General features: G+C 50.9%; 41 protein-coding genes (1 of these 41 only partly in view). 19 read left to right on the forward strand and 22 right to left on the reverse strand.

Annotated features, from left to right (window positions below; all coding sequences use genetic code 11):
• The 5 genes from AC6I7T_RS04605 to AC6I7T_RS04625 all read right to left on the reverse strand — a co-directional run.
• Positions 1–607, reverse strand: partial view of a hypothetical protein gene (locus AC6I7T_RS04605; RefSeq protein ID WP_497792139.1) — the 5' portion only. The gene continues 50 nt to the left of window position 1, outside the view; 607 of the gene's 657 nt are visible here — the first part of the coding sequence; the start codon lies at positions 605–607; its stop codon lies off the left edge, out of view.
• Positions 604–1,113 carry a crossover junction endodeoxyribonuclease RuvC gene (ruvC, locus tag AC6I7T_RS04610; RefSeq protein WP_497792140.1) on the reverse strand — a complete coding sequence of 170 codons (510 nt, stop codon included), beginning with the start codon at positions 1,111–1,113 and terminating at the stop codon, positions 604–606. Before ruvC ends, AC6I7T_RS04605 begins: the two co-directional genes overlap by 4 nt.
• Before the next feature lie 163 nt (positions 1,114–1,276).
• Positions 1,277–2,047 carry a thiazole synthase gene (locus AC6I7T_RS04615; RefSeq protein WP_497792141.1) on the reverse strand — a complete coding sequence of 257 codons (771 nt, stop codon included), beginning with the start codon at positions 2,045–2,047 and terminating at the stop codon, positions 1,277–1,279.
• 93 nt (positions 2,048–2,140) lie between these two features.
• Positions 2,141–3,550, reverse strand: a complete 1,410-nt coding sequence (locus AC6I7T_RS04620; protein WP_497792142.1) for a hypothetical protein — start codon at positions 3,548–3,550, stop codon at positions 2,141–2,143.
• Between the two features lie 140 nt (positions 3,551–3,690).
• Positions 3,691–4,518, reverse strand: a complete 828-nt coding sequence (locus AC6I7T_RS04625) for an ABC transporter ATP-binding protein (protein ID WP_497792143.1) — start codon at positions 4,516–4,518, stop codon at positions 3,691–3,693.
• A gap of 40 nt (positions 4,519–4,558) precedes the next feature.
• Between AC6I7T_RS04625 and argJ the strand changes: the two genes are divergently transcribed.
• The 5 genes from argJ (at position 4,559) to AC6I7T_RS04650 (ending at position 14,438) form a co-directional block, all read left to right on the forward strand.
• Complete coding sequence (gene argJ / locus AC6I7T_RS04630) at positions 4,559–5,764, forward strand: bifunctional glutamate N-acetyltransferase/amino-acid acetyltransferase ArgJ (protein ID WP_497792144.1); 1,206 nt, start codon at positions 4,559–4,561, stop codon at positions 5,762–5,764.
• Between the two features lie 688 nt (positions 5,765–6,452).
• On the forward strand, positions 6,453–7,490 hold the full coding sequence (locus tag AC6I7T_RS04635; protein ID WP_497792145.1) for a thiamine pyrophosphate-dependent dehydrogenase E1 component subunit alpha: 1,038 nt from the start codon (positions 6,453–6,455) through the stop codon (positions 7,488–7,490).
• 44 nt (positions 7,491–7,534) lie between these two features.
• Positions 7,535–8,524: an alpha-ketoacid dehydrogenase subunit beta gene (locus AC6I7T_RS04640; protein ID WP_497792146.1), complete on the forward strand. Its 990-nt coding sequence runs from the start codon at positions 7,535–7,537 to the stop codon at positions 8,522–8,524.
• A gap of 665 nt (positions 8,525–9,189) precedes the next feature.
• Positions 9,190–10,344 carry an ROK family transcriptional regulator gene (locus tag AC6I7T_RS04645; RefSeq protein WP_497792148.1) on the forward strand — a complete coding sequence of 385 codons (1,155 nt, stop codon included), beginning with the start codon at positions 9,190–9,192 and terminating at the stop codon, positions 10,342–10,344.
• A gap of 746 nt (positions 10,345–11,090) precedes the next feature.
• Entirely contained in the window at positions 11,091–14,438 is a 3,348-nt protein-coding gene (locus tag AC6I7T_RS04650) for a TonB-dependent receptor (protein WP_497792149.1), read from the forward strand.
• A 195-nt stretch (positions 14,439–14,633) separates the two neighbouring features.
• On the opposite strand, the gene AC6I7T_RS04655 is transcribed toward AC6I7T_RS04650, so the two are convergent.
• Together AC6I7T_RS04655 and AC6I7T_RS04660 are read right to left on the reverse strand one after the other, a co-directional pair.
• Positions 14,634–15,152: a DinB family protein gene (locus AC6I7T_RS04655; RefSeq protein ID WP_497792150.1), complete on the reverse strand. Its 519-nt coding sequence runs from the start codon at positions 15,150–15,152 to the stop codon at positions 14,634–14,636.
• 236 nt (positions 15,153–15,388) lie between these two features.
• The gene (locus AC6I7T_RS04660) at positions 15,389–16,477 is read right to left on the reverse strand and encodes an alginate lyase family protein (protein ID WP_497792151.1); all 1,089 of its coding nucleotides are present in this window, start codon (positions 16,475–16,477) and stop codon (positions 15,389–15,391) included.
• Positions 16,478–16,803: 326 nt separating this feature from the next.
• On the opposite strand from AC6I7T_RS04660, the gene AC6I7T_RS04665 reads away from it, so the two are divergent.
• From AC6I7T_RS04665 to AC6I7T_RS04680, 4 genes are all read left to right on the forward strand, one after another.
• Positions 16,804–19,341 carry a right-handed parallel beta-helix repeat-containing protein gene (locus AC6I7T_RS04665; protein ID WP_497792152.1) on the forward strand — a complete coding sequence of 846 codons (2,538 nt, stop codon included), beginning with the start codon at positions 16,804–16,806 and terminating at the stop codon, positions 19,339–19,341.
• A gap of 9 nt (positions 19,342–19,350) precedes the next feature.
• Positions 19,351–20,526, forward strand: coding sequence for a glycoside hydrolase family 27 protein (locus tag AC6I7T_RS04670; RefSeq protein WP_497792153.1), 1,176 nt, complete (start codon positions 19,351–19,353; stop codon positions 20,524–20,526).
• A gap of 56 nt (positions 20,527–20,582) precedes the next feature.
• Positions 20,583–21,941: an alpha-L-fucosidase gene (locus AC6I7T_RS04675; RefSeq protein ID WP_497792154.1), complete on the forward strand. Its 1,359-nt coding sequence runs from the start codon at positions 20,583–20,585 to the stop codon at positions 21,939–21,941.
• Between the two features lie 219 nt (positions 21,942–22,160).
• Complete coding sequence (locus tag AC6I7T_RS04680; protein ID WP_497792155.1) at positions 22,161–23,345, forward strand: glycoside hydrolase family 88/105 protein; 1,185 nt, start codon at positions 22,161–22,163, stop codon at positions 23,343–23,345.
• Positions 23,346–23,419: 74 nt separating this feature from the next.
• Here the strand turns inward: AC6I7T_RS04680 and AC6I7T_RS04685 are convergent, their stop codons facing one another.
• Positions 23,420–24,271, reverse strand: coding sequence for an SDR family oxidoreductase (locus AC6I7T_RS04685; protein ID WP_497792156.1), 852 nt, complete (start codon positions 24,269–24,271; stop codon positions 23,420–23,422).
• Complete coding sequence (gene uxuA, locus AC6I7T_RS04690) at positions 24,271–25,329, reverse strand: mannonate dehydratase (protein WP_497792157.1); 1,059 nt, start codon at positions 25,327–25,329, stop codon at positions 24,271–24,273. The genes AC6I7T_RS04685 and uxuA overlap by 1 nt, the downstream gene beginning before the upstream one ends.
• A gap of 504 nt (positions 25,330–25,833) precedes the next feature.
• On the opposite strand from uxuA, the gene AC6I7T_RS04695 reads away from it, so the two are divergent.
• Together AC6I7T_RS04695 and AC6I7T_RS04700 are read left to right on the forward strand one after the other, a co-directional pair.
• The gene (locus AC6I7T_RS04695; RefSeq protein ID WP_497792158.1) at positions 25,834–27,318 is read left to right on the forward strand and encodes a rhamnulokinase; all 1,485 of its coding nucleotides are present in this window, start codon (positions 25,834–25,836) and stop codon (positions 27,316–27,318) included.
• A 78-nt stretch (positions 27,319–27,396) separates the two neighbouring features.
• The gene (locus AC6I7T_RS04700) at positions 27,397–27,894 is read left to right on the forward strand and encodes an RbsD/FucU domain-containing protein (protein WP_497792159.1); all 498 of its coding nucleotides are present in this window, start codon (positions 27,397–27,399) and stop codon (positions 27,892–27,894) included.
• Between the two features lie 134 nt (positions 27,895–28,028).
• Here AC6I7T_RS04700 and AC6I7T_RS04705 read toward each other — a convergent pair whose 3' ends face one another.
• From AC6I7T_RS04705 to AC6I7T_RS04715, 3 genes are all read right to left on the reverse strand, one after another.
• Positions 28,029–28,637, reverse strand: coding sequence for a thymidine kinase (locus AC6I7T_RS04705; RefSeq protein ID WP_497792160.1), 609 nt, complete (start codon positions 28,635–28,637; stop codon positions 28,029–28,031).
• Between the two features lie 174 nt (positions 28,638–28,811).
• Positions 28,812–31,385, reverse strand: a complete 2,574-nt coding sequence (gene shc / locus AC6I7T_RS04710) for a squalene--hopene cyclase (RefSeq protein WP_497792161.1) — start codon at positions 31,383–31,385, stop codon at positions 28,812–28,814.
• Between the two features lie 253 nt (positions 31,386–31,638).
• The gene (locus tag AC6I7T_RS04715; protein ID WP_497792162.1) at positions 31,639–32,382 is read right to left on the reverse strand and encodes an SDR family oxidoreductase; all 744 of its coding nucleotides are present in this window, start codon (positions 32,380–32,382) and stop codon (positions 31,639–31,641) included.
• A gap of 76 nt (positions 32,383–32,458) precedes the next feature.
• Between AC6I7T_RS04715 and AC6I7T_RS04720 the strand changes: the two genes are divergently transcribed.
• Entirely contained in the window at positions 32,459–33,361 is a 903-nt protein-coding gene (locus AC6I7T_RS04720; protein ID WP_497792163.1) for a LysR family transcriptional regulator, read from the forward strand.
• A gap of 75 nt (positions 33,362–33,436) precedes the next feature.
• Here AC6I7T_RS04720 and AC6I7T_RS04725 read toward each other — a convergent pair whose 3' ends face one another.
• The 4 genes from AC6I7T_RS04725 to eno form a co-directional block, all read right to left on the reverse strand.
• Positions 33,437–34,735, reverse strand: a complete 1,299-nt coding sequence (locus AC6I7T_RS04725) for an MFS transporter (RefSeq protein WP_497792164.1) — start codon at positions 34,733–34,735, stop codon at positions 33,437–33,439.
• A 364-nt stretch (positions 34,736–35,099) separates the two neighbouring features.
• Positions 35,100–36,707 carry a 2,3-bisphosphoglycerate-independent phosphoglycerate mutase gene (gene gpmI, locus AC6I7T_RS04730; RefSeq protein WP_497792165.1) on the reverse strand — a complete coding sequence of 536 codons (1,608 nt, stop codon included), beginning with the start codon at positions 36,705–36,707 and terminating at the stop codon, positions 35,100–35,102.
• Positions 36,708–36,902: 195 nt separating this feature from the next.
• Positions 36,903–37,490, reverse strand: a complete 588-nt coding sequence (locus AC6I7T_RS04735; RefSeq protein WP_497792166.1) for a DUF2059 domain-containing protein — start codon at positions 37,488–37,490, stop codon at positions 36,903–36,905.
• 74 nt (positions 37,491–37,564) lie between these two features.
• The gene (gene eno / locus AC6I7T_RS04740) at positions 37,565–38,965 is read right to left on the reverse strand and encodes a phosphopyruvate hydratase (RefSeq protein WP_497792167.1); all 1,401 of its coding nucleotides are present in this window, start codon (positions 38,963–38,965) and stop codon (positions 37,565–37,567) included.
• Positions 38,966–39,368: 403 nt separating this feature from the next.
• Between eno and AC6I7T_RS04745 the strand changes: the two genes are divergently transcribed.
• On the forward strand, positions 39,369–40,316 hold the full coding sequence (locus tag AC6I7T_RS04745) for a TraB/TrbI/VirB10 family type IV secretion system protein (protein ID WP_497792168.1): 948 nt from the start codon (positions 39,369–39,371) through the stop codon (positions 40,314–40,316).
• 83 nt (positions 40,317–40,399) lie between these two features.
• Here AC6I7T_RS04745 and pheA read toward each other — a convergent pair whose 3' ends face one another.
• Complete coding sequence (gene pheA, locus AC6I7T_RS04750; protein ID WP_497792169.1) at positions 40,400–41,224, reverse strand: prephenate dehydratase; 825 nt, start codon at positions 41,222–41,224, stop codon at positions 40,400–40,402.
• Between the two features lie 206 nt (positions 41,225–41,430).
• Between pheA and AC6I7T_RS04755 the strand changes: the two genes are divergently transcribed.
• The 5 genes from AC6I7T_RS04755 (at position 41,431) to AC6I7T_RS04775 (ending at position 46,082) form a co-directional block, all read left to right on the forward strand.
• Positions 41,431–41,586 carry a lmo0937 family membrane protein gene (locus tag AC6I7T_RS04755; RefSeq protein ID WP_497792170.1) on the forward strand — a complete coding sequence of 52 codons (156 nt, stop codon included), beginning with the start codon at positions 41,431–41,433 and terminating at the stop codon, positions 41,584–41,586.
• A gap of 234 nt (positions 41,587–41,820) precedes the next feature.
• Positions 41,821–42,138, forward strand: coding sequence for a CsbD family protein (locus AC6I7T_RS04760; protein WP_497792171.1), 318 nt, complete (start codon positions 41,821–41,823; stop codon positions 42,136–42,138).
• Positions 42,139–42,577: 439 nt separating this feature from the next.
• On the forward strand, positions 42,578–43,330 hold the full coding sequence (locus AC6I7T_RS04765; RefSeq protein WP_497792172.1) for a FadR/GntR family transcriptional regulator: 753 nt from the start codon (positions 42,578–42,580) through the stop codon (positions 43,328–43,330).
• Between the two features lie 508 nt (positions 43,331–43,838).
• Positions 43,839–44,762, forward strand: coding sequence for a sugar phosphate isomerase family (locus AC6I7T_RS04770; RefSeq protein WP_497792173.1), 924 nt, complete (start codon positions 43,839–43,841; stop codon positions 44,760–44,762).
• A 54-nt stretch (positions 44,763–44,816) separates the two neighbouring features.
• A complete protein-coding gene (locus tag AC6I7T_RS04775; protein WP_497792174.1) occupies positions 44,817–46,082 on the forward strand; it encodes a glycoside hydrolase family 28 protein in 1,266 nt (421 codons plus the stop codon).
• Between the two features lie 267 nt (positions 46,083–46,349).
• On the opposite strand, the gene AC6I7T_RS04780 is transcribed toward AC6I7T_RS04775, so the two are convergent.
• The 5 genes from AC6I7T_RS04780 to AC6I7T_RS04800 all read right to left on the reverse strand — a co-directional run bounded on the left by AC6I7T_RS04780 (position 46,350) and on the right by AC6I7T_RS04800 (position 56,399).
• Complete coding sequence (locus AC6I7T_RS04780; protein WP_497792175.1) at positions 46,350–47,216, reverse strand: UbiA-like polyprenyltransferase; 867 nt, start codon at positions 47,214–47,216, stop codon at positions 46,350–46,352.
• A 133-nt stretch (positions 47,217–47,349) separates the two neighbouring features.
• Positions 47,350–48,159, reverse strand: coding sequence for a BON domain-containing protein (locus AC6I7T_RS04785; RefSeq protein ID WP_497792176.1), 810 nt, complete (start codon positions 48,157–48,159; stop codon positions 47,350–47,352).
• A 196-nt stretch (positions 48,160–48,355) separates the two neighbouring features.
• Positions 48,356–52,504: a translocation/assembly module TamB domain-containing protein gene (locus AC6I7T_RS04790; RefSeq protein WP_497792177.1), complete on the reverse strand. Its 4,149-nt coding sequence runs from the start codon at positions 52,502–52,504 to the stop codon at positions 48,356–48,358.
• On the reverse strand, positions 52,501–53,265 hold the full coding sequence (locus AC6I7T_RS04795; protein WP_497792179.1) for a peptidylprolyl isomerase: 765 nt from the start codon (positions 53,263–53,265) through the stop codon (positions 52,501–52,503). Before AC6I7T_RS04795 ends, AC6I7T_RS04790 begins: the two co-directional genes overlap by 4 nt.
• On the reverse strand, positions 53,265–56,399 hold the full coding sequence (locus AC6I7T_RS04800) for a BamA/OMP85 family outer membrane protein (RefSeq protein WP_497792180.1): 3,135 nt from the start codon (positions 56,397–56,399) through the stop codon (positions 53,265–53,267). Before AC6I7T_RS04800 ends, AC6I7T_RS04795 begins: the two co-directional genes overlap by 1 nt.
• Before the next feature lie 225 nt (positions 56,400–56,624).
• On the opposite strand from AC6I7T_RS04800, the gene AC6I7T_RS04805 reads away from it, so the two are divergent.
• On the forward strand, positions 56,625–57,665 hold the full coding sequence (locus AC6I7T_RS04805) for a ThiF family adenylyltransferase (RefSeq protein WP_497792181.1): 1,041 nt from the start codon (positions 56,625–56,627) through the stop codon (positions 57,663–57,665).
• Positions 57,666–57,671 lie beyond the last annotated feature (6 nt).

A 57,671-nucleotide genomic window follows, 5' to 3' on the forward strand; every position in this document is an offset into this window, starting at 1 on the left:
GAGCTCTCCCCACAATACTCGGATCATTGATGATCGACTGCAGCGTCTCCGAAATGTTCGAAAGCTCAGCTGCCTGGCCATTTGCAACCATCCGATTCAGACTCTGCAACTCTTCATCCAGAGCCAATCGATCATATTGATGCTTAGACTCCAGCCTTTGTCCAACGTTTAGGGTTGACGCAACAGCGATCAACTGATCGGCCAACTTCTGAATCCTTGGATCCTTCGACCAATTGAACTCGCAAGAACCATGACCATCCGGCCCCTCATACGCTAAAGTCTTGTTTCCCTGAAAAGCAATCTTCCCCTTTCCATCCTCACAGGAGATGGCAAAGAAATGAACTTCGCGCGCAGTAGTAAAGATTTGACTCGTCAGAGCTGGAGAGAGATGAATGTTCCGATCTTCTGCCGGGAGGGGAGATTCTTTTGTAGAGGTGTTTGTCCCCGGTTCCGAGTGGAAATGACCTTCTCCCTTCTCATTTACCGTCATGCTGTAGCTGGCGGGATCCAATTGGGGATTATTGAACTTGAAGGTAAATTGCCCTTGCGAAGCCTGAGCAAACAGAAGCGGGCTCGCAAACATAACGATCCAAGCAAGATGCTTCACCGGCTAACTCCCTGAGCAAGAAAAGTCTGGGCTGTGTGAATATGGCAAATAGCAATCGCCAGAGCATCGGCAGCATCGGCAGGCTCTGGTAACTCTTCTAAATTCAGCAACCTAGCTACCATGAATTGAACTTGTTCCTTCTTGGCTAACCCGTATCCTACGACCGAAGATTTGATCTTCAGAGGGGCATATTCGGCGACAGATATCCCTTCTGTTGCGGCGGCGAGAAGCGCTACGCCTCGGACCTGTCCCAACTTTAGTGCGGATTTGGCGTTCACCGAGTAAAACACCTCTTCGATAGCCACTACGTCAGGCTGCCAACTCCTTAATAATGAAGTCAGTTCTTCATAAAGCAAAGCAAGACGTTGCGGCAAAGACTGGCTCTTCGGCAAACGAATTCCTCCGAAAGATTCTGCAATCAGCTTTTGCTCCCGACCGGTATCGTCGCAGGTTACCACGCCATATCCGGTAATCTCCGTGCCGCAATCAATTCCAAAGACACGCATATTGTTTGCCGTTGAGTTTAAAGCATTTTTACAAGGACATACAGGAACGAATTGGAGGGATTTGAAAGGATGGAACCTTTAAGGTTCCATCCTGACGCAATGAAGAGGTGTATCGCCCCAAAGAAGAGGGTATTTTCAAAGCCAAGCGTGGCTGAGCCTCGATCTATTTTGAGACGCCTTCCAAAGGAGAACTGGCGGTAGCATACAGCTTGCGCGGCATCCGGCCGGCGGCATACGCCTGTCTTCCGGCAATCACTGCATGCTGCATAGCCTCTGCCATCAAGACCGGATTTGAGGCAGCAGCAATAGCGGTGTTCATCAGGACGCCATCCGCTCCCATTTCCATTGCCACGACCGCATCCGAGGCAGTTCCCACCCCTGCATCTACAATCATCGGTACTTCGGTAATTACCTCCCGAAGAATACGCAGGGTGGCCATATTCTGGATTCCCAAACCGCTTCCGATCGGAGCAGCCAATGGCATTACCGCAGCAGCCCCGGCATCAATCAACCTCTTTGCAAAAACCACATCGTCAGAGGTATACGGAAGAACGGTAAAGCCTTCCTTCACCAGAACGCGAGTAGCTTCAAGTGTTGCCTGAACATCTGGATATAGCGTTGCCTGGTCTCCGATGACTTCGATCTTCACCCAGGTAGAGAGTCCGACCTCACGAGCCAAACGAGCTGCACGTATGGCCTCATCAGCCGTGTAGCAACCAGCGGTATTCGGTAACAGGAAATAGCGCTGAGGATCGATAAAATCCAGCAACGATTCTTTTGAGCGGTCCAGATTTACCCTGCGGACTGCTACGGTCACCATTTCAGCGCCGGAGGCCTCGATAGCCGCTTGCGTCTCCGGTCCATCCTTGTACTTGCCTGTTCCAACAATCAGCCGCGACTGGAAGGCCTTTCCTGCAATCACTAGAGGTTCCATGCAGCCATTGTAAAGCCCTCATTCCTTCTGTCCAGCTGTGGGAGAGGATACCCCACCCTCATCATTCAGCCTAAGTCTCAACAGCTGAGACCATTAGAATTCAGACCGAAATGATTCATGGACAGAGCTCCCACGTATTAGGCCAAAGCCAAAGCTCCCTGCATCCTGCTGCCAAGACACCCGCTCAATCGAAATCTTCTCCATATTCGCGACATTCGTGCTACGAAGTTGTTCGAGCAAGGCCCAATCGTTCTCAAATTCTTTCAAACTTTCGCGCTTTGCAGCCTTCGCTGAAAGATATCTATCGACCTTAGCAATCTGAAGTGCAAAGGCTAGCCGGACATCAGACCTCTCATCCAGGACATTTCCAGACTCCACTCCAATGCTAACAACCTGGTCGTGATAGGGCAGGCTCATCCAATTGGTTCCCGCTTCGTCTATAGAGAAAACGCCACGCCGGTTTACATTGATCAGCAGATTTGCGAGCTCTTTTCGCGATGTACCGATACCACACTTATGGGCATCTTCAAGAACTCCGCCGAACCGTTCCCGATACTGTTTCCACTGCTGTTCTGCCGCAAGCGCAGAAGAAGCGGCATGTGCAGGTATTGCCTCTGAGCGACTCCGCAGCGATCTCCCGGAAACGACCGAGTTCTCGCTCGCATTTTCTTTGAAGGGATATTTCCGCGCTTCTACCGCAGGATTGAAGCGGCCAGTAAGCGCATAGGTGGCACCGACAATCGGCAAATTATAGACATACAGGAATGACAGTGGAACGATCCACTTCTTCTGATGAAGCATGGCATCTGTTCCAGTGCGTGCAGCTCCAGTCGGCTTGCGGTCGCTCGGTAATTGGGCAAAACGCCGGATGTAAAGTCCAAGAGCGGGTTTACGCTCGGCATAGTGAGTAAAGGAGTGAGCAACGGCCTTGGGGCTCGTCATTCCAAAATCGTTCAGATAATCGGGAGCAGTAGCATGAGCAAAATACACTGCAATCACTCGCCGAGCAAAATTCGCACAGTTATTCCTTATCCCGTTGTAATGGTTCACATTCTCGCGGGAATTGAACTCTTCGACAAATTTTCGATCCTGATCGATCGTCGTATGCACAGCAAACAGATATATGCCGCGAACGAATGTTGTCGCGACCATATCCCGCCAATTAAGGTTCAGGTCCGTGCTACAAGGAGGCCCGGAGCATAGCTCGCCCAAATGCTTCTTTCGGTACTGCTCCTCCAAACTTCTCTTCAATGACAGCGAGGCCACAAGCGGACGATCCGATGGCTTCTCCAATCCGTAGAGGAAAAGGCTCAACGGAATGATGTTCCACTCGTATGATTTATTCTCTCCCAAACGAGCATAATTACTGATAACCGATCCCTGCTCCCCCGGAGCGCATAGACGCAACTTAATGGGTGAGGCCGGACAGACATTGGAAAGATATATCGAGGCGTGGCCAGCTTCCGTAAAGCGGGACGAGCCTTCCCCTGTGGGATCGCTCAACAGAACGCCAACATCCGCTCTTACTGGTTCAGTGCTGCAAAATCCAACGACGAGAACCAACAAAAATGGGATGGACACGCATTTCGCATAAAATCCATCAATCCACCTTGGCTCAAGGAGGGAACCTTCAGGGACCCTTCTTACCACGAATGGAGGACTCCTTCCTGTTCAATAATGGATACTGTTACTCCGAAGAGACGTTCCAACATTGGAGCCGTGAGCAGCTCCTTTTTCGTTCCATCGGCAAAAATGCGGCCACCCTTCATCATGATCACGCGATGAATCTCCGGAATGATATCCGAGAGATGATGGGTAACAAGCAGCAAACCTGTCCCCTCTTCAGCTAGAACACGAAGTACCCTGCGAAGTTCCTTTTGCGCCGCTAAATCCAGTGCATTCGATGGCTCATCGAGAAGGAGTACCTCTGGGCGATGAACAAGAGCTCGCGCAATCTGGATTCGCCGCTTCTCTCCGGCAGACATCTCTCCAACCAGCTTCTGCGAAAGGTGGGATGCCTCCATTCTCTCCAACGCTTCCTTTGCTCTCGAGCGCATATCGGCCGTTACCTCAAGGTGAGGCCACAATGTCGATGCAGAGAAAAATCCGGCTACCACAGCATCTTCCCCCCGGGTCACAGGAGTCCGCTCTCCGGGAAGTTCTGCCGACACCACCCCGAGGTGTTTTCTTAATTCACTAAGATCCCATCTGGCACGGCCGAAGATGCGAAGCTCCATCCCTGGCTGCACCAATGGATAGCACTCACAGGTAATGGTCTTGATGAAAGAAGATTTCCCGCACCCATTCGGCCCAAGAATGGCCACATGCTCCCCCGCGGCTACATCCATCTCTATGTTGTGCAGGACAACGGACTCCCCACGTGCAACGCAAACATTGCGCAGATGCAGAAACTCGCGCGAAAAGGACTTTTGTGAAAACGGGGACGGTTGCAGATTCGGTTCAGCAGTCACAGAAATAAATCTCTCCTTCTTGATAGAGTAATTGGCAGCAATGAGCCAGCAATCGACTCTTCCTCAGGGTTTTCGTTTTGCAGCCGTTAAGGCTGGGCTGAAACAGAGTGGACGCACGGACTTCGCCTGCATCGTTGCGGATGCTCCGGCGAGTGCCGCCGCTATGTTTACCTCGAACCGCGTCACAGCCGCGCCCTTAACCGTTGATAAGGAGCATCTGAAGCGAACCGGTGGTCATGTTCGCGTGGTTGCAATCAACGCAGGCAATGCTAATTGCGCCACTGGCAAAGTCGGGATGGAAGCAGCCATTCAGGTCTGTCAAGCAGCGGCGAAAGTCTTTCAATGTGAACCGGTCGAAGTCTTCCCATCTTCAACAGGCATCATCGGCGTTCCCTTACCGGCAGAAAAGCTGGTTTCGGCACTACCAGAAATTCATAAAAACTTAGGCAGCGCGTGGGAGAACTTCGAAGCCGCCGCTCAGTCCGTCCTTACAACGGATCTGAAACAAAAAACGGCATTCGCCACAATCGAAATCGATGGCAAGCCGGTTCACATTGCGGCATTCGGAAAAGGATCGGGCATGATTCATCCTCAGCTCGTACCACATGCCACGATGCTGATGTATGTCCTCACCGATGCGGTCATTGATCCGAAGGAATTGGACATCATGCTTCGCAATGCGGTGGAGGTTAGCTTTAACCGCATCTCCGTCGATGGAGACACCTCAACTAACGACACAGTCCTCCTGCTCGCTTCGGGCTGCAGTCATGTCCAGGTCTCGTCCGCAAACAGTGCTTTCCAGGCCGCATTAACAGAAGTATGCACCTCCATGGCAAAGCAGGTCGTAGCGGACGGAGAGGGAGTCTCTCATGTCGTTCAACTTGACATTACCGGCGCGCCCACCGATGCGGATGCGCTCAAGGTCGCCAAAGCTATCGCTCACTCTCCCTTAGTAAAGACGGCATGGGCAGGTAGTGATCCCAACTGGGGCAGACTTGTAGCCGCTATCGGCTATTCAGGCGTAGCAATCGATCCGGAGAAGATCGATGTTTGGTTTGGAGATTTGGAGATCTGCCGTAACGGTGGCCGCTCGGCATCGCTTGACGAAAAAGCCGCGCATGCTTATCTAAAGCAGCCAGAGTTTACCGTTAAGATCGGCCTGAATTTGGGTGAAGGTCAATGCAGATTCTGGACGACTGACTTAACACACGAGTACGTTCACATCAATGCAGACTACTCTACATAAACTCTAATTCGAGCGTAGAAGACGGTCTTCGTTGTGTCCGAAAATCGTCTTCTATGCACAGTGACTTTTCGCGGAATTATCCTTGAATTTCGAGATAGCACGATAAGTGGTGCAATGTGGTGTTTGATCGCTAAAATCAAGGGTTTTATAGCGTCTTCACCACGATTCTCACAGGGTTTTGCACATTCACTGTGAAAATTTCCCGCAGGGTTAATGAAAAGCTCTTCGAATAAGTTGCAATAAGAACCTCAAAAATCAATATGAGCCACTTTCAAGAACCTGCTACTTCGTGTTATAGAATGACGCTTCTCCTTAGAAAAGAGCTAACGGAGTCGCATCACCAAAGATGACTTCTGCAGTTACGTCTTGGCGAGGCAAGTCTGAAGCAATTCCAGCATGGCGCTATCCGAGAGCCACAGAGCCCGAAGCCTCTTTCCACTAAAGGGAATGGCACCGGACAGATCTTGAGCGGACATCGTAACGCCGTTTTGCTATAAACGGTGATTCTTGCCACCTCTTCTGTGAAGAGTCCCAGATACTCCGCTACAATCTGAAGGGTTCGGTATTTCGAGCACTTCAATTTCAGATTGATTTCAATACAGGGCAAAGAATCACCAGTAGACATCAATATTGAGGTCTCAACGCAGAAGTTAATAAAAGCTAAAATGCTCAAGAGGTCGCCAACAGAATGGTCACGAAAGTAAAAGAGAGCCCTTCCGAACAAGGGCCGGAGACAAAAGGCAGCCCGCTTATCAGCAATGAAAAGCTGCAATTGCTCTACACGACGATGTTGAAGTGCCGCATGCTGCAGGAACGGGCAGGACTCCTCTTTGCTCAGGGCAAGATTGCGGGCAACTACGATTCCGTTGTCGGACTGGAAGCTGCAGCAGCCGGTGTCGCTATCGATCTGCTACCGGAGGATACGCTCGCGCCCTCGCATCGGGACCTCATTACCAGCTTCATCAAGGGAGTTCCCCTAGGTACGATCTTCTGCCAGCTCTATGCACGCGCGGCCAGCCCCGATAGGGGCCATTCAGCACCTGGTTATTGCGGCTATGCGCCATTAAATATCATTTCGCCATCGGCCAACACCGCAGCGCAGTTAAATATCGCTAACGGGGCAGCTTTAGCAAACAAGCTGAAGAAGAACGACAACATCGTCGTTACTTTCTCTGCGGATACCTCTTCGTCCTTGGAGTTCTGGCACGAAGCGCTAAACTTCGCTGCCATTCATGACCTGGCAATCATCTTTGTTGTCCAGAACGATCTACTACCGGGATCGGCTTCAAAGCCGCATAGCGGAATCGAGGGACTCAGCGCAAAGGCACAGGCTTACGGCATCCCAGGTATTCCCGTCGACGGAAACGACGTTGTCGCGGTGCACCGTGTAGCTCAAGAATCCATGGCACGTGCTCGGCATAATGGTGGACCGACACTGATCGAGTGCAAAACGTTCGACTTGGGCGGATCGTCTCCGAAGAGTGGAAGCAAGAGCAAGAAAGATGATCCCCTCTCCAATATGGAGCGATATCTCACGGGCAAGGGGCTCTTCCGGAAGCAGTGGAAGCAAGAACTTGTCAGCGACTTTGCCAAGGAACTCGATGCTGCTGTGGAATTAGCAGAAAAGTCCCCCCTGGCAGAAGATGCCGAATGTCTGGATCAGGTCTACTCTTTCGATATTCGAGATCGTCAGATCAATGCAAAGCACTGGACACCGAAGTACTAGAGCATTTTAAGTTTCTAAACGGTCAAGGATCTCAGGTCGAAAACATGGCATTTCTGACATACATCAGTGCGATCACCGAGGCGTTGCGCGAAGAAATGCAGCGTGACAAACGCGTCTTCCTAATCGGAGAAGATCTAGGCAAGAAGGCTAGGACTGGCAGCGCAACCAAGGGACTCGAAAAAGAGTTCGGAGCAGAGCGTGTTATCAGTTCACCAGTAGCCGAAGATGTCAATGTGAGCGCTGCTGTGGGAGCAGCCATCGCAGGTTTGCGTCCAGTCTCTGAAATCCGGCTCGCAGACTCCCTCTCGTCATCGATGGAAGCACTCACCCAACAGGCGGCAAAGCTCCGCTACCGCTCAGCCGGAACCCAGACCTGCCCTCTGACAATTCGCGTTAGCTATGGCGGAGGAATAAATGGGGGGCTCTACAACAGCCAGACAAACAGCTCATGGCTTGCCCATCAGCCAGGGCTTGTCGTAGTAGCTCCGGCAACAGTCAGGGACGCCAAAGGCATGCTCAAGGCTGCGATTCGTCAGGACGATCCTGTTGTCTACTTCGAGCACAAGAAGCTCTATCGCTCTATAAAGGAAGATCTCCCGGACGATCCCGATCTCATTACCGATCTTTTCAAGGCCTCTGTTCGCCGTGAAGGGAAAGACCTGACTGTAGTCAGCTACGGTTACACTCTTCATCTGGCTCTGGAAGCAGCCGAAAAGGTCTCTTCTATGACCGGAGCAACCATCGAAGTCATCGATCTACGTGTTCTGAACCCACTAGACAAAGATACGTTTTTGGAATCGATATCAAAAACGGGACGGTTGTGCATCGTTCACGAAGACAATCGCACCTTGGGCATAGGAGCAGAGATTGCAGCTATCGCGTCAGAGCAAGCCTTCGATTGTCTTGACGCTCCCATTGCAAGAGTAACGGCACCGGACGTTCCGGCTATGCCCTTCGCCTCGGCGATGGAACAGTTCTATTTGCCATCAGTCGATACCATCGCGGAAGCTTACAAGAAGCTGCTCGATTACTAGATAGCTGTCACACGGTGGGTCAGGACGAGATATAGGGATGAAGTGCATCGTTTGGTCTTTGCAAAAAGAGATTTTCGCGGACGGGGCGCTGAAGATCTCGTTCCCAAGGTTTCGCTGTTGCCGCAGCTCTCTTCCTTTCGTTGGACTTCTGTGCGAGTTTTTGAGTGATCCAGCTCACGCCATATGATCGTGGCAGCAAGAGTAGCTAGAACGAAGGGATCGAGAACGTGCGTTAGATCACGCATTATCTGTAACTCTTACCTGATCAGATCGACATGCATCGCTGTCGCACACTCTGTATGATTCCGACCGATCATCGCCATTACAAAATCGCCCCGACGGCCGGATTACGAGCTCAAGTGAGCTTAGAAATCAAAACAGAAATGGGCAGGAAAGTTGCGATTGTTAATCCTCCGGCGCTGTCAGGAAATGAATGTCACAAAAATCCTGGCCTTTAGCTTTATTTACCAAAGCCGCTAAAGTCCCTAAATTCGGGGATAAAGTTCTGTTCAAAGATCAGACTCAATTAGCAACAACCTCCGCAGTCCTCCTTGGTTGCCAAGATCCGCAATACCTTCATTTGAGAAAATGGCCAAACCCTATAGAGAATTAAGTACATCTTGCAGCTATTCCTGTATGCTTTTGGAAAGTAACAGGATATCGAAATGCAGAGGTTTGGTTTTTCCAGGAAACAGGCAGCGTCCAAAAGAACGCCGCGCCAGATTAACCGCAGTCTTATCTTTCATTGGATTCGCTGCCGGCAGCCTATCTCGAGGGCAGATCTGGCTCGTGTATCGGGATTACAGCGGAGTACCGTTTCGCTCATCGTCGAAGAGTTGTTGGCAGAGGGCTGGATTGTCGAAGGAGCCATGGGGCGGCTGCCGAGAGGTCGCAGACCCACTTATCTGCAACTGAATGATCAACGGGCCGTTATCGCCGTCGACGTTCATCCGACTCAAACTACGATTGCCCTCTCCAATCTTGGGGGCGGCATCCTTGCCCAAAGCTGGATTGACCTTCCCTTGGATTCAGGGAAAGCCCTGCAATCTATTATCTCGGCAATCAAGAAGCTCCGTAGTGGAAACAAGGAAGTTTCCCTTGACGGAATCGGGATTACGCTTCCTGGAAGAATCGATCTTCAGCACAAAAAGCTTGTATTCGCTCCCAATCTCCATTGGCCGGTAATGAGCATCAAGTCCCGGATTCAAAGGGCTACAGATCTTCGTGTCGAAGTGGAAAACGTTGCAAATGCCTGTGCCCTCTCCGAAGTCTGGTTTGGAGAAAGCGACGGAACGCGTGATCTCGTTGTAGTGAACGTCTCCGAGGGCATTGGAACCGGAATCTTCGCGAATGGCCAGCTATTGAGAGGTGAAAACGGAATGGCAGGTGAATTCGGCCACGTTGAGATGGATGCGAACGGACCGAAGTGTGCCTGCGGCAGAATTGGATGCTGGGAAACACTCGCCTCCAATAGTGCCGGACTCCGTTACTACCAGGAAATCGCCTCCAAACAGCTCTCCTCCTTCGATGGATTGATGAAACTGGTCAAGAATGAGGACCCTTCCGCAATTGCCGCCATCGAAAAAATGGCAAAGGCCCTCGGGCGTGGAATGAGGATGATCGCATCATCCCTGGCTCCAGCAGAAATTGTTGTCGTCGGCGATATCACGACTATCTGGCACAAGGTCGGCGGCATCATTGAAACAGAGCTACGCAACAATATTGTCGGCAAACCGCCGCTCCTGCGTCCAGCTTACGATGGAAACACTGCGAGACTTCGCAGTGCCGTCTCCTTGATCTTAAGTGGAGAAGTAGCTTAATCCTGCCTCATACAACTCCCCCGCACTGTCGCAGCCAGTCTAGATACATCAAGGTTCAACTACTGTTGGACCTTGATACAGACATGGACAAACAGCACACATCTGAATGACGGCTTTTTGTATCCCGCCACGCTTATTTACCTTCTGGCACTGCTGGTTTAATAGCTTCCACATATGATGAATGCAACATTCTTCGATGAAAGACAACTCACGGAGCCCCCGTTGTAACCGAAACAATTTCAAATAGAATTTTTCTGAGATGATGACGACCGAGATAGAAGCTATCACGGACAGTGATGTAGAAGGTCCCATCTACAAAATTGCGCAAAGAGGTACGTACAAACACGGAAATAAGAAACGAGACCACTGTTATTTTCCAAAGGTTCATATTCCGGGATCAACAAGAAACTGGTATGACAACCTACCTACAACCATTAGAGAATGCTGCAACAGTTATTCCTAACAGTCTCGATTGAGCAATCGATTTATTCCGGAGATATTCAGGCTTCTTACTTCGGCATTTCCCATGACGAATTTGTTCGATGGTCCAACCAATCAATCTGCACTCTACTGAATCAATCCAACGTACTCGCGCCAAAATTAGCCATTTTGTGAACGATTATTCTTCATTTTGCAAATTAATTCGAAGATCGAATTGACAACATCGTTTCAGTTATCGCAGACTCTACCGCGAATAATTGAGAGCATCTGGAAACCTCTCAAAAGAAGAAGCAGTGAGGCCAGCGATGAAGAAACTATTCTCTATCGGAAAAACGGTTTTGATCCTGGGCTTAGTTTGCATTGCGTTTTGCAGTGCAAGAGCACAGCAGATCACAGCAACACTTAGCGGGACAGTGACGGACGGCTCCGGTGCCAGTGTGAAAGATGCCCTGATTATTGCAAAGAATCTCGGTACCAATCTCAGTCTTTCAGCAAAGACCAATGAAGCCGGAAACTATCGCATCGATCTTCTACCAGTCGGCAGTTACGATTTGCAGATCACAGCCCCCGGATACAAGAACTTTGTTCAGACTGGATTTGTGCTTAGCATCGGCCAGTTCGCAACGATAAATGCAGTTCTGGAGGTGGGCGGCTCCAGCGAAACAGTTACGGTCACCGCAGATGCTCCATTATTGAATCTGACCAATCAAACTGTTGGAGCTGCGGTCGAAAACAAAGAGATTGAAAACCTGCCTATCGTCAACCGCAACGTCTACGATCTGCTGACACTCGTTCCTGGAGTATCGGTCAACAGCACCAGCAATACTCTGGGATATCCGCAGCAGACTGTTCTAATCAACGGCGGCGTACAGATTGCAAACTCCGGATCAACCAGCTATTACCTCGATGGCGCCACCAACATGACCGGCCTGCGTAACACCGGCAACGTACAACCGAACCCAGATGCGGTCGATCAATTTCGCGTTGATACTAATAACTACAGCGCCGAGTATGGCAGATTCCCTAATGGAGTTATCAACGTAATTACCAAGTCTGGAACCAATAGATACCATGGCTCACTCTTTGAGTTCTGGCGCGAAACAGCACTCAATGCAAGAGACTACCTTTCGACAGTAGACAACCCGTTGCACCGCCATCAATTCGGAGGCACCATCGGCGGCCCCATTATCCAGGATAAGACCTTCTTCTTCTTCAGCTATGGAGGTCTGCGTCAGATCACCACCGGATTCTTTAATTCCGCTACGGTTCCCACCGCAGCAGAACGCCAAGGGAACTTCAGCGCCGATCTGCCCGTTTCAAGCGGAACCATTACAAGCTGCAATCAAACTCTGAGTACCGCAGACGCAAAAGCAAATCACTTTATCGTCTGCAATCCGACCACGCGCAAACCTTATGCCGGGAACATCATCACGGACACACTAGACCCGACGGTACAGAACTTATTAAAGACCTCGGACACGACCTTGCCACATATTCCGCTGCCAAATGCAGCTAACAATAAGCTCAGTCAGGTTCACAGCTATCCAACAAATAACGACGAGTTCCTGCTCAAGGTAGACCACAGCTTCTCCCCTATACACCGCCTAACAGGAGAGGTCTTTGAGAATGGGGCCTCTACACAGCAGAGCGCAGGTGGCTCCAGCAATAGTGGAACGATTGGCGGGAATCAAATCCTTTGGTCAGCGCAACAATTCAGTTCCCGGCAATGGACCGCACTGGCAAGCGATCTCTACACCATCAATGCAAACTGGGTGAATCAATTTTGGGTAAGTTATTCTCGTGAGCTTGGCGGCCGTATCAATCTTCCGACAAATACCATTACGGACTATGGCTCGGCTTTTAAAGTACAAGCGGCTCCATCTCTACCCCAGATTGCTGTCAGCGGATATTTCACGGCAGGCAATGCGATTGCCGGGCAGATCGCCGGATCGAACTATTACGAAGTAAGAGATCTGGTGAATTGGACGCATGGTCCGCATTCTATACGCTTTGGTGGAGATATCGGATTAGACAAAGACATTCTGTTATCCAATCTGAACAATTACGGTATTTTCTCTTTCAGTTCCAGCTCATCAGCACGAACCGGCAATCCCCTATCCGACTTCATCCTGGGCCTGCCCAATTCGATGAACCAAGATGCAGGTGGAACCGTCACACACACCAATAGCTGGAATTACGGGCTCTTCTTCCAGGACGATTACCGCATCCTCCCCCATTTCACACTCAACCTCGGTATGAGGTGGGATATCCAGACTCCGCCTGTAGAAACCGACGATAAAGAACAAAACTTCTTCCTCGGTCAACAATCCACAGTTGTACCTACAGCGCCACTCGGCTTAGTCGTAGTTGGAGACAAGGGAGTTCCTCGCGGTGTCGTCCCGGTACGATGGAAGCACGTTTCGCCTAGACTCGGATTTGCTTGGGATATCTTCGGAGATGGCAAGACTTCCCTCCGTGGAGGCTCAGGCATTTTCTGGGGTAGTATCTCGGGTAACGAATGGGCCTCAACCGGTGAGCCCTTCACCCTTCGGCAGACATTCAGCAATGTAAAGTCGGTTACCGATCCTTATGCAAACATTAAGGGAGGTTCACCGTTTCCCTATTACTACAACCCCAAGTCGCCTAAATTCACTCCGCCCTTTCAGGTCCAATCGACGGACACGAATTTTGACTGGACCTCCACCTATCAGTTCAATATGACGGCCGAGCATCAGTGGACACCAGGCTTCGTCACATCGATAGGCTATGTCGGTGGCCTTGGACGTCATCTTCCCTTCACGCTGGACACCAATTATCCGGTTTACGCTACCGCCACTAATCCGGTAAACGGAATCGTCACCTCTACCTCAACCAACTACAACGACCGTCGCCCAATCATGCACGACACGTATTTGGGCATCAATCAGTTCTCTTCCAGACAAAACTCGGCATATCACTCAATGCTGGTACAGGCGAATGAGCGCCTCGGCAAGCACTTGAATATGAGAAGCTATTACGTCTGGGCAAAGAACTGGTCGAGCGTCGGCATGGAGAGTAGCACAGGCACTCCTGAGAATGTAAACAACCTGTACCTGGAGAGAGGGCGTTCCGACAGCGATTACCGGCATAGTTTTGTAACTTCGCTTGTTTGGCTAATGGATTACTACCACCATGACAACCGAATTCTCAAGACAACGCTAAATGGCTGGCAGCTCTCACCAATTATCACCCTCCGTAGCGGAAAACCATTTACCGTAACGGTTGGGAAAGATATCAATCTGGATGGACAGACCAACGACCGTCCGAATGTAACGGGAAATCCAGCTTTGGATCCGCATCGCTCCCGTGCATCTGTCATGACGCGCTGGTTTGATCCTCCGGCCTTCACAACCCCAGCCATCGGCACGGACGGCACTGCCAGCAGAAATCTTCTTGATGGACCTGGTTCAAAGAAGGTCGATATGGCAATCTTCCGTAACTTTAACTTCATGGAGAGCTACACATTGCAATTCCGTGGAGAATTTACCAATATCTTCAATTTTGTTAATTTGTCGAATCCGGTTTCGAGTTTAAGTAACCTCACGACGGCGGGCAATATCAATGGTGCAAGCACTATGCGACAGACACAGCTTGGCATGAGACTAACCTTCTAGTATTTGGCCTTCCCTAAGAAGGGATTGCGCCAGGGCTGCGGCGCAAACAGCCCTGGCAAAAGCCTTATCACCAGAACACAAGAGCTTACGCAGCTTTCCGCATAGGAAGCTGCGTAAGCTCTATCCTTGGCGAATCTATACGGGAAATGCGCTAAAGCTCCCTTCACCGCAGATCTATGGGTAATAGAAATAGTTTTACTCCGTACGCTGCAAGCTTCCGATCCATCCGACTCCTGCGTCCTCCGAGACGCGAAGCCGCTCGATCAATTGTCCTGCGTGGTGCTGAATATGCCTGATGTTATAGAGATGTAGTTCCAGCCTGCTGAAAGCCAGCCAGTGAAATCCCGATGGAGAATCTAACGCGGGAATCCGCACTCGCTCCTCAACTTGACGGACACAGAATCTCTGATACTCAAGCAAGTCAGCCTTGCTATAGGGTTCTTCGATTTTTGGCCTTTCATAGGGTGGCCATGGAGTAGCTCCGAGAAGTTCGCAATTGGGACGGTGCCTTTCCCAGGGCTGGAATGCCGCTTCTGAATCCTGAAGATAGAGGTGAGTAAAAAAGAGCGCATGATAGGCAATATGCCAAAACCTGTTCAGGTAATCCGAAGAGAACCAAAGCGCATCGGGGCACTTGTGAATTGTCTGACAGAGCATCTCCAGCGATGCCCGGTATTGCTTCTCCAACGCTTCATGAATATTCTGTTCCTGCACAGTCTAGCCTCGTATTGCAATGTCCACAGAATGATATATCAGTAACGGCAACTGCGCTTTCATGTTTTGACGCACGCAGGGAGATAACGAAAGTAGCTCCTTGATCTACAAAAACACGAATTCTCCAGAGGTAGCATACAAACAAAACTGTCTTCGGAATGGTTTCCGAAGACAGTTTTGTACTCTATTTTCAGAGAGACGAAAGAATGAGTGGTCCATGCGGAAGCCACTAGCTTCTATTTTTGTCTGCTGACATATGGAGGCATCCCACCAAGGTACATATAGGACAGTGAGGGAGCTCTTGAGATAAGGCTGGAAATTTCCCCATCGGGGAAACGGTGAATATAAACCACAGCCCAGCCTATCTCCTCTGCAGTCGGATTCCCTTTTGGAGTGTCCTGAGGAATGCCCGTCTTCTGCTGGAAGAAACTATTGTCAATAAGCCCATGCGTTGCGAGTTTCACAGCCTTGGCCAGGATGGAATGACATTCATTGTAGAGATGCATTCCATTCACCTCGCCGAACTCCGCGATAAGCGTCAAAGGAGCAACAGCATAAAGGTGATAGTGTAAGGCACGCTGCCCACGGCGCATCTCCTGCGGCTGAGAACCATCAGCTTCGATCTGGCCAATTCCCACGCGATAAGCATCTGCGGCCCAGTCAAGCAGATTACGATCGTTGGTTGCGATACCAACAGCAGCGGCCTCTACCCCAGCCCAGTAGAGATGATTATTTTGTGCCGAACCTTTCTTTCGACTCTGGTCATAGAAATCCATAGTCTGTTTATTCACAGCCTTCAGCCATGGAAAGAGATCCTTCTCCACCTGTGGTGTCACAAAACCACTATTGCGAACCTTTAAATAAGCAATCGCTGCACCGCCTAACACCCATCCCTGCACAAAATATGCCTGCTTTGAAGACATCTTTCCGGTCAGAGTTCCGTCCTTAGCCGCGGCATCGAGATGCGCGATTACACATTCAGCTGCGGCTCGGCTGCCAGTCTGCAGATAGAAATCGGCGGAAGCCACCAGATGATTCCCCAGCTCCTTGATCGGGCCTGCTGTCTCGGAGTACCTCTTCCACTTTTCTGGATCAATGATCGACCCCTTACTGTCCGAATAAAAGCTCTCTGTAGTCAAATCCGCAGGCAGATGGACAATAGCGGGACAGGAGTATGCAGTTGCAGTGGTCTTCACCTTGAGACCATCCCAGGGAGAGTGCAACACCTTTTCTGCATGTAGCATGAATGAACCGCCAAACAAAGTAGTTGTTCCTGAAAGAACAAGCCCCCAGAAGATGCAAGCCCATCTATTCCCTATTTTCATCCCTACCCCCCATTTCGGCTCTTTATCGAAAGCTTATGATTAAGTCATACATCGAACTATATTTATCTTGAACGTTTCTATTTAAGAACACAGTTCGCCTCTCTCGTAATCATCTAGAGAGATCATCTAGACCCTGTATATTCAATAGCTTTCATACAAACGGATTGAACAACCCGCACCCTGGCTTGTATGCCTTCTGAAGAGGCTATGTCAAGAACTGATTCACGGGAATTCACTATTTGGATTATTTAGTTCATTCTTGTGGCAAAAGATGAAGGAGATCTGATATAAGCCTATTCGAAGTTAAAGCGGACATGGGAAGTGTTATGAAAAGAATCCTTCCATTGTTTTTCTTGAGCCTTACCGTATCTGCCACAGCGCAAATCTATATCTCTCCGCAAGGCGATGATCGGGCTGCAGGCAATCGAGAACATCCATTACGAACTCTTGAGCGCGCACGAGATATGGCCCGGAACAAACAGGAAGCGCGAATCGTTCTGCGCGGTGGAACCTATCGACTCACCAGTCCTCTGCGATTGGCTCCAGAGGACTCCGGGCGTATCTTTGAGGCCGCTTCCGGAGAGTCACCCATCATAAGCGGCGCGGTCCAGATACGAGGCTGGAAGCAGGTAGACGCGGGGAAGAACCTGTGGACAGCACCTCTTCCTCAGGGAGTAAGTAACAGCCGTCAGTTATACGTCAACAACGTTCGCGCCAATCGGACAAGAGGCATCCTTCCGGTAAAGCTCACGATGAATGAACAAGGCTATACGGCATCCGATGACCGGATGGCCTCGTGGAGGAATCCATCCGACATAGAGTTTGTTTATACAGGGGGTAATGCCATATGGAGCGTTGACTCCACCGGTCTGGGCTCCTGGACGGAACCACGCTGCACCCTTGCGAGTATCAAAGACAAAGACATTTCGATGGCGCAGCCTTGCTGGAACAACTCAACCAAGAGAACGATGCTTGTAGGAGATTTTGCGCATTGGAAACGGACAGCCAATCTTGTAGGCCCCAGAAGCATCGGGAAAGAGCCCTCCTTCGTTGAAAATGCCTATGAACTATTAGGGCGTCCGGGCGAATGGTATCTCGACCGCCAGAGCAAAGCGATCTACTACACTCCTCGCGAAGGAGAGGATCTTGGCGAAGCCGATGTGGAACTTCCTATTATCGAGGCTCTTGTTATCGGAGCAGGAACTCCGTCACAACCGATTCATGACATCAGCTTCCAAGGCATCCAGTTTTCGTATGCAACATGGCTTGGGGCGAGCAGCCTGGAAGGTTTCTCCGAAATTCAAGCAAATTACCAGGTAACCGGACCGGAGGGTTACAACAAACAGGCACTTTGCGAGTTTGCACCTGGAGGGACTTGCCCCTTTGCTTCATGGACGCCATTGGTAGGCAATGTCGAATTCCACTGGGGACATAGCATCTCCTTTCGCAACGACACGTTTGTTCACCTGGGTGCTGCCGGACTGCGTCTGGGCGAAGGAGCACAGAAGGATATCGTTGAAGGGTGTATCTTCACCGATATCTCCGGAAATGGTCTAGAGCTAGCTTCTGTCGATGCTCCGTTGGCTTCCGATGCTGAATTTGCGAGTGACAATCGTATAACGAACAACCTATTCCGCAATGTTGGAGCAGAATACCGGGGAGGAATACCGATCGTTGTCGGCTATGCCAAGCGTACTCTGATCGCACATAACCAAATCGATCATGTACCTTACGCAGGAATTTCCATGGGTTGGGGAGGGTGGCCGGACAAGATTCAGAAACCCGGACAAGCCAATCATTCCACAGGAAATATAGTCGAGAAAAATCTGATTCATGATTTTATGCTGGTCCTCTCCGACGGTGGGGGGATCTATACGCAGGGACGCACGGGCAATGACCTCTCAGATGGCGAGCAGATTCGCAACAATGTAATTTACAACCAGTACAGCAGCGGACATGGCATTTATACCGACAACGGTTCAGCGATGATCACGGTGCGCCGGAATGTAATCTTTAACACCAATCACGACAACTGGAACTCCCGCCACAGGGACTACTATGACGGCCACAGCGGAAAGGACTTCGATCCTCTAGATATTGAAGACAACTGGTGGCAGCAGGGTGATGAGGATTCGGACAAAGAACAGGTAAGGATACGGAACAATCATCTGATTAGTTCTCTAGAGGATGCTCCCGCCGAAATCCTCTCTAACGCAGGATTGGAAGCGTCCTTCCGGCATCTGCTCGAAAAGAAGTTCACAGCCGAACCTACTCCACCTGAACCTCCAGGCAGAGTAGCAGTTCTGGCTCTGGACAAATCAGCCTACGTGACGTGGGACCCCTCTGTCTTCGAAGGAAGCAGTCCTGTAACACGGTATTTTGTAACTGCATCGGACGGAACCACCGCGACAGTATCCGCCGAAGAGTTTCTGAAAATCGCTTACGTGCATCTTTGCGGACTAAAAAACGATAGGCACTATACAGTCACAGTTAAAGCTGCCAATGGCAAGGGACAAAGTGAGGCATCGCTGCCCTCCGCAAGCTTCACACCAGGAAGCAAACAACTGGACCCACCCAAGGCACCTGCTTCCATCAAAGCTCTTTCCGGAAACGGCAAGGTCAGCATCCACCTTCCGGCTTCAGATAAAGACAGCGCCGTGACATCCTTCTCCGTAACCATCAATCCCGGAGGCAGAAAGATCCTCTTCGAAGGTCGGCGTTTTCTGGTGTTAGACGTGAAACATACGACCTTTGGCGTCATCGATGGACTAAACAAGGGCGAAACCTACACGTTCAAAGTTGCAGCAGTCAACGCAGTAGGAGCAGGCCCAGCAATAGAAACTGATCCGATTACCGTGAGATAGAGGCTTGAAATGAAATTAAGATTTCCAATTCTAACGCTCGCGCTTGCAGGAGCTTTTCAACTCACTCTCTGCGCACAACAGCAGCCACTCGCAATGACACCGCCGATGGGATGGAACAGTTGGAATCATTTTCATCGCAACGTCACTGATGCAGATGTTCGTACCGCCGCCGATTGGCTTGTAAAAAGCGGAATGAAAGACGCGGGATATGTCTACGTCAACATCGACGATACCTGGGAAGGCGAGCGCGATGCTCAAGGAATCATCCACACGAACTCAAAGTTTCCGGATATGAAAGCGCTCGCCGATTATGTACACGCCAAAGGTCTCAGGCTCGGGATCTACTCCTCACCTGGGCCTAAAACTTGTGCACAGTATGAAGGAAGCTATGGTCACGAAGAGCAAGATGCTAAGACCTATGCCGAATGGGGAGTCGATTTCCTGAAGTACGATCTATGCAGTTTCCGAAAGGTCATGGCAGACCAGGCGCCGAACAACCTGCAAAAACAGAACGAGATGATGCGGGCTGCATACAAGAAAATGGACGATGCCCTCAAAGCAACGAGACGTCCAATCGTTTATAGCCTCTGCCAATATGGAAACGATCGAGTTTGGCAATGGGGACCTTCTGTAGGAGCGCAGCTCTGGCGTACTACTGGCGATATTGCCGACTCGTATGAGCGTATGTCGCTAATCGGTTTCTCTCAAATCGGACTTTCCAGGTATGCTTCACCGGGACATTGGAATGATCCAGACATGCTCGAAGTGGGTAATGGGGGCATGAGCAATGACGAATACCGCACACATATGAGCCTTTGGGTTCTACTCGCTGCACCTCTATTAGCGGGCAACGATCTGAGCAAGATGACACCGGAAACATTGGCCATACTCACCAATAAAGACGCAATCTCAATCGATCAGGATCCACTAGGGAAACAAGGCGATAGAGCTTGGGCTAAAGAAGCTTCAGAAATCTGGACAAAGCCTCTCTCCAACGGCAAGATCGCTGTCGGACTCTTTAATCGTAGTGATACTGCGATGCAAATGGTGCTTCAACTCAAGCAACTTGGTCTTCCTTCCAGTACAACCTTCAAAGATGTATGGAAGGCAAACACCATTACAGTTCACGACGCACAAACATTTGAGGTTCCGCCTCACGGTGCAGTTTTGCTCAAAAGTCTCTAAAGGCTCTAGCCAGGAGAAGATCTTTAAACCTCAGGAATCGGAAAGACGAGGCATTTATGGAAAAGACAAATTTCAGCCGCCGCAGCTTACTCCTCGGTGGCGGAGCTTGTATGGGGACGGCTCTGGCAATGAGTTCAGCACCCCTGGCCGGAGCCTTCGCAGCGCAGCAAAGCAGCACTCCTGAAGGCCCACTGCCCGGAGACTCCAACCGGGAACACAGAATGCAGTGGTGGCATGCAGCCAAGTTTGGGATGTTCATTCATTTCGGTATCTATAGCGCAATAGGTCGGCATGAATGGGTTATGGAGAACGAAGCAATTCCTGTAAACGAATACGAAAAGCGCACGGCTGAATTCAATCCGGCACCGGGATCGGCACGCGCGTGGGCAAAGCTAGCTAAGCAGACAGGAATGAAATACATGGTGCTCACAACAAAGCACCATGAAGGATTCTGCAATTTCGATTCGAAGCTTACCAGCTACAACGCAGCCAAACTGGGGCCTAAAAGAGATATCGTTCGCGAATATGTTGAGGCAGCAAGAGCTGAGGGACTTCGAGTCGGTTTCTATTACTCGCTGATGGATTGGCATCATCCCGATGGGGCTCGCTGTACGGAAGACGAAGCAGCACGAAAGCGTTTTGTGGAATACACCCATGGACTGATACGCGAGTTAATGAGTAACTATGGGAAAATCGACATCCTTTGGTATGACGTTTCCTGGCCACTCGACGCGAAAGGCTGGGAGTCTATCCGAATGAACAAGATGGTCTATGAACTCCAACCGGATATCATCATCAACAATCGGAACAAACTTCCTGGAGATTTCGCCACGCCCGAACAAAAGATCGTCGCAGAGGCTGGAGGCAGAGCCTGGGAATCTTGTATGACGTTGAATGACAGTTGGGGCTACCAGCGAGCCGACGATAATTGGAAGTCCTCCCAAACGGTCCTCAGGAACCTGATTCAATGCGTTCGGGATGGAGGCAATTACCTACTAAACATTGGACCTGAACCTGACGGATCCATTCCAGAAGAGACGCTGAAAATCTTCGCCGACGTAGGCAAGTGGATGTCAGTGAATGGGGATTCGATTCTCAAATCGGATCCGTGCAAGATACGACGCTCCAATTACGCCAGCTTTACCAGATCAGGCAATACCCTCTTTATGCACGTTCACTTTTGGCCCGGAGAGTACGTTGCTATTGGCGGTCTGAAAAACAAGGTACTTTCTGCCCGGCTGCTCCATAGTGGTAAAGCTGTCCGTTTTCAACAAGACGCCCTACGCGTGCGCTTTATCGATTTACCCAAAGAGGCTCCGGATTCACCAATCACAACGCTAGCAATCGAGTGCGATTCGGAACCCGATCAGGATATGGAAATGGTACGCAGAAATCGTCTGAGAGAGAATGTCTAGGTTTAGAAGACAGATCAATTTGAAACTTCGTGCTTTCCTGTATCTCGCGAAAAGGAGCAGGGGTTATCGCAGAAAGCACGAAGTCTCAAGTACAATTCTCTGTTGCGCGAACCTTAATAAAATTAGACAGCTAAAGACAAACGATTTTCTAAAGGAAACTACTCTCAAACCACTATGAATCGCCATCACCAGATTAAGTTTGAGCAGGGGGTATAACAGATGCTACACTTTGGCCGCAACAATAACTCTTCTCACCGAAAGGTTCTTACAGCAACGCTGTTGTTGAGCTGCCTTTCTGCTCCTTTCGGTTTACTCACCACTTTGCCAGCTCTGGCAGACGAACGCTCACCCTACATAGGCGATAATCCAGAAAATCCGGGATCTCTGGATACAACGCTCTCCCCTGCCCTCAAGCACAAAGCGGTTCGTGCAGCAATGAAGAAAGTCGCGGATTGGGAACTGGCCAGAACCGAAGGACACCTCGATCCGGACTGGACCTTTGCAACACTGTATCAAGGCTGGATAGCAGCCTCCGAGACGCTGAAAGACTCCAAATACGCAAATGCCGTAGAGAAAGTCTCAGCTGAAAAATTCCACTGGCAATTGGCTCCGCGCATTGCTCATGCCGACGATGAAGCCGTAGCTCAAAGCTATCTCGACTTCTATACGGAAAAGCACGATCCCATCATGATCGCGCATACGCAGAAGTCCTTTGATACCGTAATGGCTACACCCGACAATCCACAAAAGCCTCTCTGGTGGTGGTGCGATGCCCTCTTCATGGCTCCTCGCGCTTGGGCTCAACTCTCCAAGGAGATCAAGAATCCTGCCTATCTGAACTATATGGACCGGCAGTGGTGGATAACATCGAACCTCCTCTACAGCACCAAGGATCATCTCTATGCCCGTGATGCAGGTTACCTCGACAAGCACGAGGCCAATGGGAAAAGCCTTTATTGGTCTCGCGGGAATGGATGGGTTGCGGCCGGAATTGTTCGCGTAATCGAACTCCTGCCAAAGGACTTCCCGAGCCGTCCTAAATACATCCAACAATTCAAAGAGATGGCAGAAGAGATCGCCTCTCTTCAAGGATCCGATGGATTATGGCGGCCCGGCCTGCTTGATGCAGAATCCTATCCATTGCCGGAAAATTCCGGTTCTGCTTTCTTTGTTTACTCACTGGCCTGGGGAATTAATCATGGCATTCTTGACCGGCAAAAATATCTTCCCGTAGTAGAAAAAGGGTGGAAGGGTTTGGTTTCACATATCTATCAGGATGGGCGCCTGGGATGCATTCAGCCTATAGGGGCTGCTCCGGATAAGTACAATGTTGGCTCCAGCCATAACTTCGGAATCGGCGCATTTCTGCTCGCAGGATCCGAAGTGGATCGCCTCTCAAAATAGATTAAAGATTGTAAGCTCAAAGGCCCTGCCGGTTACAAGCCGGCAGGGCCAATTTCTTTCTACAACGAGAAAGTTTAGACACCCGAATAGGCAGCGAATCCACCATCGATGGGAACTACCACTCCAGTTACAAATCCAGCAGCTTCTTCAGAAACAAGCCAGAGCAGCGTGCCGTCCAGATCGGCAGGAACACCAAAACGCCCTAATGGAGTGTGAGCAATAATCTTGTCAGCTCTCTCTGTATAGCCACCATCAGGCTTAATTAACAGAGCGTGATTCTGATTCGTCAGGAAGAAACCAGGAGCCAAAGCATTCACTCTGATTCCGACCTTCGAGAAATGAACAGCCAACCACTGGGTGAAGTTACTTACAGCGGATTTTGCAGCACTATAGGCTGGAATTTTTGTCAGTGGACGAAAGGCATTCATTGACGAGATATTGATGATGCTGCAGCCCTTTCTGCCAATCATTTGCTTAGCAAATACCTGCGTCGGCAGCAGCGTTCCCAAGAAGTTCAGATTGAAGACGAAGTTAATTCCTTCAAAAGATAGATCGAAGAAAGTCTTTAGTTCTGTCTGCTCAATCGAAGCGGGATTCAAATACTCTTCGCCCGTTGTACCTGCGGGATGATTCCCGCCTGCTCCGTTTATTAACAGATCGCAAGGCCCGAGTTTTGCAAGGACTTCAGCTGCAGCCGCATCCAGCGAAGCTTTTTCGAGAACATTCGCGGCCAGACCAATAGCCGTATGCCCTTTTTCACGAATAGCCGATGCTGCCTGTTCTGCAGCTTCCAGCTTCAAATCCAGAATGGCGACCTTCGCTCCGCTTGCTGCCAAAGCGGAAGCTAACTGAGAGCAAAGCACCCCACCACCACCAGTTACAACTGCAACCTTACCTTTTAGATCAACCTGAAATGCAGGACTCACTAAGAACACTCCTTTCCTGCAAGAGACTTAACTGTAGCCTCCCAGAGGCCATTCAGATATACCGCACCTAGAGCGCGATCATACAAACCATAACCAGGTTTGCCCGTTTCACCCCAGATCATGCGTCCATGATCCGGTCTGACATAGCCCTCAAATCCTGCTTCATAATAGGCACGGATAATTGCAGCCATATCGAGAGATCCAGCTTCGGAGAGATGCGCTGTCTCATGAAAGTTCCCTTTATCGTCCACCTTCACATTACGAAGATGTGCAAAGGGGATGCGGTTCCTTCCGGCAAACTCACGCACCAAAGCAACAATGTCGTTTGCAGTATCGGCACCAAGAGATCCGGAGCAGAGTGTCAGGCCATTGCAAGGATCGTCTACTGTCTCGACAATCCGCAAGAGGTCGGCACGATTCTTAACAATACGAGGCAGTCCGAAGATGGGACGAGGAGGATCATCCGGATGGATGGCCATCTTAATGCCAACACTGGACGCAACCGGAATGACCGCTTTGAGGAAGTATTCCAGGTTTGCCCAAAGCTCCTTCTCTCCAACCTTTGAATACTCGTTCAAAATGCTCTTTAGCTGATCACTGGTATAGCTCGCATCCCATCCGGGAAGACTAATCCCCTTTGACGGATCGATCTGAGCAACAACATCCGCGTCAAAGCCAAGACTGGTCGAACCGTCTGCCGACTTTCTATCCAGCGTTGTCCGGGTCCAGTCGAAGACAGGCATAAAGTTATAACAAACAACCTTAAGACCACACTGCGCCAAATTGCGGAGGGTTTGATTGTAGTTAGCAATCAGGCGCTCGCGACTGGGTTTCCCTAACTTAATATCTTCATGAACAGGAACGCTTTCAATCACCTCGAAAGCAAGTCCATTCGCTTCGATCTTCGCCTTAAGAGCTCGAATCTTTTCAACCGGCCATACTTCTCCGACCGGTACGTCGTAAATCGCTGAAACGATGCCGTACATGCCAGGAATCTGACGAATGTACTCTAGCGTTACCGGGTCGGAATCTCCGTACCACCGGAATGTCATTTTCATAGACAGCCTCTTTTGCCTGCATCTAGAGCATTTTCGCTAGTACTATGAACCAGCAAAAATCCGCGAAGAGTGGTTTTTCATAATTAAAACCACAAATGCATCTGATGTTCGGTCTACACCTATAGCGAAAATGCTCTAGTCTTTACCTTGCCCAGGCCCGGCACGGACAGAATGCAGCGGGTACATCGGCCGAGCGGGTGGCCGAAAGCCGTTTTACTCCATAGTTGAGGACGAGCCTACGATTTGGAAGACAGTGCGTTTGCTATGGCAGCAAGTTTAATTCGATGAAAAAACTAACGTCAAGGAGAAACGTCCCAACCTCTGAAACCCTGAGAAGCCTACCGTATCAACCCAAACGAGGAGCTTAAGGAACAACGGGGACATGCAAGCATCAAGGCGCAGTTGAGCGGATACAATTGAATGCAACCGTCCCGAAATCAGGAGGTTCGCGCCTGGAAGCCCTTGTTCGTAGTAATCTTCCTAGTACAGTTTCATTAGCTAAGAATGATGTCTTCCGCAAAATTTGTCGCAGTCGATCTGGGAGCCTCCTCTGGCCGTGTTTTTGCCGGTCTATGGGATGGCCAGAAGTTTGCTATTGAATCACTTCACCGCTTCACGAATGGTCCCGTAAAGGTGGCTGGACAGCTCCATTGGGATGTTCTTCACCTGTGGAAAGAGATTCAGGAGGGACTCCAGTGCTATCAGCAGCGCTTCCAGGATGTTCCCCAGAGCATCAGCGTGGATACCTGGGGTGTCGATTTTGCGCTCCTGGACAAACGTGGACGGCTCATCGGCAATCCCTACCATTATCGCGACGAACGTACTACCGGCATCCCTGAGAAGGTCTTCCGCTCAGTTCCCTTACAGCGTCTCTTTCAGACAACAGGCGTGCAATCCATGGCCATCAATACACTGTTTCAGCTTTATGGCATGGTTTTGAACCACGATGAGCAATTGGACGCCGCTCACTCTCTGCTGATGGTCCCGGATTTCTTCCTTTACTGTCTGTGTGGGGACAAAATTGCAGAGATCACAGAAGCATCCACATCCGAGATGCTCTCTCCCTCTAAACAAACTTGGGCGACTGATCTTTTGAAGGAGCTCTCGATTCCCAACCAGATTCTCGGACCCATTACCAAACCTGGAACGGTTTTGAATCCGGTACTGCCAAGCGTCCTTGCCGACTGTGGAATTAGCGGAAGCTTCCCAGCCGTAACTTGCGGATCGCACGACACGGCCAGCGCAGTAGCGGCAATTCCGGAGTTGACCGATCAGGACGTCTTTCTCTGTTCCGGAACATGGAACCTGATGGGCATTGAGCTGCCAAGTCCGGTACTCAGCGATGAAGCCCTGAAATTGGACTTTACAAACGAAGTGGGCGTCAATGACCGCATCCTGTTCATGAAGAATCTGACAGGACTTTGGATATTGCAGGAATGCGTCCGCCAGTGGAATAACGAAGGTCAGCAATATCCCTGGAGTGAGTTGACAGCTCTGGCCAAGCAAGCCAGGCCATTTCAGAGTCTAGTCGAGACCGATGCAGAAGCCTTCAGCAAGCCCGGGAATATGCCTGAGGCAATTCGCAGCTTCTGCCGTCAGTCGGGTGGTCATATACCGGAAACACCAGGAGAGATCGTTCGCTGTGCGTTGGAAAGTCTTGCTATCCGGCATAAATGGGTGCTCAATACGATCCAGAGGCTTACCGGACGCAAGGTCTCCACGTTAAGGATGGTAGGGGGCGGCTGCCAGAACGAATTGCTTTGCCAGTTCACCTCGGATGCTTGCCAGATTCCGGTAGTATGTGGCCCAATCGAAGCCTCTACTTACGGCAACGTGATGGTACAGGCAATCGCGACTTCACATCTTCCGGATATTGCAGCAGGAAGAGCCTGCATTGCAAATTCCATTGAACGCATCACCTATACACCAGACACCAAAAGCGCAAGTGGATGGGAAAGTGCGTACAACCGCCTCTACGGAGCGCAATAGAGGACGTAACGACAGTAAAGAACATTTACTGCTGCCAATATATATATTCGTCGTTAGCCAAAAATCAGGAAATAAACCATGGTGCACACATCTTCTGCTGTCACACAAACCTGGGTTCACGAGCTGGAAAACAAGCTGCCGCTTTTGGGCCATAGAAACTGGATCGTCATTGCAGATTCGGCGTATCCACTGCAATCTTCTCCTGGAATAGAAACCATCAGAGCCGATCAGCCACAAGAAGACGTTCTGCACAAGGTTTTCTCGATCCTGGCGCATGCGAAGCATGTAAAGCCGGTTGTTTATACGGATCAGGAGCTGGATTTTGTTGCTGAAAAAGATGCTCCAGGAGTAACAAAATACCGCCAATCACTGGAAAAGATACTGGTTTCTCAGCCCATCTTAAAATTTCCACATGAAGAAATTATTGTGAAGCTCGACAAGGCAGCCCAACTATTCTCAATCCTGTTAATCAAGACTCCGATGACCATCCCCTATACGACGGTCTTTTTGGAGTTGGATTGCAAGTACTGGACGGAAGAGGCCGAAAAGAACTTGCGGGCGGCGATGAAGGCCTAGAGCAAAACAGGGGTGAGATCAGTTCCGGGAAGTACACGGCTATAGTGCTTTTACCCTAACCCTGACTTCAAAAGCTACAAAGGGCACAGCAATGCGGTGCCCTTATACCTTCACATCCAGATTTTGAATTTAGATTAGTGCTGCTCGACAGGGAGTTCCAGTTGCTCTGACTCATGCTCATCCAAGTCAGGATGGAAGCATGCTCGGCAACGGGCTTCATAAAGACCGGCGGATCCCACTACAACCAATTGTTGGCTACTACCGAGGCGTTGACTGTGAATTGCCGGAGCGCCACAGGATATGCAGACAGCAGAAAGTTTGATCACCTCATCGGCCATGGCCAGCAACTCCGGAATCGGAGCAAACGGCTTACCGCTAAAGGTCATATCCAGGCCTGCAATAACAACCCGCTTCCCCAGATGTACCAATTCATAGGCAAAATCGATCAAATCTTCGCCGAGAAACTGTGCCTCGTCGATACCAACTACTTCTACCCCATTGATCTGAGGCATTAAATGTTCTTTTAGCGCAGCAATGTTGGCCACAGTCACGGCTTCCAAGGTCTGCAAGCTGTGAGAAGCAATTGCAGTTCGACTGTATCGCAGATCAATTTCAGGCTTAAAACAAGCAACGCGTCGTTTGGCGATCTGGGCCCGCTTCAGGCGGCGGATCAGCTCTTCTGATTTTCCGGAAAACATAGGCCCGGTAATGACTTCGATGCGACCGGGCTGAATAGGTGTCATGCCACTTCCTTTCCTACCAAGTGTAAAGGGCAATTCCCCTGGTATGGGAAGGAAGATTTCCGCAGATTTGAAATCCAGGTATCCAGGCCGATTTCACTGGACTAGAGAAAGGCTCCATCGCGATGAGAATATCTGCAATGAAGCCCTTATCCAATTTGTCATGCTCACATCGAATCAGGCGAGAAGCACTTCCGCTCGATCATCCTGCTCACCATTAAGCTCCTGGATATCCCGGAACATCTGCAGAGCCAGCAACGGGAAATATTGCCGATACATGTGGTACGTCAAAAAGAAGACGTTGGGAAATCCTGTTCCGGTGGCGAGATGCTCCTCCCAGGTCCCGTCGCTCTTTTGCGTGGAGAGCAGATAAGTAACGCCCCGCTCCACGGCTCGCGAAGAAGTGTCTCCGGCAGCATGTAAGCCAAGAAGCGCCCAAGCAGTCTGAGAAGCAGTGCTTAAACCGGGAACATAGTGATTTTTGACATAGCTGGCGCAACTCTCTCCCCAGCCTCCGTCTTTGTTCTGAATGGAGCGAATCCAGTCGGCTGCTTTCTTCATCGCAGAAAGAGCTCTGGAATCTCCAACCGCACGCAGCCCACGCAAAGCAAGGAAGGTTCCGTAGAGATAATTCACTCCCCATCGTCCGTACCAGCTACCATTGCGTTCCTGTTGTAAAAGCAAATAGCTCACGCCTCGCTGAATCGTCTCATCCGAAGAGGAAACGCCGTGACGGCAGAGAGCTTCAATGACTCGTCCTGTGATATCAGGACAAGTAGGATCCAACATCGCGTTATGATCGGCGAAGGGAATCTTGTTCAGGATTTGCCAATTGTTATCGGCATCGAAGGCTGCCCAACCTCCATCCTGCGACTGCATTCCGATGAGCCAGTTGATACCTCTCTTCACGCAGCGGTCGTACTTCTGTGCATCCGAGCCCTTCGCATGAAGCAAGGCTAAGAGCACCATTGCCGTGTCGTCGATGTCGGGATAGTACTCGTTCTCAAACTCGAAGGCCCATCCTGAAGGCTCCAATTGCGGACGCTTTACAGCCCAATCCCCTTTTCGGCGCACCTCTTTCGAAATCAGCCAATCTGCTGCCTGCTGCAGTCTTTCATCGTTCGCCAGCCCCGCTTCGCCAAGGGCAAAGGCAGAGTAAGCAGTGTCCCAAACAGGAGAGACACAAGGCTGGAAGATAAAGACGTCTCCCCGCTCGATTAGAAGATTTTCGAAGTGCCTGACAGCTTCAATAAAATCCGGGTGATCGTCTGCGTATCCCAGGCATTGCAGTGCCATGATGTGATACATCATGCCCGGATAAATCGCCCCCAGACCTTCCGAAGAACGCGTCCGCTCAAGAATCCAGCGCTCAGCCTCACGCAGAGCGCTCTGACGCAGATTCTTGGGCCCGTGGCGCTCCCAGATCTTCACCAGCTTATCGAGATGGTGGAAGAGAATGGCTAATCCCTCGCGCTTCTTCTTCTCCAGTGTCTTATAGGGATCGAAGATCTCAACGAGATCCACTCCTTCCGGTACAGGACGGACACCGCCGATAGATTGCACAATCGACAGAGGCACAACGATCGTCCGGGTCCAGGAAGACATCTCATATAACACGCTTCCAGGCAGCAGCATGATCTCCGGAGGTACGCTGGGCACATGTTCTCGCGGATAGAGCCCAAAGAGGCTGAGATTGATCTTGGTATAGCTATTGCAGGACTGGACACCACCAAGCCGCAAAATACAGTTTCTAGCCTTGATCATCTTCGAGGCATCACCTTTAAGGCCCGCCACCTTCAAGGCAAAATAAGCCTTCGTAGAGGCATTGATGTCGGAAGGTCCATCCGGATAGATATTCCAGCCTCCATCCGGAAGCTGTTGTTGAAGAATCGAGCGAACGGCTCTCTGTATCCGCTCAGGATTGGGAGTAACCCATTTATCGCCTTGAGGTGGATAGAGCCATAGCTGAAGCAGGATATAGTCAGACTGTAACGTTGAATCGGCGGTAAGATCTCCGCACCAATACCCCTTGTCGGTCTGCAGATTCAGCAATACTTCTTTTGCAGCGGTAATGGACTGAACAATCTGTTTCGACTGCACAGATGCCCGCTCCATTGCGGCTTCGCACTGCTGTTCTATTTGCGACTCAGAAGGTAAGATCCATTCAAAATTTGACATCAGCTCTCGATCCTTTTGTCCTACAGAAAGTTGAAGAAGAAGTTCGATCATCTGCCGACGAACCTTCTCTCCGGGCGGACCAAAATCCAGCACTCCACAAAACCACATCCCATCGCAAACCATGCGCAACATGGTCGCGGTTACCGGGTGCAGTCCATCGCATTCGATACGTCGCTGCCACTCCCGATAGCGATCCTGTAAGGGTCGCAACAGCTCTGCGTCTACAGACAAAGCAGCAGCTATAGCACTAAAAATTTCCACGTCATGCGAACCATTTTCTTCTGAATTCGTGTGTTCGAAGGATGCACGCACAAAAGCGCGCAACCACGCGCCTTTCGGGTTACGCTTTACTTCCTGGAAATGATAGTGTTCGAGATCTGCTTCGAAATTCAGGATGAGTCTATCCACCAACCCAGCAATGAGTTTTTCTTTGCTGGAAAAGTGATAGAGCACTCCCCCTTTGCTCAACGCAGCACTATGGGCAACAGCATCGATGGTGAGACTGGTAATCCCGTCTCGTAGAACCACCCGCTGGGCAGCGTCGAGAATTAGATCTCGCGTAGAATGTCTCACCTCGAAAATACTAAACCGTCCAGCCAGTACAGTAAAGTTCTCCAGAATGTTCCACCAATACAGTCGGCGTTACGACTTCTCCTTTGAAAGCACTGAAATGTGAAAAGGTGTCATTCCGAGAAACAAACACAAACTGGCAAGCGAAAGAACCTGGGGACCTGAGTATTTCTTCCACCCCAGCGAATCAGAATGGATTGCTGAGGTGGAAAAAGTTGCGCTTCACGCGCTTCGATATGGAAGTGGCCCTCCACACCTAGATAAGTCCGCCATTCGCACGGATATTTTGCCCTGAGATCCAATACGCCTCATCCGATACAAGCCAGGTGACAACCTGGGCGATGTCGTCCGTAGTTCCTAGCCGATTCAGCGCAGCCATAGAAGCCATGCGCTTGCGATCTTCTTCTGTCTTGCCCTGGTTGAATAATTCCGTATCAACCGGGCCGGGAGAAACTATATTTACCCGGATTTTGCGAGCTCCCAATTCTTTGGCAAGTACATGACTGAATTGCTCGACTGCGCCTTTCGTCGCCACATAAATGGCATAGGTCGGCAACATGAGCGCCGTAGTCGAAGAGGAGAAGTTCACAATCGATCCATTGTCGTTCAGCCTGGTCGTCGCCAGTTGGCTAGTAAGAAATGTGCCTTTTACATTAACCGCAAAAAGGCGGTCGAACTCTTCCTCCGTAACGGCAGATACCGGCTTATACAAAATGAGCCCAGCATTGTTGATTAGAATATCGGGTCTTCCGAAGGCCTCTTCAGTGGCATCGAAGAGGGCTTTAGCGCCGGATGACGTACTCACATCGGCCTTGACCGCAATGGCCTTTCCGCCCTGCGAAGAAATCTTCGCAACCACAGCCTCTGCCTCCGCCTGGCTGCTTGAATAGTTAACGACGACCTTCGCGCTCTCCGACGCAAAGCGCTGTGCGATTGCAGCACCAATGCCGCGTCCGGATCCGGTAACGATTGCCACCTTGTTGTTAAGAAGATTTGTCATTGCTCTACCCTTTCAAGTCTTAGCTATTAGAGGACCGGGAGCACCATCCGTACCATGCATTGTTAGAATAGCAACCATGCGTACAGTGCATTTGAGAAATATCGACCTGAATCTCCTATTGCCATTGCATGCCCTTCTGGAAGAACGAAACGTAACCCGTGCAGGCCGACGAGTAAATCTTAGCCAACCGGCGATGAGCCGGGCGCTGGAGCGGCTTCGAGAGACTCTGGCGGACGATCTTCTAATCCGCTCTCAGGGCGAATATCAGTTGACCGCACGAGCCACAGTTCTGCTGGATGAGCTTGAATTACTGATACCGCGACTGGAAAGTTTGTGGAGCGGACAGGAATTCTCCCCGAAAGAGACTACAGGGCGCGTACGCATCGGGATGACAGATTTCGCAACCTCTCTGATCATGCCCTTGCTAATGGAGAAGACTCGGCAGTTGGCACCGTCCCTGCAGATCGAAGTTGTGCCATGGACAGAACGCTCATTCGAGGAACTTATCGCAGGAAAGATCGATCTTTTATTCAGCCCTCTTGCTGCCCCATCGCCACTCAAAATCAAACAAATCTTTGAAGAACGTTTTGTATGCCTCGTATCGAAAGACCATCCCTTCCGAGGCAAAGCATTTTCGATAAAGCAATATCTCGGCTATTCGCATATCGCAATCGAAACGCAGATGGACCAGCAGACACTCGTCGATCGCCCCTTGGCGGAATCGGGACTGCGAAGACAAACCGCATTGCAGGTACCATACTTCATTCCGGGAATTCAGGCAGTTGAAAAAACAGATCTGATCCTGACTTGTCCAGCCCGTCTTGCAGAAGCCATGATTTCGCACTTTCGCATTCGAATGGTGAATGCGCCTAAGGAAATTCCAGGATTCCGTTATTCAATGATGTGGCACCCTCGATTGCAGGATGAACCTCTCCACGCATGGTTCAGAAGCATAGTGCTAGAGAACTATCCGGTCTGAAACAAGAGGTATCCAAATAGAAGCGCCGCACCACTGTCATGAGTGATGCGGCGCTTCGGTTCTTATTGGCCGAAATTACAGATCCATGTGAACAGGCTTTAGCTTTGGTGTAATGACGTGAATGATGAGAAGCGCCAAAAGATAGGCGGAGCAAGCAACGAAGAACAATGGAATATAGCTCTTCGTAATTGCCACGACATAACCGACGCCCAATTGCATCAAAACTCCACCGCAAGCCCCCATGAAACCGCCAATCCCTACAACGCTTCCTACTGCAGCCTTCGGGAACATATCGGAAGGTAAGGTGAAGATATTTGCGGACCACCCCTGATGAGCAGCAGTAGCCACACCAACAAGGCCTACAACCAGCCACAAGTTATGCGCATAGGGAGCAAAGAGGACGGGAACCGGAGCAAGAGCACAAAGCAACATAGTGATTTTGCGGGCCGAGTTCGTGTTCATTCCCCGCTTCAGGAAGAAGGATGAAATCCAACCCCCGCCAATACTGCCAACACAGGAAACGGCATATACCACGGCAATAGGAGTACGGCTCTGGCTTAGCGACAAGTGAAAGGTATTTTGTAGATAGCGAGGCAACCAGAACAGATAGAACCACCAAATGGGATCGGTAAGGAACTTGCCAATGCCAAATGCCCAGGTCTCTTTCTTTGGCAGTACGGCAGACCAGGGAACCCTTTCAGCCTTTTCCGTATCGAGATCGCATTGGATATGAGCCAATTCCTTCGACGAAACCCATTTATGCTCCTCGGGCCTACGATAGAGCCACAACCAGAACATTAGCCAAATCAGGCCAGTAGCGCCCGTAGCGACAAAAGCCATCCGCCAGCCGAAAGCAAGCGTGAGAACGGGAACGACCAATGGAACGGCAATGTTTCCAATATTTGCTCCGGAGTTGAAGATTCCGGTTGCGAGAGCTCTCTCTTTCTTCGGAAACCACTCAGCTACAGTCTTGATACAGGCAGGAAAGTTTGCAGCTTCACCTAATCCGATAAAGAAGAGCGCGACACCAAAGGCAAAAGCACTATGAGCTATGGAGGGCAACATCGCTGCAGCGCTCCACAAAATGATAGCGAGCGCAAAGCCCTTGCGAGTCCCTAGTTTATCGGTAACACCACCGGCAACAATCATTCCGATGGCATATGCAGCCTGAAAGGCAGCGGTCATAAAGCCGTATTGAACGCTGTTCCAGCCGATCTCCTTCTCTAGGAAAGATTCTAAATAACCAATAACACCGCGATCAACATAAGCAATTACAGTCGCAGCAAATAAAAGCGCACAGATCACCCACCGGCAATTGGAATTGCCAGGCTTGGTTACCGTGCTCGATGGCGTTGTCGCCGAAATTTGACTCATAGTAGGGATAAACCTCCACCAAGAAACACACTACGTTGGAGTAACCGCGAATTATATAAGGGGAGGCTATCTAGCCACCACATTCCAAATTTCCTGAAAAGTGAATAGCCTCTTCCTATCTCATCAGCCGGAACGGCTACTGGGAACTCTTTTTGATTCAGTCCCATGCTCAGCATCCGGAGGTTAAAAGCATCTCAGCTTTCAAGACAGGCAAGGGAGGCTTCGATTAGTTCGACGGCTCTCTTAAGGAGCAGTAATTCCATTTCACCATCCTTGTACCAGAAGCTAAAACGCTTTGGTTCCATTGCAAAACAGGCCTCTTCCTTAAGAAGAGGCCTGCCTACCGACAAACTACCAGATAAAACTAAACCAGTTTCTGACGCAAATCTCCACCGGTCATCTGTTTTGGAAGATCCAGATTCAGCATGCTGAGAATCGTCGGCGAAATATCACGCAGGGATCCGTTGGAACGGACTCCAATCTTCTTTCCAGCCTCACTGACCAGAATGAACGGAACAGGGTTTGTTGTATGAGCAGTATGTGGACCGCCTGTGACCGGGTCTACCATCTGCTCGGCATTACCGTGATCGGCTGTGATCATCCAAATACCACTGGCTTGCTTAACAGCTTGATACACACGTTCTAGCTGCGCATCAATAGCCTCGATAGCTTTAATAGTCGGCTCCATCTTGCCGGAGTGACCAACCATATCGGCATTAGCGAAATTCGAAACGACCAGATCGAATGCAGTATCGTTTACAGCCTTGATGATCGAATCGGCAATGGCCTCTGCGCTCATCTCCGGAGCCAGATCGTAAGTTGCTACCTTCTTCGAAGGAATCAGGACACGATCTTCGCCCGGGAACGGGGTTTCGATACCTCCGTTAAAGAAGTAGGTAACGTGAGCATACTTCTCGGTCTCGGCGACGCGCAGATTGCGAAGATTCGCCTTAGCGAGCATGTTGGCCAGCAAATTTTCCATCGATTCCGGCAGGATGATCATTTGCAAATCGAAGGCTTTGTCATACTGCGTCATGCAGACGTAGAAAAGATCCTTCGGAACCTCATTGCGGGGAATCGTATTGTCGAGTTCTTCTGCTCCAGGAAGATCGCGGCCACCCTGCTTGTTCAATCCGCTATTGCGGGCAAGAACACGAGTAATTTGGCGGGCACGGTCGGCGCGGAAGTTGAAGTTGATGCAAACATCCTCGTCGCGGATCAGACCAACCGGTTTTCCCTGGCTATCGACAACGGTGAACGGAATGATGAACTCGTCTGTTACGCCGTTGTTATAGCACTCCTTCACGTGCGCAATAGGATCGGTGTAAGCTCCACCTTCGGCTTTCCCCTTCACCATTGCATCAAAAGCCTTGATTTCACGCTCCCAGTGCTTATCGCGGTCCATAGCGTAGTAGCGGCCGGAAACAGAGGCGATCTTGCCTACGCCATATTCCCGCATCTTCTGTTCCAGTTGGGCAAGATAAGCAGCTCCACTTGTTGGAGAGGTATCACGGCCGTCCATAAAGGCATGGACAAACACGTTCTCAACGCCATGCTCGCGGGCAGCACGCAGCAAAGCATAGAGATGATGCTGCTGAGAGTGAACACCCCCATCGGAGAGAAGACCAAAGAGGTGAAGCTGGCGACCTTCACGTGCGCGCTTCATGGCCTGAACAATGATCGGCTGATTTGTTATTTCTCCGGAGGCAACCAGAGCATCGATTCGAGTGATGTCCATCTGGACAACACGACCGGCGCCGATATTCAGGTGACCGACTTCGCTATTTCCCATCTGCCCGTCGGGCAGACCAACAAAATGTTCCGAGGCCTGGATCAGAGTGTTTGGAAACTCTGCCAGCAGCTTGTCATACGTTGGTTTACGCGCCTGCGCAATTGCATTGTTATCCAATTGGGGACGATAGCCCCAGCCATCAAGAATCGTCAGCACTAGTGGTCTTTTACGAATCGACACAGTTTTGCTTTCCCTCGTCGTTTGCAGAAGCTTTTTCGGTTTATGTATTCAATCTCAGGATACGCGACGCAAGAGGTACAACCTGTGCTAAGCATCACGTTCTTTTGCTGCTTGAGGCAGGCTCACCCGGCGTGAAACGGCGAGAAAGTAGCTTCTCCGCTCCCTCGTCCCGAGAAGTTTTGGAACAAGCTGAACCTACTTGGCCCCGTCCGGTTTGCTTTCAGAAGAAGGGGCTTTTGGCAAATCTGCTCCAGGCTTGTTCTGTTGTTCATCATACTTCCTCTTGGCATCCAGAATCTCTTGCTGATGCCTTTGCAGAACATCCATGGCGATCCGCTGACCTTCCTGGCTACCCACCTCGGCTGCGTCTGTCATCACCTGAGGCATGACCTCCAGGAGGTGTTTCCCGGCTGGAGTTCGATAGAAGGCTGCAATCTGCTCGGCATCCTCTTGAGAAAGGTACTTTTGATAGGTAGGCGTCAAAAGTTTTGCAAAATCGACCTGGAGTAGGCTTTGCGTCAAATCTGCCCACACCGCAGCAGGAATATACGGCGCAGAGGAACGCTGTGCCAGCAAAGCACGGCTAATAAACTGCTCCATCATTGATTTAACGCCACCCAGCTCAAAAAGCTCGCGTGTCTGCTCAGCTGTAATTGGATGTTGCGGAGGAGAGACCGTCCCCGTTGCAGTTTGCTCGGAGATGGATTTCGCCGACTTTGTTTGCTGAGCAAGAGAAGAAACAGAGAGGAAAACAAGCGCTGCGAAGGTAAGAAGAGTTTTCAAGTGGGGATCCTCTTGGAAAGCGCAAAACGCGGCACGGAGCTGAGGCTCCGGGCCGCGTTGAGTTTTGGACGGGATTAATCGCCGAAGTTGACGGCTTCCAATCCCAGGAAGGTCGCTGCCTGACCGAGCTCTTCTTCGATCCGAAGCAGCTGGTTGTACTTGGCAATACGATCCGTACGGGAAGCGGAACCGGTCTTGATCTGGCCCACGCCTGTCGCCACTGCGAGATCGGCGATGAAGGTATCTTCGGTCTCACCGCTGCGGTGGGAGATGATCGAGGTGTAACCGTAACGGCGGCCCAGTTCGATAGCTTCCAGCGTTTCGCTAACAGTTCCGATCTGGTTGACCTTGATCAGGATGGAGTTTGCTGCACCCTCTTCAATACCGCGCTGTAAGCGCTTGGTGTTGGTCACGAAGAGATCGTCACCGACCAGCTGAATGCGGCTGCCCATCAGGTCGGTCAGGAACTTCCAACCTTCCCAATCGTCCTCGGCCAGACCGTCTTCGATCGAAACGATCGGATACTGACGGGTCCAGTTATCCCAGAAACGAGCCATTTCTTCGCTGGAGCGCTCGCTCTTGTCGCTCTTCTTGAAGACGTACTTTGCCTTTTCCTTGTCGTAGAACTCGCTGGAAGCAGGATCCAGAGCAATGGCAATCTGCTCACCCGGCTTGAAACCGGCCAGCTGGATGGCCTCAAGGATGACTTCGATGGCTTCAGTGTTCGACTTCAGAGAAGGAGCAAAACCACCCTCATCACCAACTGCGGTGTTATAGCCCTTCTTCTTCAGCACGCCCTTCAGGGTGTGGAAGACTTCGGCACCCCAGCGCAGTGCGTCGGAGAAACGCTCGGCACCGACTGGCATAACCATGAATTCCTGGAAGTCGACGTTGTTGTCTGCATGAGCGCCACCGTTGAGGATGTTCATCATCGGCGTCGGCAGAGTGGAGGCGTTGATGCCGCCCAGGTAACGATAAAGAGGAATCTCTAAAGCATTTGCGGTTGCACGGGCAGCTGCCATCGAAACAGCGAGGATGGCATTGGCGCCCAAGCGACCCTTGTTGGGAGTTCCGTCCAGGCTGAGCATGGTGGCATCCAGCAAACGCTGGTTGCTTGCATCCATTCCGACGAGTTCCGGAGCCAGAACGCTCTCCACGTTCTCTACCGCCTGCAGAACGCCCTTGCCCAGGTAGTGAGCCTTATCTCCATCACGCAACTCGACGGCCTCATGCTCGCCAGTGGAAGCGCCACTGGGCACGGCGGCACGGCCAAGTGCGCCACATTCCAACACTACATCGGCTTCGACGGTAGGATTTCCGCGAGAATCAAGAATCTCCCGCGCATGGATAGCAACAATTTCAGTCATATCAGTCCTCAAAATGCGATGCTGTAGCCGGTCTTTCAGTTTCGGACGGCGATCAACAGGGATTTCATCACCGGCCGCACTGCTAATACTGCCAACGAACTCACCCATGGAGTGAATTCCCTTTCAAGAAAAACTTTTCTTTGTCCCCACGCGATTCTAGCAAACCCCTTGAATCTGGCTTCAGTGCGTGCCATCACATTGCGACACAGGAAGATCCGGCATTCATCCCCCGGGAAGCCGTTAACCTTTCAGATACGCTCCCGGCAGAGCCTCTAGCTTCGGCTGTGCAGCTCAGATAGCCTTACTTTGGACATGTTTTCATACTCGCCTATGGTGGGTATCCAGGTTGTCAAAGGAGTATGACAACTTAGCACTCCATTCAGGGTCCATGAAGACAGTGCCAAAGACGAAGGCTTGTTGGCAAAATTGCTGTTCGCCCGTCTATGTAAAAGCACTTAAAAGATTTGCTGAGGCTGATTCTATACCTCAGTCACAGAATCGGAGCGAAGGAATGAAGACGAAAAAGTTCCCTATGGCCCTGCTGTTTGCCAGTAGTTTGACATTGGTAGCACAGCAAGACGCCAAGCCGAGCCCCTATGAGGGCGTCTCCCATCCTCCTGCGGATGACAGTATCGTTGTCACCTCCAGCACCGATGTGCCTAAACCTGCAACAGCAGCAAAGCCGAATCCGGCTGTCCCAGCCACGCCCAAACCTGCGACACAGACAAATCAGACGATCGTTCCTGCGTCGGATGCCGATATTGTAAGCCTGCCTCCGGCAGCAACCGTGGCAAGCGCCAATACTACCACCGGCGACAGCACCACCAGTTCCACGACACTGCACACGCGCACCACTCCGACAATTCCCGACGGCGACATCGTTGAAGTACCACCGGCCAAGCCAGGGGAATTGAGAGCTGGAACCCCTATTTATGCTTCCCTTCTGACCGCTCTCTCAACCAAGGAAACACCGCAGGGACAACCGTTCTCGTCCAAAGTCACCGTGAATGTGATTGAGGATGGAAAGGTGATCATTCCCGCAGGCTCCGAGATCAAGGGACGTGTTACCGAAGTCAACGAGGGAAACCACTTCGGCAGCCGAGCCACCCTGCATCTGCGCCCGGATGTAGTCATTCTGCCCGATGGATCCAAGTATCAATTGCATGCGCAGGTTGTAGACACCAAGGGGACCGATACACGTGCGACCAGTGAAGGTTCTATCACGCCACAATCCCATGGCAAGCGCGATGTAGCGCAATATGCCATGTTTGCAGGTAGTGGGGCACTCATTGGTGCAAAGTTCGGAGGAGCTCCGGGAGCTTTGATCGGAACGCTTGTAGGCGCCGGAATTGTTACCACACACAAGCTGCTCCATAACCCGCAGGCCGAATTGCCCAAGGACTCTAATATCGTCTTTTCGTTAACGGAGCCCATGGAGCTTTCGCCTATTCAGAATTAGCTAGACCAGCTTCGGTCCATAGTGAAAGGGCGCTGCTTTTGGCAGCGCCCTTTTCATTGTTACCCGACTATGCGAAAAACGCTCTAAATCTCGCGAGGCACATCCATATACCGGCCCAGCTCTTTCACCATTGAACACTGCTGCCGAAGAGCCGCAAGCAGCGGATCGATGACACCTGGAGTATTGAGAGAGAAATCGACATAGAAGACATACTCCCAAGGCCTTCCTGGAACAGGTCGAGACTCAATTTTGGTCAGGTTGGTTTGCTGCTGAGCAAAAGCCTGCAAGGCTGCAACCAGCGTTCCAGGCTTGTTCTCTACAGTAAAAGCCAAGGAAACCTTCGTCGCTTCAAGACTCGGAGTTACCAGTTCCGACCGGCGGATAAGGAAGAATCTTGTGTAATTGGCAGGATTATCTTCAATTCCGGCAGCTAAAATCTCTCCGCCGTAGAACTTAGCCGCTGCAGCACTGGCAATTCCCGCGATACTGCGATCTTGTGTCTCACAGACATGCTTCACACTGCCAGCCGTGTCATAAAACGGCACGGCTTCAACTCCGGTACGGTCAGCAAAGAACTGCCGACATTGGGCCAGAGCAACAGGATGAGAAAAGACACGGCGAATGTTACTTATCTCAGTGCCCGGCATAGCAATCAGATTATGCCGGATACGTAACAGTGTTTCTCTCTCAATCAGAACATTGTGATGCAGCAAAAGATCGTAGTGCTCTGCAACAGAGCCTGCCAGACTATTCTCGATCGGAATCACTGCTGCATCGACCTTCCCCTCTACCACCGCACGAAACACCTCGCGGGAAACAGGATAGGGAGCAATGGTTGCCTGTGGCTCTAATTTCAGAGTGGCTTCATGACTGAAGGAACCCGGTTCTCCTTGTATCGCTATCTGCATGACTTTCAAGTACTCCGTGAAAAATTAGAGGCCGGACGGCAACCTCATTTGTTTACTGCGCACCACACCACACCGTTAGAGCATTTCTGCTCGGTTAGATTGGAACGTTCCGAGGACAACTTTTCACAAGCTGTACCTCATCTCCTTCAACCAGAGTTAAGAGTGGAAGAGCTCTAGACAGAGATTCCAAAGGAGTGGAGACGAAGATGCTCTGGACTATTTTTATCATCTTGCTGGTTGCTTGGCTGCTGGGGTTTGTCGGATTCCACGTAGTGGCTTGGTATATCCACCTGTTGTTGGTGGTGGCGCTTGTCGTATTGCTCATCCAGCTCATCGGTGGCGGACGAAGAACCGTGGTCTGAGAACAGTAGTTACGAGCTCGCATTCAGATCAACGCTACAACCCAGAAGTCACAGCACAGTTGAACAACTCTTCCCTTCCCTGGGAAAGCCTGCTCTGCAGTCGGGAGCAGCTCCGATGCACGCCTCGATCGAAGTAGCAAGTGCTAACGAAGCTCCGAAGTTGAAGCTGCATCTAGACACGACCTAAATACAAAACTGGAAAACCACGCATCGCGAGGTCAAAGGAGCCAGATTATGAACAAGGATCAAATCAGCGGAAAGATAGACCAGGTAACCGGACGTCTCAAAGAAAAAACTGGCGAGGTACTCGGAGATCAGCACTTGGCAAACCAAGGAGTGGCAGATCAAGTAAAGGGTGCCGCAAAAGAGACGTGGGGAAATGTGAAGGACGCGGTGCAGGAAGAAGCTGATCGGGACCGCCGCGAGTCCGAGGCGGAAGCGAATCGAACCCGTGAAAACATTACCGATACGGTGTCCAATATCCGTGATCGCGTCAACGACCGGATCGATGAACACAAAGAGAATGTTCGCAAAGACAAGCGGACAGCATGATCTCCAGATGAGTTGATCGGAGCCCTGCCCAAGCGCAGGGCTCAGCTTTTTAATTTGGTCCACCGAAAACTCCCGCCGACATCCTTTCGGTCCTAAGTGGTTGGATTTCTTACCATACTTTAAAGAAGTAGAAGGTCATTGATCGGACCTCTCGATAGAAAAACACCCGCCTTATTCCCTAAAGCATCCTGCAGCAAAAATGGTTCGATGGTGAATGTGGCATTTCTGTCAGTGCGGTCATACCTCTGACCGAACAGGTATTGCATTGTCCGGGTGGACAACATAACATGAACGATTCATAAGGGTTTTCACTTCCCTCTAAATTCCCATTATGTAAAATCGCAAATAGTTGGAAATACTACGTCAAACGTGATAGTCTCCGCAGCGATATACACGGCAGGGTCCTACCAGTCGGGAAAGTAGATGTACGGCAATCAGAATGAAAACGACTCCAAGCAACCTCTTGACAACCAGAGTGGTGAACCATATCCGGTCCATGATTGAGCGAGGCGAGCTCAAGCAAGGTGATCGGCTTCCCCCGGAGAGAGAGCTTTCGCAGCGACTCCATATCAGCCGCTCCAGTTTGCGAGCGGGAATTGGCTTCCTGGCGGCGATGGGGGTTCTGAAGAGCCGACATGGAGCGGGAACCTTTGTGGCAGATGGCCCGCCAGCCCTGAATGGTTCTTCCTTGAATGTCCTGGCCGCTCTACATGGCTTCAATCTGAAGCAGATGTTCGAAGCTCGTATCACCCTGGAAAAGAGCATGGCCGGCTTGGCAGCAGATCGGGCTACCGACGAACATCTGGCCGTTCTGGCAGAAGAAGTAGCGGAAATGTACGCTGCCCTGGAAGATCCGCATGAATACTTGATTCATGACATGCGTTTCCACCGCACCGTGGCCGTTGCCTCCGACAATCCCATTCTTGCAGCCCTCATGGAGACGGTAACGGCAGCAATCTATGAACGCAGGCGTGAATCGGTAAACCATGCGACGGACCTGAAGCAATCCGCAGATTGCCACCGGGAGATTTACCGGGCAATTCGAACCAGAAATGCCAAGCTTGCCCGTGAATTGATGGAACATCACCTTACCCAGGCTCAAGCAGCTCAAGAGGCTGAGCATCCTCCTGTAACACCTGCCGAAAGCATGGAGATGGATACGCTTCCGCGAAAGGTAAATACAGCAATCTAGAAACCAGACACTTCCCCATCTGGTTTCTTACACTTCGTCGCCTGAGTGCGACCTCGTCCTGATTCAGTATCTCTTTCGAACCAGACTATCTATCGCTTCAAAGATCCTCCCATGAGAGCAAGGCCCAGATTTGAGCCTTGCCTGAGCCCTTTCGTTACGACGTCCTAGAGCAAAACCAGCGTAGGTGTATCCCGAACCACAACTCCCTACGCAGGTTTTTCTTCAAGAAAACCTGCGTATCGCCGAATTTGGATAGGACATAGTAACGCTGGTTTTGCCCTAATAACAGGACTAGTGGACCATCCAATTTCTAAAAAACCACTGAACTCTATCTTGCCTGCCCCTCTCCAAACACGCCTCGTCTGTACCCCGCAGGACCCTTCGGTACTGGAGAAATAACTTTAAAAATTCGATGGCAAGAAAAACAGAGACGAGTATAATTGGTTGGACCAATTATACAAGCTGCGCGAGCGCCTAGTTCCCACTCAGCGCACGAAAGAAGGTTGAAGTGTCGACGGCAACTTTGTCCAAGATTGAAATCCGCGAAGCTGGTGCGAATCACTGGCTATCTTTACCTCAGGCAGAAGCGCCTGAGCTTCACCCCCACGAAATCAAGCCTGAAGTTGTCGCCACGGAAGAAGCAGTAGGCGAAGCACAATTGGAAGAACTTCGTCAGGTTGCCCGCACAAAGAGCGGCAACATTGTCATCCTGCTTCTTGGAGGCCGCGGAGCGCAGGCCTTGCATCGCAAGCTCGGACAACTGGCGGCAGAACCCAAGGTCGAAGAATGGTTCGGACGCTTGCATGTCTTCATGCAAGACGCGCTCGCGCCGATGCCCCAGAGCTCAACACTGAACTTCACTTACGACTTTCGCCGTTTGCTAGGCCCGGCCTTCTTCACCAAGATTGCAGGCTTTTATGAGCTACACACAGATGCGACCGATCTGCATACGGAGTTAACCCGTTACATCCAGCATCTTTTCGAATTAGGTGGACCGGATATCTTCTTTCTCGGACATGGCCCAGAAGCAAACGATGCCTCACACCTGGCCTATATACGCCCCGGTTCAGGCGCAATTGATCGCGATATTGCAGGCTTGATTCCTATCTCTCCCACGATTCTGGAGCACCATATCTCCAAATTCCGTGCTGGCGGCATCAAGGTAACGGCAGAGGATGAGGCGCAGTGCCGTAAAGCCAAGTACATTCTGACTATGGGACCTGCCGTAATTCTGAAATCGAAGAGAATCGTGCAGTCCATCGTCGACGCCGATACAGCCCCTGCGAAGAAAAAGACCTATCGTCGTGTACTCGATACACAGCTATCGAGCGACCCGGCCAAACTAGCCGCACAACTGGACGAAAATCCTGGCCTATGGGTCAAGCTGCATCCCTCGGTACGTTCACTGGTATTGCCGAACGTTCTCGAGTAGCCAATTTTTATTGAACGCGTCACAAGCAAGGACTAGAAGATGAAGAGAGTTTTTATGTCCAGTCGAGCCGGGCGGCAGCTAGCCGCGCCGGCTCTTTCTTTGCTGGCTGCAATGCTTTGCACAGCTCCTGCCTTAGCACAAAAGACCACCTGCGATGTCCACACTTATGGGGCAAAGGGTGATGGAAAGACAAAAGATACAGCAGCTATCCAGGCAGCAATCGACGATTGCGCAAAAAAAGGTGGCGGCATCGTCAAATTGGCTGGCGGTACTTTCCTGAGTACTCCCATTGTTTTGAAAAGCAATATCACTCTTGATGTAGAGACAGGCGCCAGCCTTTTGGGAAGTCCTGATCACAGCGATTATCCCTTCAAGACCGAATTTCGCGACAAGGGCAGACAATCGCTCGTGGGTTCAGTGAACGCAGAAAATATCACTCTCACCGGAGGCGGCACAATTGACGGCAATGGATTGAGCTGGTGGGATACGAAGTCGGAAGACTATCGGGTCAGGCCGCGCCTTATCGTCTTCGACCACTGCAAACACATCAAGATCGAAAACATCACAGTGCAGAACTCTCCGATGTGGCAGATCGTCCCCTACTACTCGGATGACATTGTCATACGCAATGTCAAGGTGCTCGCGCCTAACAGAGTCTCGCACAATACCGACGCCATCAATCCCTTCTCTTCCACGCATGTGATCATCGATCACGTCTATGCAGACACGGGGGATGACAACATTGCCATCAAGAGCGGCCAACCTGGATCTTCAGGAGGCGACGCACCGAGTAAAGACATCACCATTACCGATTGCACCTTTCTTCATGGCCATGGACTCTCTATTGGCAGTGAGATCTCTGGGGGAGTGCAGAATGTGCGTGCCGAACGCATTACCTTCAAAGACACGGATAATGGAATTCGCATCAAGTCGGGCCGTGATCGCGGCAATGACATCGGAAATTTCCTCTTTCGCGATATCACGATGGAGAATGTCCGGAATGCTGTCATTCTGACCCAGTACTATGGGGCCAAGCGTCCTGCAGGAGAGGATCAGCCTCAACCTGTTACCGCACTGACACCTCACTTTCATGACATTACGCTCGAAAACGTAAAGGCCACTGGAGGCCAAAACGCTGGGGTAATCGAAGGACTGCCTGAATCTCCCATCAAGGGGCTTACTCTTCGCAATGTAAGTATCAAGGCGACCAACGGCATGAAGGTCAGCAACGCCGAGGTTAACGCCAAGAACTTCACCGTTGAAGCAACCCAAGGCGAAGCAATCACGATAGGTAAAGGTGTAACTGGAAAGCTTAAATAAGGACTCTATATTCCAACACCAATAAAAGGCCCCATCCTTTCCGATGTATTCGAGAAAGGATGGGGCCTTTGGTTCTTTGTAGGCGCTCCCCGACTTTGGCGAAAGCAATTCCAGCGTAGCCGTAGCCTGGAGCCGCGAAATCTTACGCCGCTTTCTGCCAAAGAACGCGGCATTTCACCAATATTGGGTTAGGTACATTAACGCTGGAATTGCTCTAAAGCTACGTAAGTCCTTGTAGCTTGGTCTATCTCTTTCCAAGAAGATGCTCTATCGGTGAAGGATTAACAAATCTGCTGCCACGAAAAGAAAAAACAGGACCGAAATTACGCCATTCATGGTGAAGAAGGCAGCATTCAGCCGTGACAAATCGTTCGGAGAAACAATAGCGTGCTCGTATAACAACAAAAGCGTCACAACGATGATTCCGATCCAGGCAATCATTCCTAAGGCAAAAAGATGAGCCAGCCAAAAGAGAAGCACAATCATGATTCCGTGCATGAAACGAGCCACCATAAAGGCTGGGGCTATTCCGATAGCCTTCGGAATGCTGTTCAAATCGACTTTCTTGTCATGCTCAAAATCCTGGCAAGCATAAAGGACATCGAATCCGGCAACCCAAAAAAGCACAGCAAACATGAGAGCCAGAATGCGTGGATCGAGATTGCCGGTTACCGCAATCCATGCAGCTGCAGGCGCTATTCCCAGGGACAAGCCCAAAAAGAGATGCGCCCAGCGAGTAAACCTCTTTGTATAGGAATAGAAAAGAACCACGGCGAGGGCTACTGGAGACAGCAGCAGAGTCAGGTGGTTCAATTGTGACGCTGCAAATAGAAATAACGCTGACATCACAATCGTGAAACTGGCCACAAACCTGCGCGAAAGGAGTCCGGCAGGAATAGCCCGATTCTTTGTCCGAGGATTGGCAGCATCCAGATCTGCATCTGCCCAGCGATTGAAGGCCATCGCTGCCGAACGAGCAGTAACCATGCAAACCACTATCCAGCTTAACTTCTGCCAGGGAGGTAATCCTCCGGAGGCCAACATCGCTCCGGTAAGCGCAAATGGAAGAGCAAAGATGGAGTGCTCCCATTTGATCATCTCTAAGGTAGTACCCAGACTACGAACGAACGGCATGTGATGCAAAGTCCCCCAGAATCAGTCTATCTTGGAACCCTTGCGCTGAAAAATGAGGAAATTTGCTTCGCCGCAAAGATAAGGCCCTGCAGAATCTTTTCCGCAGGGCCTTATCTTTTTACTTTACCGGGGTCTACCGACGTTTCTTTTCATTCGGTTGATTTGCAACCACAAGATTATTCGTCACGCTAAATACGCCAGGGACCGAGTTCGCTCGGATATTGGCTGTATCTTTGTCGGCCTGAGAATCGACAACCCCGTTTAGCTCAACATGCCCGTTTTGCACCGAGATGCGAATTGGCTTAGCCGGGTTGAGAGCATATCGATTCAATGTCGCATAGCCGTAAACGGAACGAGCTACTTCAAGCCGGATGCGATCATCCATCGGTGAAACTGGATCCACCTCAACGTCGTCGACAACGTCTTTTACTCCCGGGGTATTGCTGACCAGCGAAACGGCGGAGTCTTTGTCAACAGGAGTCCGCGCATGGCCGCTCAAGGTCACCACACCGTTCTGCACATTTACTCCAATGGCATTGAACGTGTTCCCGTAACCGACACGGTCATATTGAAGCTTCTCGACAATGCGCTGCTGGAGATCGTGATCGCTCATGTCGCCTGAGCCCGCTACCTCGATCTGGTTCTGAACCGCCCTTACTCCCTTCAACCGATGGACCTTCTTGTCTGCTTCGGCCTTGTATTCATAAAGGTCAGTAGTGCCACCCAAGATTACGATTCCATTTTCAACAGAAGCATGAACGTTCTTAAACTGTGACTTATTAAGCGCCTTCTGAACCTCTGCCTGTAAATCTGAATCGTTCTGAGACGAGCCCGAAGTATTGCTCTGTCCAGAACTTAAGGAAGCGGCAAAGGTAACCGGAGTTACGCCAAAAAGGACCCCGGCACTAAGAGTAACAGCCAAGACATATCTTACAGCTTTCATCCATTCCCTCCTTCGGCCCTGCACCGACTCAGGCCGACCCGCATATTTAGAAACGCACATCCCCCTCAATTAGTTGCAAAAATAAGAAGCTTTCGATGCATGAACATTAAGTGTTTTCTCCGTCTATTCTTCATCTATTGAAGAGACGCCGCTGCCACGAAGAGGTAATCGCAGTCAGGCCCAACTTTACAGGATGCTACCGATAACGGCGATGGACCCTTAAGACCATGGAAAACACCCCGGATTCATCTCGCACCGCCAGCAAGGAGACAGTCCGAGTCAACGCAACTTCCGCCTGAATAAGCTGTTGGGCGGTTGAGTTTACATTCGTTGCGTAAGTGAGGGTGACATGCTTTGAAACCTGCTGTTCGACAGAAATACGAGCACTCGAGTTCCCCAGGGAGCCGACAAATGTAGGATCGATCTTTACACTTCCGCCGCCAAAAAGTTTTTGGACGCGGCTGGACACGGTAGCATTCAAGGCCCCGCTCAGGAGTGCATCTGTCGTGTTATTTGCGCCGACCTGCTGCTGTTGCTGGTATCTCCGCTGCTCGTCCTGGGTACGACCAATCGCCAGCAATGCAATTACATCCGCCTGGGGCAACGGAGGCTCGGAACGGTAACTAAAATTCAGCTTATTTGGGGTGCCATGCACGCCGATGATAATGTCATAGGTTTCCACCCGGGCGGCCGCATTGATATCGATGTTCGGTTCAATCCGAACGGGGTTGGTAAAGAAAATCTCTCCGTGCTGAAGCTGATATTGAGTTCCAGCAAAAACGGCGCTGCCCTCGGTAATTGCGATACGCCCCAAAACACTAGGAGTAGCCAGGGTACCCCTGATGCGAAGGTCTACATCGCCAGCCAGCTTTGCAAAAGAATTCTGGAAATTGAGAGCAGGCGCGGAGGTAATCCGAACATCCAAGCGCACACGATTCTCGGGAGCATTCGGATTCGGCACAGGAGAAAGGCTATTCCCTGCACCAGCAAAGGCAGCCAGATCAAGGTTCGGATTTAGGGCGAAACGCGTGATCAGCACATTGCCGCTCAAGACCAGGCTGTTCTTTGAACCCTGCAACCGGAGATTGGTATCGACAACAGAGCTGATTCCTTGGGGGTATCGAATACGGATATTCTTTCCGGTAGCAGTCAGATCCTCATAAAGTCCCGACTGGTAGGTGAAATACCCCTTGAGCGATACTTGGCCGCCACCGGTCATGGCAGTCAGGCTGCGTACCTCCAGGCGATCCTGGTTGAACTGCAAATAGCCATTCATCTGGCTAAGGCCGTTGGGAAAATTCCCAAAGGTGACCGAAGCATTTTTAAACTGGACGTTCCCGTGCAGATCCGGATGAGCAGTGGTTCCTGCGGCATCGAGATTAAAATCGACCACTCCAGAGGCAGTAAGGTCAGGATTAAAGGCCTGAGCTAACTGCATATTCACAGAACCCTTCATACGCAGGTTCAGATCGTGGCGATCAACTATTCCAACATTCCCGTCTCCGCGGATGTCCGTCCCATCGCCGGTAATGTGCAGAGGATCAAGATGAAGGACACCATCACGCAGCACCGCATGGACAGGGCCATCGCTCTTCAGCGACACCCCTTGCAGGGTCATGCCCAATTCATTAATTTTCGCCTCACCATTCATCTGGCGGGGATACTTCGCCGGACCGGCGACATACATCGAACCGGCTATAGCCGAATGGCCATGGATACTATCAACTCCGGCGATTTTCAAAAGGGAGTCGATATCGAGTTGGGTAAAGCTCAGATTCGCCTGAGTTGGATAATTCCCCTGCAAATCCGTCTGCCCATTGATATCCAGGTGAGCAGCCTTCAATCCCGAAGTAACTCGATAAAAGAGCCTCCTCTGCTGTGTATGGGCATCCATGTTCACGTTGCCCAAAGCCTCGTCTCCAACGGTAAAGTTCACCAGATGGGCCTGGGCAGTCATCGAGGGCTCCTGGAGCGTTCCCTTCCCTTGCACCTGAAAATTGAGACGGCCGGCAAGCCGGTATTTGGAATTCTGAATCCGCTGGAAGTGGGCTAGTTCAAAACCGCTGCCTGTAGCCTCGACGTGGAAGGCCTTGGAGCGGAAGTTGTAACCGCCATTTCCCTGAATCTGCCCGCCATTCTGCAGAAGAGTCAGCTTGGAAAGGCCAATCTCCTCACCTGAAAAAACAATATCGCTAGCTACGCTACGATAAGACTCCCCGTAGATCTGCCCGCCCTGTACCGAGACATGCCCACCGCCAGAAAGATTATTCAACTGTCCAACGACGCGGCTGTTCAAGGTAATCGTCCCTGTCACGGGAAGATCCTGTCCGGCAATCGCCAGCACATCCGAAACAGAGGCATTTTGGATTTGAACGTTCGCATTGATCCCGGAAAACTCGTCGAAATGGCTTGTGCGGGCATCAAGCCAATGCGATAACAACTGCCCTGAAAGATGAACCACCGATTTGCCGCGATTTACCGTAGCTTGCTGCACGGTGATTGCACGAGCAGAGTATTCGGCATTTGCATCCAGATGATCCCACTGCAAGGACGTAATGGCTGGGACCTGCTGAGAAGGCTGACCACCAGGAGATGGCCCGCGCTGAAACAAGGTCTGGAAGTTCGATACCTGCAAGTTCCCTTTGATATCCGGATCTCGCAAAGACTGCGTAAATGTACCGTGAAATTCCGCCTGCCCCTGTAGTCGTACCGGCAGAGCCGATGAGCCATGCTTCTCGCCGGAATTAAGACCCAGCATGGAAAGAGTCTTGTCAAACTCCGAAAGATTCGAGGTGGTAAGATCGACCCTCGTTTGTGAGGGCCGACTGATCGGGAAGACTCCGAGACCTCCAGTCACCGTAATCTTGCTGGCGGGCGTCTGGAGATCGACGGTACGAATCTTCACCGTACCCTCGCGGTTGTCGTATAGAGCTTCGGCAATGCCGGAGAGCGGGACCTCGCCGGCAGGAGTGTGCGCCAAAGGCGTAAACCGGAGATTCCCATCGACAGTCAGATACTTCGACCGTCCCGTCCAATCGACGTTTGCTGGACCAGATACCGATGTTTCGAATCCAATGTCCTGATATCCCGGGTCGGCAACGGCGAACATGATGGTGCTCAAGGGAACGCTGTTGAGCGTTGCACGAATAATCGCCTGCTCCCGAATCCTCTTTTCGCCCTTTGCCTCAGCTTTCCCCTCCAATTCCGGAGTCGCAGTAAGCCAGTTGATCAGGCGAAAGTATCCATCCACATGTCCCGTGGGCTGAAGATCTGCACGGACACCCGCCACAGTCAGTTCGTCCTGGGTAGCACGAACCTTCATCCTGGCATTCACCCGCTGAAGATTTACGTCTTTGGTGTGATAAGTCGTCGATTTAGCTTTCACGTCCCCGGAAACATCCCACTTCCCGTCGGAACTGCCGCTTCCCTTCAGGCTCAGCTCGACAGTACCACCCTCCAGGCCCTCAACTTCAGTCAAATCATCCAGCTCTCGAATATCAAGGTTGCCGGAAGAGACGAATTGCCAGCTCGGGCGCTTGAAATCATTGAGTGCTCCAGCAGCAACGAGAGAGGTGCCTTTACTCGTGAGGCGGAAAGACTTCAGGGCAATATCGTTTCTGGCCATCTCGAGATTCATCTCAAGATGACTATGTACGGCGGCTCTTTTAGCGCGCTGGGTTACCAGATCGGAGATTGCAAGACTCCCGATATAGCTGTCCGTCTGCTGAGCCCCTGGCTTATAAGCAATCAGAACCTTTAGGTCTTCACCCGCAAGATTGAAGGGGATTTCTCTCTGGTTCAAAAGTACAAGACCGTTGTCGATTGCAACCTTGTCCACAGCCAGATCAAAGAGCCTGTCCTTCAGAGGTCTTCCATTCCGCTCTTCCTTTGGCCTTGGTTGATTGGTTGTCCCATCCGGGTAGACGATCAGGTGAAAGACCGGGTGCTGGACCTCCAACAGATTCAATCCAATCTTGGGAGACAAAAATGCGATGATCTTGGCCCTTGCCCGCAGATTATCAATGTGCAGATAAGGGACTTCGGTGGCAGCCTCAAGTCCATGAATCGTAAGTCCCTGGATTTCTACTTCCAGATGAAGCAAACGCCAGCGAAACCCCTGCAGCTCAACACGCCCGCCCGTAGCCTGCTCCGCTGCAGCAATTACATATCGCCTCACTTTGTTCTGGAATTGAGGAGTATTTGCATACCAGGAAAGAAAGCCGCAGCAGATCAGGAAAATCCCCAGAACAGAAAGCAGGACAATTCCCGAATGTTTCCATCGAAGGATCTTTTTAGGCGGAGCAGTAACTGTCTCCGATTGCTGCTGGCTTGGCTGAATGCTCACGCGCCTTCTCCCTCTTCTTCATCAGGAGAAGCGAGGCTCTGGAATTCGGGATCAAGAATCTCCACCCCACCACGCTGGCGCAGGCTTTTCAACCAGTCCTGCAAAAGCTCATTTACTTTCTGCTGCAAAAGAATTTCTTCTACGCGACTACTGATCGTGCTCAACTCCGGAGGACGGACCTTCTCCTTATCGAATTGAGGAACAAGTATCTCGCGATAGTATTTCTCGATATCTTCCTTCGGAATCTTGATTCCGGTACGGAAACGATCCTCAATAAAGGTAAGGATCTCCAGCCGTTGCTGCCAGTGCTCCTTTACTTGGTCCACAGTGAAATGATTATCGCGAAGGAAGGCCTGCCACCCGGCCTCCGTCTGGCATTGGTAATGCGCACATGCAGGAATTTGCCGGCGCATCTCCGTAATTCGCTGCATAATCTCAGATTCTTTGGGATGCAGATTCTGCATATTCATCTCGTGAATCTGCTGCAGAATCAGAGTGCGATTTACGAGACGACGCAACGCCCTTGCTCTGTCATTTTGTCCCGGCGGAACAGTATAGGGCTGTAGAACAGCATAGTGCATCTCTTCTTCCAGATCGCTTTCGAGCAGAACCTCTCCATTAATAACAGCGATCACTCGATCCAGGAGGGCAGGCTGCGCCCCCTGAGGGGAAGCCTGTGCTTTCGAAAACGGGACAGCATATGCTCCCAAGGCAATCAGCATGGTGAGCAATACGCCGGTCTGTTGGAAAAGATGTTTCACTAAAAGCTCTGCCCCAAGCTAAAGAAGAAGTTGAAGTGATCTGACTGGCCAACATGCTTTGTAGACTTACTGCTGGTGAGATCGTAAATCACAGGATAGATGGGAGGATTCAGGTTATAGCTAAAGTCCATACGGACAGGCCCGATGGGTGTGTGATATCTCAGGCCCAATCCTGCAGCATGGGAGAAGTAATTGAAGCTGCAAGGACCTTCATAGCCAGTCGAAGTACTCTTCCCTTTGACCGTGTCGCTCAGATCTTTGCATGTATCGCGATGCGGTTGCTGAAATCTCAGCAAGCTGCTCCAAACATCCCGCGAATTGTGAAACACGTTCCCCATATCCTCGAACATGACAAAGCTCAAGCTATTCCCGAAGAATGGCAATGTGGGAGGAGGCAACCGGAATTCCGTACTGTTCACAAAAGCTCCAGCACCGCCGACAGGATATCCGGTTTCAGGATCGCGCGGTCCTGCAGAGTTAATCGGGAAACCGCGATGAGAGTTTCCTCCTCCGGCATAGAGACGTTCCGGCAAAGGTATCAGCATCTGCTCATCGGCACCATAGGACCGCTCGTAGCCAAACCGGGTACTGCGCGCTAGCACCCAGGGAGTTTTTCCGAAAGAATGATAGCTGGAGTTCGTCAGATCCACCCGATTGAAGTTTGCCTCAGAGGCAAATTTTGAAGACGAGAGAAAGTCCTGAAAAGAACTGTAGGTTCCCCGATGAGCATCGAGAGGAGCATCCCGGGTGTCGCGAATCCAGCTGAAACCAGGCCCACCTACTCGGACAGGTGCGGAGAGCAACGGTATCTGGCTGATTGAAACCTGAATATCGCTAACCTCAACACGCCGGTACGAATATTGGTAGATGAGAGTATTCGCTTTGTTCAGCAACGAACCTGGATCGAGAAAATGCTGAGTAACACGGACAGAGGCCTCCAGCCTGGAGGAAGCGTACGTGGTTACATCCTGGCTATTGTTGTACCCGCCGGAAATTGTGAGTCCGTAATTGTAACCACCAAAGAGGCGCGGAGCCTGATAGATGAGGTTTACCCGTTGTTCGAGCAAGCCATAGGTGGAACGAAAAGTAAGGGACTGGTCCCGGCCACCCAGATTCGATCGCGTCACGTCAAAGAGAACTCGCGGGCTGGCACCGACACCACCGTTGGGATTGCAGCGATAGGTATTTCCGAAAAGCTGCTGAATAATAGCTTTGTTTTGCTCACTGCAATTGATCTGTGGAGTCCCGGTCTGCGCCTCGAAACCAAAACCGTAACTCAGATCCCAGCGGCGAGCTTCAGACAGCTGCAGGAGCACATTTTTTCGCTGTAAATCTCCAGTGGGATCCTGGATAGCCGTGTTTACTTCATTGAACAGTGCCAGATCATATAGATTCCTCTGGGTGTTCAGCAAAGCGGTTTCGTTCAGAGGATCTCCGGGATGAAGCGCCAGTTCTCTTCGGATGGTCGAAGGACGCGTGTAGTGTCGTCCGGAAATCAGGACATTACGGACGAATGTCTGGTCTCCTTCTGAAATGTTCAAAGAGACATTTACCAGACGGGAATTCGCCTGATCCGTTGCCTGCTCCACATTTACCTGAGCTTTGGTAAATCCCTTGCTCAGGTAGTAGGTCAGAACAGCATCGCGATCTCCGAGAAGAGCCGTAGGAGAATAGGGCTGCCCTACCTCCGAGTTCATCAAGGGCCGTAGCTCGGCAACCGAAATCTTGTTGATTCCAGAAATATTAATTTTGCCAATCCGCTGCTGCGAACCTTCTTTTATTACATACTCCAACTGCAGGTGCGCTGTTCCCTTTTTGCCTCGCATCTGCTCGTCGGTGTCCTTGATGACGGGATCGACGCTAATGTTCGAGAAGCCGTTGTTCTGATAAATGGCCTTAATGCTATCGACATCGGTATTTACAAGAGCCTGGCTAAATACTCCGTGATGATCCAAAAGATCGGCTTCATGAACCGAAAGATGATCGGTAAGAGTATCGGTATCAAAATACTGATTACCGGTAATGCGAACGGAATCGACACGGTGCACAGGACCAAGATTCACATTAAAGATGATCTTCGTTTCTTTTTGCGAAACCTGATCCTCCTGGTGTGAGACCTTGACATCGAAATAGCCGAGACGCTGATAGTAATTGCGTAAGTTACGATCGCTCTCGTTCAGAAGATCTTCATCGACAGCGCCTTCTTCATATACGGGAATCAACTTCTTCATCTTCCCGCGAGAGAGGGTCGCCCCCTGGATCACAACGTTTACCAATGGCCCTTGGCTAGCCTGGAAGTCATAATCCAAACGATTTTCAGGTTGGCGATATTTAGTGGAATGGAGGTTCACATTAGCCTCCAGGAGCCCCTTCTTCTGGTAGTTTCTCCGCAAGCCGCTCAGGGCGCGAGAGGTAGTATCGTGATCGATCTTCCCCCCTTTTTTCAGTTTGGCTTTTTTGCGAAAGGTGGAGAGAGATAATCCGCTATCGCCATCAACGGTCACATTCCCGATTCGTGTCTGCTTGCCGAGAACAACCGTATAGGTGATGTGGATCTGCTGATGCTCATCCTGCCGTTCTGTCCGGCCAAATGTCGCCTGGTAGTAACCATTCTCCTCGAGCGTCTGGTGAATGTAATGGTCTGCCTCGGTCAACCTCGCTTGCGAAAACCTCGTTCCCGGGCTTAAGCGGGTAGCGCGAGTCAGATGGGTGGTTAACAAGTCGCTCTTTACTCCAAGCACATCCACCGTTCCAACGAAAGTTCGTGGCTGGCCGGCAAGCACAATCGAGACAGAATCCCCGGTACGGGTTCCTTCGATCTGGATACTTTGGTAAAGACCCGTTGCATAGAGACGGCGAAGAGTCTCTCGCACTGGTTCGGAATCTAGTTTGTCTCCAACCCGAAGCGGAACCTGGGAGGGCAGAGGGTCAAGCTCCCGAGCAGAGACACCACGATATTCGATCTTGGCAATCTTCAATCCCTCCCAGGCACGGAGAACATTGGTGCTCGTATTAGAGACGGAAACAGCAGCAGGCTGGCTTGACACCGGGCGGGCATCCTCAAGTACAGCACCACCGGCACCTTGTGCAGGCTGAGAAGAATTTAGTGCGGGCGGCAGTCCGGACGGAGACATATTGGGATCCTGAGCCTGGCCAAACGTACCCGATGTCAGGGAAAAGCAAATTCCCAGAAAAAAAGTACGGTGCAGCCGTAGCAACCGAATTCCAAACAAGCGCACTTCGTCCCCTTACTGCAACAAAATCTTTGAAATCAGATGCATCTGACGACAATAAAAGAGTATTTCATTCCTCGCCATCAAATGGCACATCCCATTCCCCTTCTATACTAATGAGAAACAATGACCTCACTCCAATCAGAGACAGCATTCGATAGAGAACGATACTCAAGACAGGTACTCTACCGGGGAATCGGAGAAGAGGGGCAGCTGAGGATTCGTAAATCTCATGTCGCCCTGGTTGGCTGTGGGGCAACAGGCGCCGCGGCAGCTACACTTCTCGCTCGAGCGGGAATCGGTAAGCTGACACTGATTGACCGGGACTACGTCGAACCAAGTAATCTGCAGCGACAGGTCTTGTTCGATGAAGCGGATGCAGCAGAAGCTCTGCCCAAAGCTGAAGCGTCCCGGCGGAAGATCGCGCTTTTCAATAGTGAAATTGCCGTCGAGGCACACGTCGCCGATTTGGTTCCGGATAATATCCAGGAACTGCTGGCAGATGCGGATTTGGTTCTGGATGCCACTGATAATTTCGAAACCCGCTACCTGATCAACGACTTTGCCGTGGAACAGAACCGTCCCTGGATCTACGCCGGAGCGGTAGGGGCGTACGCCGTATCCATGAACATCCTGCCGGGAGAAACAGCGTGTCTGGCGTGCATCTTTCCCAAACCACCTTCGGGTCCAACCGAGACCTGCGAAACCGCCGGCATCCTGAATACAGCCGTGAATCTGGCCGCCTCAATCGAGGTAACCGAAGCGCTTAAGTACCTGGTCGGGGCCAAAGAGCAGATGAGAAGATCTCTGATTTCCCATGATCTCTGGCAAAACGAGCGTTCCGAGGTCTCGACAGCTAAGCCCAGACAGGGCTGTACCGTATGCGACCAGCATGACTTCACCCACCTGAGGGGAGAGGGGCGTCCACATATCACCTTGTGTGGACGAAATTCCGTCCAAATTCACGAACATCATCGCCCGGTAAACTTTCAGGCCATGAAGGAGCGGCTCTCCTCTCACGGAAATGTCCGTTTCAATGATTTGCTTTTGCGCTTTGAATATGGGAATTATGTTCTTACCCTTTTCGCTGATGGGCGTGCAATCGTGCAAGGGACCACAGACACCATGGTCGCTCGCAGCCTCTACGCGCGCTTTATCGGATCGTAAAAATAT

Source organism: Humiphilus diazotrophicus (assembly GCF_059726315.1).

Bases quoted from the DNA above. Each gene is read 5' to 3' on its own strand.
- ruvC (WP_497792140.1), bottom strand. From the start codon at position 1,113: ATGCGTGTCTTTGGAATTGATTGCGGCACGGAGATTACCGGATATGGC.
- AC6I7T_RS04615 (WP_497792141.1), bottom strand. From the start codon at position 2,047: ATGGAACCTCTAGTGATTGCAGGAAAGGCCTTCCAGTCGCGGCTGATT.
- argJ (WP_497792144.1), top strand. From the start codon at position 4,559: ATGAGCCAGCAATCGACTCTTCCTCAGGGTTTTCGTTTTGCAGCCGTT.
- AC6I7T_RS04635 (WP_497792145.1), top strand. From the start codon at position 6,453: ATGGTCACGAAAGTAAAAGAGAGCCCTTCCGAACAAGGGCCGGAGACA.
- AC6I7T_RS04640 (WP_497792146.1), top strand. From the start codon at position 7,535: ATGGCATTTCTGACATACATCAGTGCGATCACCGAGGCGTTGCGCGAA.
- AC6I7T_RS04645 (WP_497792148.1), top strand. From the start codon at position 9,190: ATGCAGAGGTTTGGTTTTTCCAGGAAACAGGCAGCGTCCAAAAGAACG.
- AC6I7T_RS04650 (WP_497792149.1), top strand. From the start codon at position 11,091: ATGAAGAAACTATTCTCTATCGGAAAAACGGTTTTGATCCTGGGCTTA.
- AC6I7T_RS04660 (WP_497792151.1), bottom strand. From the start codon at position 16,477: ATGAAAATAGGGAATAGATGGGCTTGCATCTTCTGGGGGCTTGTTCTT.
- AC6I7T_RS04665 (WP_497792152.1), top strand. From the start codon at position 16,804: ATGAAAAGAATCCTTCCATTGTTTTTCTTGAGCCTTACCGTATCTGCC.
- AC6I7T_RS04670 (WP_497792153.1), top strand. From the start codon at position 19,351: ATGAAATTAAGATTTCCAATTCTAACGCTCGCGCTTGCAGGAGCTTTT.
- AC6I7T_RS04675 (WP_497792154.1), top strand. From the start codon at position 20,583: ATGGAAAAGACAAATTTCAGCCGCCGCAGCTTACTCCTCGGTGGCGGA.
- AC6I7T_RS04680 (WP_497792155.1), top strand. From the start codon at position 22,161: ATGCTACACTTTGGCCGCAACAATAACTCTTCTCACCGAAAGGTTCTT.
- uxuA (WP_497792157.1), bottom strand. From the start codon at position 25,329: ATGAAAATGACATTCCGGTGGTACGGAGATTCCGACCCGGTAACGCTA.
- AC6I7T_RS04695 (WP_497792158.1), top strand. From the start codon at position 25,834: ATGATGTCTTCCGCAAAATTTGTCGCAGTCGATCTGGGAGCCTCCTCT.
- AC6I7T_RS04700 (WP_497792159.1), top strand. From the start codon at position 27,397: ATGGTGCACACATCTTCTGCTGTCACACAAACCTGGGTTCACGAGCTG.
- AC6I7T_RS04705 (WP_497792160.1), bottom strand. From the start codon at position 28,637: ATGACACCTATTCAGCCCGGTCGCATCGAAGTCATTACCGGGCCTATG.
- AC6I7T_RS04715 (WP_497792162.1), bottom strand. From the start codon at position 32,382: ATGACAAATCTTCTTAACAACAAGGTGGCAATCGTTACCGGATCCGGA.
- AC6I7T_RS04720 (WP_497792163.1), top strand. From the start codon at position 32,459: ATGCGTACAGTGCATTTGAGAAATATCGACCTGAATCTCCTATTGCCA.
- AC6I7T_RS04725 (WP_497792164.1), bottom strand. From the start codon at position 34,735: ATGAGTCAAATTTCGGCGACAACGCCATCGAGCACGGTAACCAAGCCT.
- eno (WP_497792167.1), bottom strand. From the start codon at position 38,965: ATGGGTGAGTTCGTTGGCAGTATTAGCAGTGCGGCCGGTGATGAAATC.
- AC6I7T_RS04745 (WP_497792168.1), top strand. From the start codon at position 39,369: ATGAAGACGAAAAAGTTCCCTATGGCCCTGCTGTTTGCCAGTAGTTTG.
- pheA (WP_497792169.1), bottom strand. From the start codon at position 41,224: ATGCAGATAGCGATACAAGGAGAACCGGGTTCCTTCAGTCATGAAGCC.
- AC6I7T_RS04755 (WP_497792170.1), top strand. From the start codon at position 41,431: ATGCTCTGGACTATTTTTATCATCTTGCTGGTTGCTTGGCTGCTGGGG.
- AC6I7T_RS04760 (WP_497792171.1), top strand. From the start codon at position 41,821: ATGAACAAGGATCAAATCAGCGGAAAGATAGACCAGGTAACCGGACGT.
- AC6I7T_RS04765 (WP_497792172.1), top strand. From the start codon at position 42,578: ATGAAAACGACTCCAAGCAACCTCTTGACAACCAGAGTGGTGAACCAT.
- AC6I7T_RS04775 (WP_497792174.1), top strand. From the start codon at position 44,817: ATGTCCAGTCGAGCCGGGCGGCAGCTAGCCGCGCCGGCTCTTTCTTTG.
- AC6I7T_RS04780 (WP_497792175.1), bottom strand. From the start codon at position 47,216: ATGCCGTTCGTTCGTAGTCTGGGTACTACCTTAGAGATGATCAAATGG.
- AC6I7T_RS04785 (WP_497792176.1), bottom strand. From the start codon at position 48,159: ATGAAAGCTGTAAGATATGTCTTGGCTGTTACTCTTAGTGCCGGGGTC.
- AC6I7T_RS04800 (WP_497792180.1), bottom strand. From the start codon at position 56,399: ATGTCTCCGTCCGGACTGCCGCCCGCACTAAATTCTTCTCAGCCTGCA.
- AC6I7T_RS04805 (WP_497792181.1), top strand. From the start codon at position 56,625: ATGACCTCACTCCAATCAGAGACAGCATTCGATAGAGAACGATACTCA.